Consider the following 57,671-nt stretch of genomic DNA (forward strand, 5'->3'; position numbering starts at 1 on the left):
TGGCCGCCGAGGCGGCCCTCCGTGCCCACCTCGCGGGCGACGCGCGTGACCTCGTCGGCGAAGGAGGACAGCTGGTCGACCATCGTGTTGAGGGTGTCCTTGAGCTGGAGGATCTCGCCCTGCGCGTCGACCGTGATCTTCTTGGACAGGTCGCCGTTGGCCACCGACGTCGCCACCTGGGCGATGTTGCGCACCTGGGCGGTGAGGTTCCCCGCCATGGAGTTGACGTTGTCGGTGAGGTCCTTCCAGACGCCGCTGACGCCGCTGACGCGGGCCTGGCCGCCGAGACGGCCCTCCGTGCCCACCTCACGGGCCACGCGCGTCACCTCGTCCGCGAACGACGAGAGCTGGTCGACCATCGTGTTGACGGTGTCCTTCAGCTCCAGCAGCTCGCCGGTCGCCTCGACCGTGACCTTCCGGGTCAGATCCCCCCGTGCCACCGCCGTCGTCACGAGGGCGATGTCGCGCACCTGCCCGGTCAGCCGGCTCGCCATCGCGTTGACCGCTCCGGTGACGTCACGCCACCGGCCCGACATCTCCCGCGGCGTCGCCTGCCCGCCGAGCCGCCCCTCCGCGCCGACCTCCCGGGCCAGCTGCGTCACCTCGGCGGCGAACTCGTCGAGGTGCTCGACCATGCGGTTCACGCCCGAGCCCATCCGCAGCAGCTCGCCGCGCCAGGGCCGCGTGCCGGTGTCGAGCTCGATGCGCTGGCTCAGGTCGCCGTCGGCCACCGCGTCGACGACGCGGGCCATCGCGGTCGTGGACTGCACGAGCGTGTCGATCAGCGCGTTCGCCGCGGCGTTGCCCGTCGCCCAGGTGCCCTCGCCGCCCGCTCTCAGCCGCTCGTCGATCCGTCCTTCGTGACGCACCTCACGCTGAACCCGTACGAGTTCGCCGGTGAGGTGGGACGCGCGCTCCTGAGCCTCGTTGAAGGCTCCGGCGATCTCGCCCAGGATGCCGTCGCGCGAGGGATCGAGCCGCACGTCGAAATCGCCGTCGCGCAAGGCGCACACGGCGTCGAGCACCGACCGCAGATCGGTCTCCGAGTACTTGGCGCGGGTCGGCGCATGGGACGTGCCTCGAGGCATTGATTTCCTCCTAGCCTTCCACGCGGCGTGGCCGGGGGTCTGTACAGTCCACCCAGTGGATCTGCCACGATGGCAGCGTCCTGCATCCCCGAGACGAATCCAAGTGGCCGTGGAGAGCAACCAAAAGACGTACACGACCTTTCCGCCGGAGGTCGCTTCTGTCGCGGCCGCCCGGCGCTTCGTGGGGGAGACACTTCGGGGCTGGGGCGTCGATGACGTGGACGACGCCATGCTACTAACGAGTGAGCTGGTTACGAACGCCATCGTCCACGCCGGCACCGAGGTCGAGGTGGTCTGCGAGCTCATCGGCGGCCAGGTCAGGGTCGAGGTGCACGACCGGCACCAGACCCGCCGGGTGCCCGTGCCGGGCGATCAGGTCAGTGGCCGCGGCCTGCTCTTCCCCGAGACCCTCGCGACGTCCTGGGGCGTGACGTACGGCCAAGGGGACAAACACGTCTGGTTCACCGTACCCGGCATCGGCGTCCCCGACGAGGCGCCGCCGCGCATGCCTCCCGAGGTGCTCGTCACCGCGCCGCAGTCCGCCCGCCCCACCGTCGACCAGCTCGCCCAGCGCACGGCGCAGGGCGCGCAGGACGCCATGGGCGCCGACTGCGTGTACGTCCTGCTCGCCGACGACGACGCCGAGCTCAGCCTGCGCGCGACGGCCGGCGTACGCCCCGAGGGCGCGGCGCTGGAGATGGGCCTGGAGGGCGCGCCGGTCGGCGGCCGGGGAGTGTACGCCGACCTGGGCGGCAGCCCGTACAACCTCCCGGCCCTGCGGGCCGCCGGGATCCGCTCGCTCGTCACCGCGCCGTTCACGGTCGACGGCCGGGCGATCGGGCTGCTCATCGCGGCCTCCCGCGACGCCGGGCACTTCACCGAGGACGACGTCGAACGCCTCCAGCACCTCGCCGACCGCCAGGCGCCCTCGCTGGAGCGGGCCCGCCTCATGGAGCTCGAACGCGCCCGCCGCGGCTGGCTCGGCTTCCTCGCCGAGGCGAGCAGCATGCTCGCCGGCACGCTCGACCAGCAGATGACCATGGCGCTGGTCGCCCAGCTCATCGTCCCCCGCCTGGCCACCTGGTGCGCGGTGTTCACCGTCCGTGACACCGGCCTGGCGCTGCCCGCGTACGCCTGGCACGCCGACGAGACGATGGTCGCCGACCTGCGCACGCTCCTCGACCTGCTGCCGCCCGCGTCCCCGCCGGCCGAGCCCGGCCCGTGGGAGGGCTTCACCCCGGCACCGTCGGGCGATCTCCCCCCGACCGCGCACCGGGTGACCGGCGACGTCTCTCACGTCTTCCCGCTGGTCGCGCGGGGCCGCACCATCGGCACGCTCGTCGTCGGCGGCCCGAAGGGCGCGCGCTTCACCCGCGACGCGCTCGAGCTCACCGAGGACCTCGCGGGCCGGGCCGCCCTCGCCATCGACAACGCCCGCCTGTACGAGGAGCAGGCCGCCATGAGCCGCACGCTCCAGCGCAGCCTCCTGCCGCCCGACATCCCCACGATCCCCGGCCTGGACGTCGCGGTCGTGTACGAACCGGCCGGCGAGCACAGCGAGGTCGGCGGCGACTTCTACGACGTCTTCAACGTCGGCACACGCTGGCGGTTCGCCATCGGCGACGTCTGCGGCACCGGGCCCGAGGCCGCCGCGGTCACCGGGCTCGCCCGGCAGGGCCTGCGGATCCTCGGCCGGGAGGGCCACTCGATCCCCGAGGTCCTCGAACGCCTCAACGCGCTCATCCTGGAGGAGGGGACCCGCGCCCCGTTCCTCACCCTCCTCCACGGTGAGCTCGAGCCGCTCGGCGACGGCCGGTTCCGTGTGACGTACGCCACGGCGGGTCATCCGCCGCCGCTCTTCCTGAGCCCGGGCGGCATCGTGAAGGGCGAGGACCACTCCGACCTGATGCTCGGCGCGTTCCCCGAGGCGACGTTCGAGGTCAAGACCACGATCCTCAAACCCGGGCACCTGCTGCTCGGCTTCACCGACGGGGTGACCGAGCGGCGCCACGGCGACCGGCTCCTGGGCGACGACGGCGGCCTCGAACGCATCCTCGCGGGCTGCGTGGACCTCAACGCCGGCGCGGTCGCCGCCAAGGTCATGCGCGCCGTCCGCGGCTTCTCCACCGAGCCCTCCCACGACGACACCGCCCTGATCGTCCTCCGCGTCGAGGAGTGACCGGCCCGCCCGATGGGCGCTCGTACGGCTGGGTGGCGTGGACGAGGAACGGGGGCCGTTCTTCCGCCTACACCTCGAACAGGCGCTCCGTGTCGGCGTTCAGCAGGTCGAGGAGGCGGGCGATGAAGTAGACCGTTCCCAGCCCCACGACGCGCTCGCCCAAGGAGGCGAGACGCTCTCGGGTCAGCTCCCCGTCGTCCATGACCGTCCAGTGTGGCGGCAGGGGATGGGTGAAGCGCAGGTGGCGGTACTCCGGCAGCCGGACGTAGGTGACGGGGAGGCCCGCCAGCTCGTCGATGACACCCGCGATGTCCTTGTGGTCGGGCAGGCAGACGAGGACGTGGTCGATGTCGTCCCAGTGCCGACGCGCCTCGGCCAGCGCCGTGGCGGCGCCCGTCCGGTCGATCGCCGAGTCGAGGAGGATCGTCGTGCCGGGCAGCCGGTGCCAGGACAGGCGGCCGGGCAGGCGTACGGAGGACAGCACGCGGTGCAGCCGGCCGGGCGACGGCCGCCGGCGTCCGGCCGCGTCGAGGAGGCGTTCGGCGGCGGCGCGGCCCAGTTCGGCGTTCCGCCGCCCGTGGGCGGCCGGTAGGACGGCCTCCGGGAGATCGCTCGCGCCGATCACCTCGGGCTTCAGCCGGCCGGCGGTGCGGTCGGCGACGGTCGCGGCGATCGCCTCGGTGACGGGCGGGGTCTGGGGGAGGGAGACGACGGCGGAGGTGGTGGCGGCCGTGACGCCGGCCTTGTCCACCGCGATCTCGGCGGGGGAGTCACCGAGAACGCCGAGGTGCTCGGCGAAGACCTCGGTCATCGCGACGACGTCCGGGGGGAACAGGCGGACCTCGTCCGAGACGCCGCCCATGCCCGCCTCGAGGACGATGGCGTCGGCGCCGACGGCTCGCGCGTGCAGGACGCCCGCGATCGTGAACAGGCCGCTCGGCGACAGGTAGCCCTCGCCGCTCCTGCGTTCGGGAAGATACCGGACCGCTTCGCGGATCCGCGCGCCGAGCCGGGTGAGGTCGGCGTCGGAGATCGCGGTTCCGTTCACGCGGATGCGCTCGCGCTCCCGGCGCAGGGCCGGGCTGGTGACCGTCACCACGCGGCATCCGGCGGCGGCGAGAGTCGCCGAGGCGTAGGTGGCGGCCGTCCCCTTGCCCTTCGAGCCGACCACGGTCAGCACCGGAATCCCGGTCGTGCCGGTCTCCAGCGCGTGTGCGAGAAGGCCTGCGCGCTCGACGCTCCGCTCGGCGCCCGGACCGCGCCGGTCCCACTCCGCGAAGAACGCGCCGGTCCCATCGGTCACCATCCGACGATATCGACGACCCGAGTGAGGGGATCATGCCGGTCTGACTCCCGGGCGGCGCGTTAGTAGGCTGCTGGGGTGAGTGCGAGCAGGTATGACGAGGCCGTCAAGGGCATCAGGACCCGGGGGGTCGAATGGGACATCGATCCCACGCTGGACCGGATGCGTGATCTTGCGGACGTTCTCGGATCGCCGCAGCGGGCGTACCCCGTCATCCACATCACCGGGACGAACGGCAAGTCCAGCACGGCCCGGATGATCGAGGCGCTGTTGCGGGAGCGCGGGCTGCGCGTCGGCCTGTACACCAGCCCCGAGTTGCACTCGATGCGCGAGCGGATCGCGATCGACGGGGCGCCGGTGAGCGAGGAGCGGTTCGCCGAGCTGTACGAGGACGTCCTGCCGTTCATCGAGCTGACCGACGCGAAGCACGACGTGAAGGTGTCGTTCTTCGAGACGCTGACCGCGATGGCATTCGCCGCGTTCGCCGACGCGCCCGTCGACGTCGCCGTCGTCGAGGTGGGCATGGGCGGCACCTGGGACGCGACCAACATCGCCGACGGGGCGGTGGCGGTGGTCACACCGATCGGCCTGGACCACACCCGCTGGCTCGGGTCCACGGTGGAGCAGATCGCGGCGGAGAAGGCCGGGATCATCAAGCCCGGCGCGATCGCCGTGCTCGCCCAGCAGCCGGTCGAGGCGGCGGAGGTGCTGATGCGGCGCGCCACCGAGGTCGGGGCGACCGTCGCCCGTGAGGGCCTGGAGTTCGGCGTCCTCGGGCGGGAGCTGGCGGTGGGCGGCCAGCTGGTGCGGCTGCAGGGGCTGCACGGCGTGTACGACGAGGTGTTCCTGCCGTTCTTCGGGGCGCACCAGGCGGGCAACGCGGCGTGCGCGCTGGCGGCGGTCGAGGCGTTCGCGCGCGGCCGCGCCACCGGTGAGTCGGAGACCGACAGCGACCAGCTCGACCCCGAGCTGGTGCGCCAGGCGTTCGTGAACGCGACGTCGCCGGGGCGGCTGGAGGTCGTGCGGACGGGGCCGACCGTGCTGGTCGACGCGGCGCACAACCCGGCCGGCATGGCGGCCAGCGTGGCGGCGCTGACGGAGGAGTTCGGGTTCACCCGGCTGGTCGGCGTGCTCGCGGCGATGGCCGACAAGGACGTGACCGGTCTGCTGGAGGAGCTCGAGCCGGTGCTGGACGAGGTCCTCGTCACGCGTAACTCCTCCGCCCGGTCGATGCCCGCGCGCGAGCTGGCGGACCTGGCGCGGGACGTCTTCGGTGAGGACCGCGTGCACCTGGTGCCCCGGCTGGACGACGCCATCGACCAGGCGATCACGCTGGCCGACGAGTCCGGGGAGTTCGCGGGCGCCGGAGTGCTGATCACGGGGTCGGTCACGACGGCGGGTGACGCGCGGGTGCTGCTGAGGGCGGGCCGGTGATGGCCGGGCGTACGGGCGGCGCGCGGGCCGGGGAGCGGGGGGACCGGCGGTGAGGAGGCTGTGCGCGGTCATGCTCACGCTGCAGGCGGTGGTGACGCTGCTGGCGATCCCCGTGGCGATCTCGGTGGCGCACGCGGACGCCGCCACGGCCGGGATCGCCGGGGGCGTGCTCGCCTTCGCCGGGTTGGTGATCGCCGGGCTGCTGCGGTACCGCTGGGCCTACGTCGCGGGCAGTGTGCTGCAGATTCTGGTCATTGGGACGGGTTTCGTGGTTCCGGTGATGTTCTTCCTCGGTGTCATTTTCGGTGCTCTCTGGGGGGCGTCGATTTGGGTTGGTCGGCGGGTGGAGAGCGCGCAGCCGCGCTAATGTCACGGGTGGCCGTTCCGATCGTCTCGTTTCGCCAATTGTGCCAAATGTCTAAAAGTTGACTTATGGCGTGAATTGAGGGTGCGGGACCGATGATCTCCTGAGGAGATTTCCGGATGTCCACGCCCCCCGGGAAAGACGACGCCGCCGGATTCGCCGTGCTGCTCGTCGTCCTCGCCACGGCGGTCCCCGCCGCGGTCGTCGTGCTGCCCGACACGGCGTCGTACGTCATGCCGCAGGCGGTCCGCGATCTCGGCCTGCCCGACGCCCAGGCGGCGGGGCTGGTCCGCGCCTGCGGCCTGGCGCTGCCCGCCCTGATCCTCACGGCCCCGCTCACGGCCGCGCTGGTCCGCCGCGCGCCCGCCTGGCTGGTGCTGTTCGCGGGGCTCGCGGTCCTGCTCGCGGCCCAGGGGCTCTCGGTGCGCGCCACGTCCGTTCCCGCGGTCGGCGCCGTACGCGTCGCCGAGGGCGCGGCCGGTGGCATCGTCCTGCCCGCGACGCTGGCGCTGGCCCGGGAGCGGGGGCGGCACCGCGCGGCCCCCTCCGTCTGGGCCGGCGTCCTCGTCGCGGCGCTCCTGCTCGCCACGCCCCTCGCGCTGGCCGCGACGGCCGGCTGGGACCCCGACGGGGTCGAGTGGCGGGCGATCCTGTGCCCGTACTGGTGGCTCAGCGCGATCGCGCTGGTGGGCGTGGCGACACTGGGCCTGCTGCGGGCGCGGCCGGCCCGTCGCGCCGGCCCGCCGACCGGGGCCCTGCCGGCCGGGCTTCCGGCGGCCGGGGTCGCTCCGGCCGCGGCGCGGACGGAGCGGTTGCAACTGCTGCTGCCGGTCGTTCCGGTGGGCGGATTCGCCTTCCTGGCGGTGGTCACGACGTACGACTGGTCGCCCGGGGCGCAACTCCTGCTGGCGGCCTGCGGGATCGCCGGGCTGCTGGGGCTGGCCGTGGTCGGATCCCGCGACGCGACCACCGGCAGCCCGCTCGGGTACGCCGTCGTCATGCCGGCCACCGGCCTGCTGACCATGCCGGTGACCGGGCCGCTGGCCGGGCTGGTCGGCGACCGGGCCGTGCCCCTGACGGCGTTCGTGGCGGGCGGGGCGGGCGCGGTGGCCGCCGCGCTCCTGGCCGGTTCGCTAGGCCGTGGAACGGGCCGCCGCGTGATGCTGTGCGGGTACGGCCTGGACGTCGTCGCGATCCTCCTGCTGCTGACCACGGGGGCGGCGGCGAGCCTGTGGACGCTGCTGACCGCCCTGTGCGCCCTCGGCGCGGGAACGGGGCTGGCGGTCGGGGCCGCGCTCCGCCACGCGGACGCGGGTCCGGCCCTGTTCGGCCTGTCGCTGTGCTTCCCGGCGGTCCTCGGCGGGCACCTCGTCGTCGGCCCGCTGCAGATCGCGAAGGTCGGCGCGGTCACCGGCGCGGGCGGCGACCCGGCGGCGGCGCTGTACGCCCTGACCGCGGCGTACCGGCTGTGGCTCGTCGCCGCCGGGGGCATCGCCGTGCTCCTCGCCGCCGTGACCGCCTGGGCGAGCCGGAACCGGACGCGGGCCTCTCCGGCCGGTCCCGCGGACTCGGGCGGAACCGCGCTGCCCGGCGGGTAAGATCGCACCGTTACGCGGCAGCCCGGCCGTGGCGACCTGCGCGGATACGGTTAGAGCCCCGGTCGGCCGGTGACCTCCCGCCGAGGCGGGCGGGCCGTGGCCCGCACCGGTGATCGCAAACCTGTGAACCAAGGAGAATCTTCCGTGTCCGAACGCAGTCTTGTCCTCGTCAAGCCCGATGGCGTGCGCCGCGGCCTCGTCGGGGACGTCATCGCGCGCATCGAGCGCAAGGGCCTGAAGCTCGCCGCACTGGAGCTCCGCACGCTGGAGCGCGAGGTCGCCGAGACGCACTACGAGGAGCACCGCGAGAAGCCGTTCTTCGGCTCGCTGGTCGAGTTCATCACCGGCGGCCCGCTCGTCGCGATGGTGGTCGAGGGGCCGCGCGCGATCGAGGCGTTCCGCGCCCTGGCCGGCGCCACCGACCCGGTCGCCGCCGCGCCCGGAACCATCCGCGGGGACCACGCGTTGGAGATCCAGGAGAACGTCGTGCACGGCTCCGACTCTCCCGCGTCGGCCGAGCGCGAGATCAAGTTGTTCTTCCCCGACCTTTTCTGAAGATTGGTCGCATAACCGCGCGGGCCGGGTACGTACGGCCCGCGCGTTTGTTTTCCCAGGCCCAGCCCATCGGACGGACCTGACCCGGCCCACGACGCGCGGCGCCGGGTCTGCGTCAACCGGGATCTCGCGCGTTACCATGAGAATGCGTTCCGCACGCCCGCCAATCCGGAAGGGCTCCCTTTCTTCATGGGTAACAAGCTGTCGTTCCTGGGCCGTGACATGGCAGTCGATCTGGGTACGGCGAACACCTTGGTCTATGTGCGCGGTCGGGGCATCGTTCTGAACGAGCCGTCGGTCGTGGCCATCAACACGAACACGGGCAAGATCGTGGCGGTGGGCATCGAGGCCAAGCGGATGATCGGCCGTACCCCTGGCAACATCGTCGCGGTCCGCCCGCTCAAGGACGGTGTGATCGCCGACTTCGACGTCACCGAACGCATGCTCCGGTACTTCATCCAGAAGGTCCATAAACGCCGGCACTTCGCCAAGCCGCGGATCGTCGTGGCCGTGCCGAGCGGGATCACGGGTGTCGAGCAGCGCGCCGTGAAGGAGGCCGGTTACCAGGCGGGCGCCCGGCGGGTGTACATCATCGAGGAGCCCATGGCCGCCGCGATCGGCGCCGGCCTGCCGGTCCACGAGCCCACCGGCAACATGGTCGTCGACATCGGCGGCGGCACCACCGAGGTCGCGATCATCTCGCTCGGCGGCATCGTGACGAGCCAGTCGATCCGGGTCGGCGGCGACGAGCTCGACCAGGCGATCATCTCCTACGCGAAGAAGGAGTACTCCCTGATGCTCGGGGAGCGCACCGCGGAGGAGATCAAGATGGCGATCGGCTCGGCCTACCCCTTCGACGACGAGCCGCATGCCGAGATCCGCGGCCGCGACCTCGTCAGCGGCCTGCCGAAGACGATCGTGATCTCCGCCGAGGAGATCCGCCGCGCCATCGAGGAGCCGGTCAACACGGTCGTCGACGCCGTCAAGACGACGCTCGACAAGTGCCCGCCCGAGCTGTCCGGCGACATCATGGACCGCGGCATCGCCCTCACCGGCGGCGGCGCCCTGCTCAAGAACATCGACGAACGGCTCCGGGAAGAGACCGGCATGCCGATCCACATGGTCGACAATCCGCTCGACTCGGTCGTCCTCGGCTCCGGAAAGTGTGTCGAGGACTTCGAGGCGCTGCGCCAGGTCCTCGTGCCCGAACCACGACGTTAGGGAACCTGCCGGTGAACGACACCCGGCGAACCCGAGCCGTCCTCGGGGTCCTGCTGCTGATCTCCCTGGCCATGATCACCGTTGACTACCGTGGAGGCGAGCACTCACCGTTGCGCGGGCTGCGTTCCTTCGGCGAGGCGATCTTCGGGCCGATCGAGGACGCCGCGGCGGCCGTGATCACCCCGGTCGGGCACGCGCTGGACACGATCATCGGCAGTCCGGACGCGCACCGGCGGGTCGACCGGCTCGAACGCGAGAACCAGCGGCTGCGCCAGCAGCTCCGCGCCCAGCAGATCGACAAGAGCCGCGCCGAGCAGCTGCACCGGCTGCTCGGCACCGCCGGGCTCGGCGGCTACCGGATCGTCGCGGCCCAGGTCATCTCGGCCGGGGAGGGCGTCGAGGAGACCGTCACCATCGACGCCGGCAGCGGCGACGGCGTCCGCACCGACATGACGGTGATCACCGGCGACGGCCTCGTCGGGCGCGTCACACAGGTCGGGCCGGCCACGTCGACGGTGCTGCTGGCCACCGACGCGGCCTCCTCGGTCGGCGGGCGGCTGGAGGGCTCGGGGGAGATCGGCGTCGTACGCGGCACCGGCCGGCGCAGCGGCTCACCGCTGACCTTCGAGCTCCTGGACTCCACGGTGGAGATCAAACCCGGCCAGCGCATCGTCTCCTTCGGCTCGCAGGGCAACCGGCCGTACGTCCCGGGCGTCCCGATCGGCACGGTCATCCGCATCGAGCGGACGCCCGGATCGCTGACCCGGACCGCCATCGTCCGCCCGTTCACGCACTTCACCGCCCTGGACGTCGTCGGCGTGGTCGTGGCGCCGCCCAAGAAGAACCCGCGCGACGCCGTGCTGCCGCCGGCCCCGCCCAAGCCGGTGACGCCCACCCCGTCGCCGTCCAACCCGGGCCCGTCGAATCCGGGCCCCTCCACGCCGGGCGCCGCCGCTTCGGCACCGACGCGGCGGGCGCCGGACGAGCCGTCGGCGGCCCCGCGGGCGATGCCGAGCGGGGAGGAGTCCGCGTCCGCCGGGCCGTCCCGGAGACGCAGGTCCGCGACGTCCACCGAGTCGCCGCGGACACGCCGAACGCTGACGTCCACCGAAGCACCACGGCGGCGCGGACCGCGCACGCCTCACTCGCCGGGAGACTGAGCCATGTCACGCAACGTCCTGGCCACGATCGTCGTCGTCGCAGCGCTCCTGCTGCAGCTGACGGTCGCCAACCGGCTGCCGCTGCCCGCCTCGGTCACCCCGAACCTCGTGCTCCTCGCCGTGGTGGCGCTGGCGCTGGTCAACGGATCGATGACCGGCCTGGTCACCGGTTTCTTCGCCGGGCTGGCCGCCGACATCGTGCCGCCAGCCGACCACACCATCGGCCGCTACGCCTTCGTGTACTGCCTGATCGGCTACGTCTGCGGGCTCGCCGCCGACGACCTCGAGCGCTCGCCCGTGCTGCCGTTCGTCGCGGTGGCCGCGGGCGCGCTCGCCGGATCGGTGCTGTACGCCATGGTGGGCATGATGCTCGGCGACCCACGCACCCGCTGGCCGGTGCTGTCCCACCAGCTGCCGGTCCAGGTGCTCTACGACGTGATCGCCAGCCCGTTCGTGGTCTGGGCCGTGCTGCGGCTGACCCGGAGGGCCGAACGCCAGCACGACCCGGGCGGACTCGACGCGGTCCCCGGGTTCTATCGGGCGCGCTAGACGAAGGAGAAGGCTTTGGGACCGCGCTCGCACGTGCGGCTCGTCGTCCTGCACGTGCTCGTCATGTCGCTGTTGCTGTCGCTCGGCGGGCGGCTGTGGTACCTGCAGGTCATGAACGGCGCGCACTACAAGAAGGTCGCCGCCGACAACCGGATCCGCGAGATCGTGGTGCCCGCCGTGCGAGGACAGATCCTCGACGACGTCGGCCGGCCGCTCGTACGGAACCGCACCGCCCTGGTCGTCTCCGTCGACCGGACGGCGCTGATCCGCCAGCGGGACGGCGGCCGGGCGGTGCTGCAGCGCCTGGCGAACCTGCTCGGCACCCGCTACGACGAGCTCGCCCTGAAGGTCCGGCTGTGCGGTCCGGGGATCAAGCGGCCCTGCTGGCCCGGCTCCCCGTACCAGCCGATCCCCATCGACGACCGCGTCGACGCCCGCAAGGCGCTGCAGATCATGGAGCGCCAGGAGGACTTCCCCGGGGTGACCGCCCAGCTCGAACCGGTCCGGGACTACCCGCGCACCGAGGGCGCCACCGCCGCGCAGGCGCTCGGCTACCTGCAGCCGATCACCCAGGACGAACTGAACAGCCGCAAGGGCCTGAAGGTCACCGGGTTCAGCGGCGTCGACCTGATCGGCCGGGACGGGCTGGAGGCGGTCTACGACGGCGACCTGCGCGGCGTCCCGGGCGACCGGCGGGTCCTCGTCGACAACCGGGGACGCGTGACCGGGATCGCCTCCGAGCAGCCTCCGGTCGGCGGCGGCACCCTCGTCACCAGCATCGACGCGAAGGTGCAGGGGATCGTCGAGAAGGCCCTCTCCCAGGCCATGCAGGACGCCCGCCACCGCGGCGACCCCGCCGACTCGGCGGCGAGCGTGGTCCTGGACGTGCGCACCGGGCGGATCATCGCGCTCGCGAGCTTCCCGACCTACGACCCGTCCGTGTGGACCGGCGGCATCTCCCAGGACGAGTACGACGCGCTGCTCAGCAAGCAGCACGGCCAGCCACTGATCTCCCGGGCGACGGACGGCCAGTTCGCCCCCGGATCGACGTTCAAGATCTCGTCGCTGCCGGCGGCCGTCAAGGACGGGTACTCCCTGCACGGCATCTATCCCTGCCCGTCGTCGTACATGGTCGGGGCCCGGGCGTTCAGCAACTTCGAGGGCGAGTCCGGCGGGGACATCGACCTGCACCGTGCGCTGGTCATGTCCTGCGACACGATCTTCTACAAGTTCGCGTACGAGGAGTGGCTCCGCGACGGCGGCATGCACCCGGTGAAGAACCCCAAGGACCCGATGGAGAAGATGGCCCGGGCGTACGGCTTCGGCAGGCGCACCGGCATCGACCTGCCCGGGGAGGCGCCCGGCCGGATCCCGGACCGCGCCTGGAAGCTCTCCTACTGGAACGACACCAAGAAGACCGACTGCAAGCGGGCCAAGACCGGTTACCCGGAGATCGCCAAGACCGACCCGGCCCGCGCGGCGTACCTCAAGGCGATCTCCTCGGAGAACTGCGTCGACGGGTACGTCTTCCGCGCCGGTGACGCCGCCAACTTCTCCGTCGGCCAGGGCGACGTCCTCGTCACGCCACTGCAGCTGGCCCGCGCGTACGCCGCGCTCGCCAACGGCGGCACGCTGTGGAGTCCCCGGGTCGGCAAGGCGGTCATCGCCCCCGACGGGTCCGTGCGGCGCCGCATCGACCCGGTCAAGTCGGGACGCCTTCCGGTGCCGTCGAACGTGCTCACCTACATCCGGAAGGCCCTCACCGACGTGCCCAAGGAGGGCACGGCCGCCGGCGCCTTCGGCGGCTTCCCCTTCGACCGGCTGGCCGTCGCCGGCAAGACCGGCACCGCGGAGGTGTACGGCAAGAAGGACACCTCATGGTTCGCGTCCTTCGCCCCGGCGAACAAGCCGCGCTACGTCGTCGTCGCCATGGTCACCCAGGCGGGTACCGGCGCCACGACGGCGGCGCCCGCCGTCCGGCAGATCTGGGAGGGCATGTACGGCCTCACCGGGAAGCCGCCCGCACTGCCCGACGGGAACGTCCCGGACCGGCTGCCTACCCTCGCGCCCGACGGCACGGTCAACGCCCCTCCGGGATTCGCCGTGACCTCGGATGACCGGCAGCCCGCGCCCGCGAAGGACAAGCAGCCCGTACCCGCGAAGGACGAACAGCCCACTCCCGCGGAGGACAGGCGGCGGGCGCCCGCGAAGGAGGAGCGGTCCGTTCCCGCGAACGACGAGCGGTCCGCGCCCGCCCACCGCCGGAGGCCGCGATGACGGGGTGGCGACATGATCAGTGAGTACGGCGGGGCGCTCGGCCGGCGGCGGTCCCTCCCGGCCCGGCTGCTGGCCTCACCCGCGCGGCGCCTGGACTGGGCGCTCCTCCTCGCCGTGCTCGCGCTGTCGGTCATCGGCGCGGTTCTCGTGTACTCCGCGACCCGCGCCGACGGCTCCGAGGGCTTCTTGAAGAAGCACGTCCTCAACCTGGCGATCGGGCTGATCCTCGGGGGCGTGACGACGGCGCTGGACTACCGGCTCCTGCGCGCGTACGCCCCGATCGTCTACGGCGCCGCCTGCCTCGGCCTCGCCGTCGTACTGACGCCGGTCGGGGCCACCGTCAACGGCTCCCACTCGTGGATCGTGGTCGGCGGCGGGTTCCAGATCCAGCCGTCGGAGTTCGCCAAGGTCGGCATGGTCGTGCTGCTGGCGATGATCCTGGGTGAGCCGCGCGACGGGGAGGTCGGCCCGGGCCGGCGCGACATCCTGCTCGCCCTGGCGCTGGCCGCGCTGCCCGCCGGGCTGGTGATGCTGCAACCGGATCTCGGCACCACCCTGGTGTTCGCCACGGTGATCATCGGTGTGCTGTCGATGTCCGGGGCGCCGAAACTGTGGGTCGGCGGGCTGATCGGAGCCGCGGCGGCGCTCGCGGTGACGGTCTGGTGGACGCACCTGCTCAAGCCGTACCAGGTGCACCGCTTCACCGCCTTCGCCGACCCGTCCGCCGACCCGCAGGGCGCCGGGTACAACGCCCAGCAGGCCCGGATCGCCGTCGGCTCCGGCGGCGTCTTCGGCAACGGGCTGTTCCACGGTGAGCAGACGAACGGCCACTTCGTCCCCGAGCAGCACACCGACTTCATCTTCACGGTGGCGGGGGAGGAGCTCGGGTTCATCGGGGCGGCGCTGATCGTCGCGTTGCTGGGCGTGGTGCTGTGGCGCGGGCTGCGCATCGCCCGCGAGGCCGCCGACCTGTTCGGCGGGCTGGTGGCCACCGGCGTCGTGTGCTGGCTGGCCTTCCAGACCTTCGAGAACATCGGCATGACCGTCGGCATCATGCCGATCACCGGCCTCCCCCTGCCCTTCGTGTCGTACGGCGGCTCCGCGGCCTTCGCCAACTTCATCGCCGTCGGCCTGCTCCAGACCGTCCACCTCCGCCACAACCCGTACGAGTGAGCCGGCCCGCGGATCCCGTCCGGGGCGTGCGTGCGGAGTGATCATCGTGCTACGGAACCGTTCTGGCCGCCGGGGCCCGGATGGGGGACGATGATCCAATGGCGACGGCGGCGGAGTTCCGGTTGACGCTCGACGACGGCATCGTCCGCATGGACGAGGGACGCCTGTTGGTACGTACCCGCCCGCTGCGCACTCTCCGCCTGTCCGAAGAGGAGAGCCGGACCCTCGACCGGTGGACGGCCGGTGAGGCGATCACCGACACGGGCCTGGCCCGGCGCCTGATCGACGCGGGCGTCGCCCATCCGACGTGGGCGTCCGGACCTTTCGGGCCCGCCGACGTCACCGTCGTGATCCCGGTGAAGGACCGCGCCGGGCTCGTCGCGGCGCTGGTCCCGACGCTCGGCGAGGTCGCGGACGTCATCGTCGTCGACGACGGTTCGCGCGTCCCGATCGACGGCGCGCGGATCCGGCACGAGCGTCCGCGGGGACCCGCCGCGGCCCGGAACGCGGGCTGGGGCCTGGCGAAGACCGAGCTCGTCGCGTTCGTCGACTCGGACTGCTCGCCGAGCCCGGGATGGCTCGACGCGCTGCTCCCGCACTTCGCCGACCCGAAGGTCGCGGCCGTCGCCCCGCGCATCGCGAGCGCGCCGGGCGGATCGCTGCTCGAACGGTACGAGACGGCGCGTTCACCGCATGACCTGGGACGTTCGCCCGGTCAGGTGCGGCCGCGCAGCCCGGTGGGCTATGTGTCGACGACGGTCCTGGTCGTCCGGCGGTCGGTCCTGTCCGAGGCCGGTGGGCTCAGCGAGGAGATGCGCTTCGGCGAGGATCTCGATCTGGTGTTCCGCCTCCTGAAGCAAGGGTGGAAGGTCCGTTATGAACCCGCGTCCGTGGCCACCCACCTCGCCCGGAGGAAACCCCACCAATGGGTCCACCAGCGCTTCAGCTACGGCACCACGGACGCGCCGCTGCTGACCCGGCACCCCGGATCGATGGCGCCGCTGACCGCCTCGCCCTGGAGCGTCGCGGCGTGGGCGCTGGCCGGGGCCGGCAGGCTCGGCCTCGCGGCCACGGTCGCGGCCGGCTCCGCCCTGCTGACCGCCCACGAGCTCGGCGAGCTGAGGGTTCCGCCGCGCCGGGCGTTGCGCGTCGCGACGGCCGGTCACCTGTCGGCCGGCCGCGGTCTGGTCGCCGCGCTGACCCGCGCCTGGTGGCCGGGCACGCTGGCCGCGATGATCGCGTCGCCGCGGGCCCGCAGGCTCATCGCGGCGACCGTCCTCACGACGTACGCCGACGAGTGGCGGGACCAGAGGACGACCCTCGGCCTCGTCCCGTGGTGTCTGCTCCGGCTGGCGGACGACGTCGCCTACGGCACCGGGATCTGGGCGGGCTGTCTCCGCAACCGGACGTTCGCGCCGCTCATCCCGGACCTCCACGGCGCGCCTGGCCTGCAGCGGCGGCTCTAGGTGTGCCTGCCTCGAAGCCCCGCCGTCCTACGGCGGACGGGGGCTTCGAGGCGGGCCCTCGCGGGTCCTCAGGCCGCGGCGGGTACGAGCGTCAGGAGCGTCGCCTCGGGTGGGCAGCAGAAGCGGACGGGCAGGTACGGTGAGGTGCCCAGGCCGGCGGAGACGTGCAGCCACGCCGCGCCGTTGCGGTGCAGGCCCCGGGCCCGGGTGCGGTCGATGCCGCAGTTGGTGATGAGGGGACCCAGGTAAGGGATCCGTACCTGGCCGCCGTGGGTGTGGCCGGCGAGGAGCAGGTCGAAGCCGTCGGCGGTGAAGGCGTCCAGGTTGCGCGGTTCCGGCGAGTGCATGACGCCCAGGCGGACATCCGCGCCCGGATCGGCGGGACCCGCGACGCGGCCGTAGTCGTCCTGGGCGATGTGCGAGTCGTGGACGCCACGGACCTCCACCGACAGTCCACCGGCCTTGACGTGTTCCGCGGCGTTGTTGAGGTCGGACCAGCCCGCGGCGCGCAGGGTCGCGCCGAGCTCCTCCCAGGGCAGGTCGGGCGGCACGTGCTCGTGGAAGTCCGACGGCGCGGATCGGCGCAGGTAGCTCAGGGGGTTCTCGGGCCGGGGCGCGTACAGGTCGTTCGAGCCGTACACGAACACGCCCGGGCGCTGGAGCAACGGGCCGATCGCCTCGACGAGGGCGGGGACGGCCGCGGGGTGCGCGATCGAGTCGCCGGTGTTGACGACGAGGTCCGGCCGCAGCCGGTCCAGCGCCCTTACCCAGCGGATCAGCCGCCGTCGCCGCGGTGTGAGGTGGAGGTCGGAGATGTGGAGGATCTTGAGCGGTGGGCGTCCGGGCCGCAGCAGGGGGACCTCCTGACGCCGCAACCGGAACCATCCGCGTTCGACGAGCGACACGTAGGTCACCGCGCCGAGGGCGGACAGCGGCAGCACCGTGCGGGCGTTCGGCATTGAGTCCTCCCCAAAGGCGGCCGTGACCAGAATAGGGCAATTCGGTCCGGCTTCTGGATGAGACCGACCGACCATTCCGGAGTACTCTGAACCGGATATCACGAGGAGGTACGCACCATGCCACCGCCGGAAATGCGGGGCGTTCTCCTCCGGCCGGCAGCGAGAGCTGCGTGAAGGACGATGGCCACGTCCGGTCAGCCGACTTCGAACGGAAGGGATCGTGATGGCGGGGAAGGCCTTCATTTCCGGAGTCGCCGGTTTTCTCGGGAGTCATCTGGCGGAGCGTTTCGTGGACCTCGGCTGGGACGTCGTGGGCGTGGACAGTCTCATCGGAGGGTCCGAGCGGAACGTTCCCGACGGCGTGGAGTTCCGCGTCGCCGACTGCTGCGATCGCGCGTCGTACGCCGACCTGCTGCGCGGCAGCGACCTGGTCTTTCACTGCGCGTCGGCGGCGTATGACGGGCTGAGCGTCTTCTCGCCGTCGTTCGTCCATCGCAACACCGCCCAGGCCACCGTGGACCTGGCGAGTGCCGCGCTGGCGGCCGGGGTCGGCAGGTTCGTCCACTGCTCGTCGATGGCCCGGTACGGCGCGTTGCCCGCGCCGTTCACCGAGGACATGACGCCGCAGCCGGTCAGCCCCTACGGCCTGGCCAAGCTGTCGTCCGAGACGATGGTCCGGACGCTGTTCACCACGCACGGCGGGGAGTACGCGATCGCCGTGCCGCACAACATCATCGGGCCGCGGCAGCGCTACTTCGATCCGTACCGCAACGTCGCCGCGATCATGATCAGCCGCATGCTCCGCGGCGAGCAGCCGGTCATCTACGGCGACGGCGGCCAGATGCGGTGCTTCAGCTTCGTCGACGACGTCCTGAGCTGCCTGGAGCGCATGGGCACGGACGGGTCCGCGGCGGGCGAGGTCATCAACGTGGGGCCGGATGAGGAGACCGTCTCGATCCTGGGCCTCGCCGAGGAGATCGCGGCGATCCTCTCCTTTCCGCTCGATCCCATCTTCGTCCCGGCCCGCCCGCTGGAGGTGCCGTTCGCCACCTGCAGCGCGGACAAGGCGCGCCGGCTGCTGGGGTACCGGACGACGGTGCCGCTGCGCGACGGCCTGAAGAAGATGGTCGAGTGGATCGCGGCTCAGGAACCAGTGCCCTTCCGGTACGACCTGGACATCGAGATCCCTACGGCGGCGACGCCGTCGACCTGGGTCGATCACCTGATCTGACCATCTCGGAAAACCAAAAGACCAATGACTTCATGACCGGAGCCCGATCGGTCGGTATTTATCGCAGTTAAGTGTCATCCGTAAATGCGGGAAAACAGGGTCTTTTCGGTGCAGACACATGCTGAATATCCTGTTATTGTCGCTTTTGACTGGAGCGACGCGAGGGTGCTGAGCATTGAACGAGGCCCGTTATAAGGTCCTACTCGTATCGAGCAGCGGAGGCGTACTACTCGATCTACTCGCTCTCCGGCCGTGGTGGTCCCGGCATGACATCTCCTGGATCGCCGTGCGGGCTCCGGACACCGAGACCCTCCTCGCCGGGCACCGGGTGCACTGGGCGCCGGAGCGCTCGGCGAGCAGGCCGATCGGCGTGCTCGCGTCCATCGGGCGCGCGGTCCGCGTCCTGAGACGCGAACGCCCCGATCTGATCATCTCCGCCGGTACCGGGGTGGCGGTCGGGGTCTTCCTCGCGGCGAGGCTCCGGAGGGTTCCCGCCGTCTGGCTGGAGACCCTGAACATCGTCGACTCCCCGGGCATCGCCAGCAGGCTCTGCTCCCGGCTCGCGACCGCGGTGCTGGTCCAACGGCCGTCGCTGCTGAGCGTGCGGCCGCGCGCGGTGCTGATCGGCGAACTGTACTGATGGCGCGGATCCTCGTCACCGTCGGGATGGGGCCCTGGCCGTTCGATCGATTGATCGGCGCGGTCGCGCCGCTGTGCTCCGACCACGAGGTCTTCGCCCAGACGGGCACTTCGTCGCTGCGGCCCCCGTGCCCGCACGAGTCGTTCATCCCCGCCGACGAGCTCGGGAAGCGGATGGACGAGGCCGACGTGATCATCACGCACGCGGGCAACACGGTACGGCTGGTCCAGCGGTCGGGAAGGGTGCCGATCGCCGTCGCCCGTACGTCCGCCCTCGGCGAGATGGGAAACGACCACCAGGTCGCCTACCTCCGGCAGGAGGAGCGCTCCGGCCCGGTCGTGGCCGTGTGGGACGTGCGGGACCTGCCCCGGGAGGTCGCCCGTCACGGCGAGCGGCAGGCGCGGCTGCTCGAGGAGCGTCCCCTGCCACCCGCGGCGACACCCGAACACATCGTCGAGGTCATGACCTCGCTGTCCGCGAGGCTCTGTGGGGGACGCCCATGATCGTTGATGTTGACCGGAATCCGTTCGCGCGACATCCGCTGCGCCGGTACGCCTTCTCCTGGCAGCGGCTCGCGCAACGCGACGGACGGCACCTGGACGTGGGATGCGGCGACGGGTACTTCCTGTCGACGCTCCAGACGACCACCAGGCTGGAATGCTCCGGCGCCGACCCGCACCCCGGCTACCTGGAGGCGGCGCGGCACCGGAACGGGAACCTGCGGCTGCACCGGCTGACGGTGGCGGGCGAGCTCCCCTTCGACACGGGTGAGTTCGACTCGGTGTCGCTCCTCGACGTCCTGGAGCACGTGCCGGACGAGTCCCGCTTCCTCGACGAGGTGCACCGCGTGCTCTCGCCCGGCGGCCTCCTCGTCCTCACCGTGCCGCGGCGGCACATCTTCTCCTTCCTCGATCCGGACAACGCGAAGTTCCGGTTCCCACGGCTGCACCGGTTCGTCTACACGGCCAGATTCGGCCGCCGGGTCTACCGGGAGCGGTTCGTCGACCTCAGTGACGACCTGCGCGGCGACATGTCGGTCGGCAAGCACGAGCACACCAACTACCGGCCCGCGGACCTCATCGGCCTGCTCCGCGGGAGCGGTTTCGAACCCACGGCCGTCGAGGGCGCCAACCTCTTCTGGCGCTGGCTCCACGCGCCCGCGCTGCTGACCGGCGGCCGGCTGCGGGCGCTGCTCGAGAGGCTCATCTACCTCGATGGCGTGATCTTCAAATCGGCCAACATCCACGTGGCCGCCAGGAGGGTTCCATGAAGATCCACGAGAACGTACGCCTGGCCACGTTCTTCGCCCAGCTCGCCGTCAAGCAACGCGTCGCCCCCCGGCTCGGCGTCCGGCCGCTCGTCTCCGAGCTCTTCCTGACCGAGAACTGCAACCTGCGGTGCGTCAGCTGCAGCTGCTGGCTGGACAACACCAAGGGCGAGCTGACCACCGACGAGTGGAAGGACGTCCTGCGGCAGCTCGTCCGGCTGCGGATCCTGAAGGCCAACTTCACCGGCGGAGAACCGCTCATCCGGCCGGACGCGCTCGAGATCATGGCGTACGCCCATGAGCAGGGCATCCGGCACCTGCATTTGAACACGAACGGCATCAGGCTCACGCCGGCCATGCTCACCAAGGTCCTCGACGCGGGGGTCCGGAGCTTCAACATCTCCGTGGACGGGCCCAACGGCCTCGTCCACGATCGCATCAGGGGCCGTCTTGGCGCGTTCCAAACCACGATGGAGCACCTCCGCGGGGTCATCGACCAGCGGGAACGGTACGGGCTCAAGGTCCGGATGAACTTCACCGTGATGCGGGAGAACATCGAATACCTGCCCGACATCGCCCGGCTCGCGCAGGAGCTCCGTGTCCGGCTCTACCTCAACCTCGCGACGGACCAGACCTTCCTGTTCCGGGCCCCGAAGGTCGCGGAGCTCAAGCAGGTCGACGCCGACGACATCACCGCGGCCCTCGGACGCCTGGAAGAGGTGATGCGCTCGGACGGGCGCTGGCTCCCGCGCTACTCGGACATGTCATACATCCCCCGGCATTTCTCGGACATCGTGCAACGCGACATTCCCTGCGCGGAGTCGCAGCTCAAGCTGATGATCCACTCCAGGGGCGAGATCGGGGGCTGCTGGGGTCACGACCCGACCTTCAACGTCCGGGAACGGCGGATCTCCGAGGTGATCGAGTCCGAGGAGTACCGCGAGGAGCACGCGCGGCTGTTCCGCAAGGAGTGCGTGGGCTGCGGCAGCAACTACAGCCTGAACCTCCGCTGGCGGCCGACCACCTACGTGAACGACCTGATGTGGCGAGCGGGGCGCCGCCACCTCGGAAAGGACGCCTGAATGCGGCCGAGCCAGGCCCTCTACAGCGCGCTCGCACCGACGTACGAGAAGCACTTCGAGGTGCCGCACCGGCGCGCGTACGACACGCTCGCGTGGGAACGCGTGCGGCGCGTGTTGCCCGAGTTGCCCGAGCACGGGCCGGTCGTGGACGCGGGATGCGGTGTGGGCCGCTGGGTGGATCGCCTCGTCGAGGCGGGCCACCCGGTGATCGGGATCGAGCAGTCGCCCGGCATGCTCGCGGAGCTGAGACGAGCCGACCGCCCGGGGTTCACCCTCGTCGAAGGCTCCATGGAGACGGCCGAGCTCGCGGAGGGCTCGGCCGCCATGGTGATGGCCCTCGGTTCGCTGCAGTACACCACGGACCCGGAGGCGACGGTGCGCGGGTTCGCCCGCTGGGTACGCCCGGGCGGCCGGGTGGTCGTGCTCGTCGACTCCCTCATGGGCCTGGTCCTCGAGCTGCTGCGGGACGGCAGGCCGGCCGAGGCGACGGAGCGCCTGCGCACACGGATGGGCGTGTGGCGGGTCGACGGGCAGCACGCCGACATGCACCTCTTCGACGCCGCCCGGCTGCGCCGGGCGTTCGAGGACGCCGGCCTGACCGACGTGGAGGTGCACGGCCTGCTCGTGACGGCCGCGCCGCTGGGCGTCGGCCGGCTGACCGAGGAACTCCAACGTGATTGGGACGCGCATCTGGCCCTCGAACGCGAGCTGCTCGCCGACCCGGCCATGGCCGACGCAGGCAAGCAGCTGCTGGCGACGGGCCGTCGCCCGACCTCCGACGGTGATGAGGGATAGATGGAGACGTTCGTTGTTCTGGGAGGGTCCGGCTTCATCGGGGGCAGGATCAGCGAGTCGCTGCTGACCGCCGGCCATGAGGTGACCGTGGTCGATCGCCGTCCGCCGCCGGAGCGGCTGGTGGCGGCGGGAGCCCGGTGGCTGGCCGTCGACGCCCTCACCGACGAGCCGCCACGGCTCCCGGACGGGACCGTGGTCCTCTCGCTCGGCGTGAGCGATCCGCGTCCCCGATGGCCGTGGCTGCTGCCCGTCGGCAACGCCGTGTCGACCGCGCGGATCCTGCCGGCGCTGGCCGGGCACGACGTCGTGCTGCTGTCCTCGGTGGAGGTCTACGGCAGCGCGGAGGCGCCGCTGCGCGAGGACACCGCCCCCGTGCTCCCGTGGACCGCGGAGGATCTCGGCCGGTGGTGCGACGACGCACTCCTGGCGGCCCGCGAGGCCTGCCCCCTGTGGCGGGTCGCGCCGCTGGGCCGCCGCATGGCCGAGGCGGACCCGACGGGACGGTGGATCTACGGCATGTCGAAGCTGGCGCAGGAACGCCTGGTGCGGGACGCCGTCGACGCCGGGCGGCTGACCGTCCTGCGCCTCGCCAACGTGGTCGGGATCGGCCAGGACCGGTTCGCCGCCAGGATCACCAGGAAGGCGCTGGCCGGTCACCCCCTGCCGGTCACCGACACCGTCCGCAGCTTCGTGCCGGTCCGCGACCTCGGCCGGCTCATCGAGGGGGGCGTCGGCCCCGGGGTCTATAACGTCGGCGGGCCGGCCACCTCCCTGGTCTCCGTCGCCGAGGAGGTCCGGGACCTGTGCGGTTCGGAGTCCCCGATCCGGCCCGGTCCGCCGCCCGCCGACGACACCTGCGGGGTCGTCGACGTCTCGGCCCTCGCGGCCGCGGGTCACCGGGTGGGGGAGCTGCGGCCGTGCCTCGAAGAGATCGTCACGTCCCTCCGCCGGGACGGCACGCCCTCGTTCGATCCGCCGGTCCCGGTGGTGATCCCGCCTCGCGCGGCCCTTCCGGACGAGGTCGCCGCCCGTCAGCAGCAGTGCCTGTGGACCGGCGAGATCAAGCACGGCAACCGCTGGTCGGAGGAACTGCGCGAGCGGCTGGCCAAGGAGCTCGACGTACCGGCCGGCCGGACCCTGCTCGTGACCACCTCCGGGACGTCGGCCCTGCGCCTGGTCATCGCGGCGGTCGCCGGCCCGGCCGCGCCGGGCGAGACCGCGGTGCTGCCCTCGTTCACCTTCCCGGCCACCGCGGAGGTGCTGCTTCAACTCGGGTACCGGCTGCGGTTCGTCGACGTGGACGAGCGGGGCTGGACGCTCGATCCCGGGGCGCTGCGCGCCGCCCTGAACGAGGAGTCGGCCCGCGTGGTCGTCTGCGTCGACACGTTCGGGAACCCCTGCCGCTACGAGGAGCTGTCGAGCGTCTGCGCGGAGCACGGCGCCGTTCTCGTCGCGGACTCCGCGGCGGCGCTCGGCAGCCGCTACCGGGGCCGCCCCGTGGCGTCGCAGGCGGACGGCCATTCGTACTCGATGAGCTTCGCCAAGGTCCTGTCCGCCGGCGGGGCGGGCGGCGCCGCCGTGCTCCCGGCCGACGCCGCCGAGAGGATGCTCGCGGACCGCTCGGCGTGGTGGCGTTCGGAGCTGATGAACGAACTGCACGCGATCTACGCGCTGGACCAGCTCCAGGTGCTCGAGGACCTGGTACGGCGCCGCAACCGGGTCGCCGAGATCTACCGGGACGGTCTGTCCGGCCTCCCCGGGCTCCGGCCCCAGGAGACCGAACCGGACGACCTGAACTGCTACGTCCACTGGGTCGTCCGGGTGCCGGATCCGCCGGGCCGCCCGGCCCTGGAACGCGCGCTGCTGGAGCGCGGCGTGCAGACGAAGCCCTACTTCCGGGCGGCGCACCTGGCCGCCTTCGGGAACGGCGAGCGGCTGCCCGTCACCGAGCGGCTCGACGCCGAGGCGCTGGCGCTGCCGATGTCCTCCGAACTAACGGTGGAGGAGGCCGAGAAGATCGTCATGACCGTGCGGCACTGCTACGCGGACCTGACGAGATGACCGATCCGAACGGCCGGGCCAAACGCGCCGTCGATCTCCTCGTGGGCGCGCTCGCGATGGTGATGTCCGCCCCGCTGCTCGGCGCCCTCGCCATCGCGATCAAGTGGTCGTCTCCCGGGCCGGTCCTGTTCCGGCAGGAGCGGGTGGGCCGTGGGCGCCGCCCGTTCATGATGCTGAAGCTGCGGACCATGGTCGACGGGGCGGACCGGATGGTGGCGGAGCTGCTGGCACGGGGCGGCACCGACGAGCGGTTCTACAAGTTCGAGGACGACCCGCGCGTAACCCGGGTCGGCGCCTTCCTGAGGCGCTGGTCGCTGGACGAGCTACCGCAGCTGTGGAACGTTCTCCGCGGCGAGATGAGCCTGGTGGGCCCGCGCCCGGCCCTCGCGTCGGAGGTACGGGCCTATGCGCCGTGGCACCTGCGGCGGCTGGAGGTCAGGCCCGGGATGACCGGGGCGTGGCAGGTCAGCGGGCGGTCCGAGCTGGGCTTCGACGACTGCGTACGGCTGGACCTCGCCTACATCGACGGGTGGCGGCTCACCCGGGACGTGGGCATCCTCATCCGTACGGCACCGGCCGTGCTGCGGCGCCGGGGCGCCTTGTGAGCTGCGGGATCCGCCTGATCGCGGCGGACCTGGACGGCACGCTGCTGCCGCACGCCCGTGACCCGTCGGCGCCGGGTCCGGCGCCGTCGGCCCGCGTGCGCGCGGCACTGCGAGGCGTCCTCGACGCCGGGATCCACGTCGTCGTGGCCACCGGACGTCCGGGACGGCAGGCCAGGCGCCTCACCGCGGGGCTCGGGGTGCACGACCTGGCGGTGTGCGCCAACGGCGCGGAGATCTACGACCTCCGCGCGGGTGCCGTGGTCCGGCGGTCGTTCCTGTCCGCGGCCGGCGCGCGCGAGGTGATCGCCCAGGTGCGGGCGTCGATGCCGGAGGCCGTGTTCGCCTGGGAGGACAGCGACGGGATCGGCCACGAGACCCGCTGGAACACGCCCTTCGTCGAACCGCCGGTCGAGGTCGGGGATCCGGCCGGCCTCCTGAACCGGCCCATCGGCAAGCTGCTGGCCCGTCATCCCGATCTCGGCCCCGCCGAGCTCGCCGCGCGAGTGCGCGCCGGTGGCGGGGCGGCCGACGGCCTGACCCTGACCTGGTCGACCGGGCCCATCCTCGAGATCCTCGCGCGCGGTACGAGCAAGGGCGCGGCGCTGGAGTCGCTGGCCCGGCGCCTCGGCGTCGCCGCCGACGAGGTGATGGCCATCGGCGACGCCCCGAACGACCTGTCCATGCTGGCCTTCGCCGGGCGCGCGGTCGCGACGGGTGACGCGCCCTCCGCCGTCCGGGCGGCGGCGGACCTGGTCACCGGGCCCGATGATCCCGATGGGGTGGCGCGGGTCCTTGAACGACTCCTACCATGGGAGCGCTCCCAAGGAGGGTCCTCATGATGCGCGACGGAAGGGCGGCCGGCACGGCCGGCGTGCCCTCCCGGCCGGGGAGCGCGCCGGTCCACCCACGCGGAGGCGCCGGCCTGTGACACATCGATGGCCGGCCATCGCCCGGCTCGTACCCCACGCCGGGTTCGGGCCCGCGGCGGCGGCCATCGCGCACAGCCTCGTCACCGGCCTGCTGCCGATCGCGTTCATCTTCTGCACGAGCTCCATGCTGGCCGCGCTCCCGGACACGGCGCACCCGCACGCGTGGGTCGCCCCGGCCGGTCTGGCCATGGCCGCCCTGCTGGCGCAGCAGGCGCTCGCCCCGTTCCAGGCCGCGCTCGCCGAGCTGGTGACACGCCGGGTCGACGAACGCTGCCTGAACCACGTCGTCACCTCGGCCGTCGCGCGCACCCCGATGGCCGACCTGCAACGGCCGGAGGTCATGGACCGGCTCGGCGACGTCAACGCCGCGTTCGAGGGCGCGGCACCCACGCCGGGCGCCGCGGTGGCCGGGGCCATCGCGCTGGTCGCCCGCTACGTGCAACTCCTCGGCGCGGTCGTCCTCGTCGGTGTCGAGCTGAGCCCCTTGGCCGGTCTCGTCGCCGCCGCGACCGCGCTGGTCGTCCGCTTCGCCCAGCGCGGATCCCTCGCCCGGTTCGCGACCGCGTGGACCGGCATGGCCGGGGCGCGCCGGAAGATCAACTACCTGCTCGACGTCGGTCTCGGCGCCGCGGACGCCAAAGAGCTGCGCGTCCTGGGACTGCTGCCGTGGCTGCGCGCCCGCCACCGCGCCGACTCGCGTGCCTACCTCGCCCCGATGTGGGCGCGGCGCCGCCGCATCTACTTCGGGCCCTTCGTGGGGTACTCCCTGATCGCGCTGACCGGCGGCGGACTGACCATGGTGCTGCTGGAGCGCGCCGCCGTGGCGGGCCGGGTGGACCTGCGGGCCCTGTCCATCGGCGTGCAGTGCCTGCTCGTGGCCATGCGCTTCGGCGTCTTCTTCCCCGAGAGTGACATCAAGACCCAGCACGGTTTCGAGACGCGGCGGGCGATCCTCGAGTTCGAACGCTACGCGGTTCCTCCCGCATCCCCTCCCGAGGCCGCCCGCGGAGAGGTCGCCGCGCCGCACGGAGAGGTCGCCGCGCCGCGCCGCTCGATCGCCTTCGAGCGCGTCGTCTTCGCCTACGACGAGGCGCCCGTTCCCGTCCTCGACGGGTGTGACCTCGAGATCACGGCGGGCCGTTCCACCGCGATCGTCGGGCTCAACGGCGCGGGCAAGACCACGCTGATCAAGCTGCTCGCCCGGCTCCACGACCCGCAGCGCGGCCGGGTCACGGTCGACGGGCGCGACCTGCGCGACCTCGACGTCCACGCGTGGCGGCGCCGGCTCGCCGTCGTCTTCCAGGACTTCCTGCGGTACGACCTCACCGCCGCCGACAACATCCGCATGGGCGCGCCCGACCTGCCCCGCGACGACACGGCACTGCTCGACGCGGCCGAACGGGCGGGCGCGCTCGACCTGATCGAGAGGCTGCCCGCGGGCCTGGACACGCCGCTGTCGTCCCGGTACCGCGGCGGGCAGGACCTGTCCGGCGGCCAGTGGCAGCGCATCGCGCTGGCCAGGGCGCTGTACGCCGTCCACGCCGGCGCGTCGGTCCTCGTGATGGACGAGCCGACGGCCCACCTCGACGTCCGCGCCGAGACCCGCTTCTTCGACCGGTTCCTCGAACTGACCGAGGGACTCACCACCGTGCTCGTCGCGCATCGCTTCTCCACCGTCCGCCACGCCGACCGGATCGTCGTGCTCGACGGTGGCCGCGTCGTCGAGGCCGGTGACCACGAAGGCCTCGTCGGTTCCGGCGGGCGGTACGCGAAGCTGTTCGCGTTGCAGGCCGAGAGGTTCGCGCGATGAGCGACATTCGCCGCGCCGTGCGCCTGCTGCTGACGCTGGCGTGGCGGACCGATCGCGGCCGCCTCGTGCGGGCCGCCCTGCTCATGCTCGTCGGCTATGTGGCGACCCCACTGATCGCGGTCTGCCTGAAGGTCCTCACCGACCGGGCCGTCGCCCACGACCCCCGGGCGCTCTGGGCCGCGCTGGCGGCCGCGGTCCTGCTCGTCTTCGAGCTGATGATGGCCCACTTCGCCCACCTGTCGTACTTCGAGCTGGGCGAGATGGAGGAGGAGACGCTCAACTCCACCCTGATCGACCTGGCCGGACGGCCGGACGGGCTGCGCCGGTTCGACGACCCGGAGTTCGCCGACACGCTGCGGCTGGTGCGCGAGGACCTGATGAACATCAGGATGGCCCTGGCGGCCGTGCTGCAACTCGGGGGCGTCCTCCTGCAGACCGCCGTCGCCACGGTGATCCTCGCCCGGGTGAGCCCCCTGCTGGTCCTGCTGCTCGCCGCGGCGCTGCCCCCGGTGATCGCCGGCCGCTGGGCCCAGCGGATCATCGACCGGGCTCAGGAGGCCGAGGCGGAGAGGACCCGCCTCGTCAACCACCTCCTGCGGCTGGCCACCTCGGCCGGCTCGGTCAAGGAGCTGCGGCTGTACCGCGCCGAGCGGGAACTGGCCGGCCTCCAGGCGGCGCTCTGGAGGCGGATCACCGCGGCGTCCTGGCGCGCGCACCGGCGCGCCGCCGCCGTCCGGGCCGCCGGTCAGACGGTGTTCGGATTGGCGTACGGCGGCGCGGTCCTGCTGGTGGCGACGTACGCCGCGCGCGATCACGCGCGGCTGGGCGACGTGGTCCTCATCATCACCCTGGCCGTCCAGGTCAGCGCCCAGGTGTCCGAGGCCCTGAGCCTGCTGTCCACACTGCAGACGGCGGGACGGACGGCCGGGCGGCTCGACCGCCTGCGCGCGGAGGACGTCGCGGAGCCCGCCGGCGCGGCACGCGCGGTCCCGGACCGGCTGCGGCGCGGCATCCGTCTCGAAGGCGTCGGCTTCCGGTACTCCGCCGGGCGGCCGCCCGTGCTGCGGGACGTCACGCTCGACCTGCCGGCGGGCGGCACCGTGGTCGTCGTCGGGGAGAACGGCGCGGGCAAGAGCACGCTGGTGAAGCTGCTGTGCGGCCTGTACGACCCCACCAGCGGCTCGATCCTCGTCGACGGGATCCCCCTGAGCGACGTGGCACCCGCCGCCTGGCGGCGGAACCTCACCGTGATGTACCAGGACTTCTCCCGGTTCCAGCTGACGCTGCGGGAGAGCGTGGGGCTGGGCGACCTCGCACGGTCCGGGGACGACACCGCCGTGCTCGGCGCCCTCGAACGCGCCGGGGCGGGCAGGATCGCGACGAAGCCGCCGGCGGGACTGTCCGGTCTCGTCGGCACCGCGTACGGGGACGGTACCGAACTGTCGGGCGGCCAGTGGCAGTCGGTCGCGCTCGCGCGAAGCCTCATGCGGACGGAGCCGCTGCTGCTGGTGATGGACGAGCCCACCGCCGCCCTGGACGCCGCCGCGGAGAGCGCGATCTTCGAGCGGTACCGGGAGTCGGCGCGGCGGGCGGCCGAGCGCCGGGGCGCGATCACGCTGTTCGTCTCCCATCGGTTCTCGACGGTCCACAAGGCCGACCTGATCGTCGTCCTGGACCAGGGGCGGGTGGCCGAGACCGGCAGGCACGCCGATCTCCTCGCGGCGGGAGGGAAGTACGCCGAGCTGTTCCGCATGCACGCCCGCGTCTATGAGTAGTCGTCGCCGAGGAAGGGGTTGATCTGGATGCGCATGGCCTACGCCTCCGACGTAGGAGACTCCGGCCACAAGTCGGTGAGCCTGGCGATCGTCGAGGAAGGCGTCGCGCGGGGTCACACGTGCGAGGAGTTCGCGCTGTGGCCCGAGGACTCGGTCGTCGCCAGGGACGTGCTGTTCCGGATGTTCCGTGAGTACGCGAACCGGCGTCTGCCCGTCCTGCCGCCGGTGATCGAGCACCCGGAGCTCGAACCGGAGATGGCCCGGGACATGCTGCCGGACCTGTCGCTCCCGGACGTCGACGTTCTGATCGGCGTCCATCCGTGGGCGGCCTACTTCTTCGCCGAACTCGCCCGGCGGGACGGCTTCGACGGCCCGATCATCGCGGTGAACACCGACTTCTACGAGTTCCCGGCCCTCGCCCACCCGCGGATCGACATCTACACCGGCGTGTTCCCCAAGCTGATCCTGCCGCCGGCCGACCGGGCCCGGCAACGGGCGATCGGCATGCCGGTCCGGTCCGGGTTCCGGCGTCCCGGGCCACCGGCGGCGGAGCGGAACCTGATCGTCGCCGCGGTCGGCGCCCGCCCCTTCATCCCCCTCGACGACGTGGTCGCGATGTGCTCGGCCCTGCAGCGGCGGCTTCCCGACGTGCGCGTCGTGGTGTGCGCCGGCCGGGAGGCCGCCGACTCACCCCTGCGGAGCACTCCCTCGAACATCGAGATCCTCCACGGCGCGACGGATCTGTCCGACCTGATGACCAAGGCGCGACTCGTGATCACCAGGCCGAGCGGCGCCACGGTCGCGGAGACGATCGCCGCCGGCGCCGTACCCGCGCTGCTGCCCTCCGACGTGCCCTGGGAGGCCGACGCCGGACGGCACCTGGTCTGGGAGGGACTGGCGGTGCCGCTGCCGGCACGAGCGGAGGCGATCGTCGAGGCGATCGAGGGGCTCTGGGCCGACGACCGGCGCGTCGGCGCGATCACCGGCGCGGGACGGCGGCTGGAACTGGACCGGAGCGCCGAGCGTCTGTGGGAGCTCGCCGAGGCGGGGCGCCCCGCTCCCGTGAAGGACCCTCGCGCGCTCCTGGAGCCCGCGGAGGCCGAACTGCTGGAGGGCTACCTCCGGACGCTCGATGAGGCGCAGCGCAGCGATCCCATGCCGCGGACGGCGGCGCTCCTGCGACGGGCGATGCTCGACTGGTACACCGGCTGACCGCGGCATGGATCACCACGCCCGTCACTTTACGTAAACGAGTGGCTACGTTCGAGAGTAATCACTGGTGTGCGGAGCGTGCTCACAACCCTAGAGGCCGCACCCGCGCGGCCAACGTATTTCGCCTGGGTGGCGCGATCCTACTCGAGTAGGATCGATGACATGGCGATGAGAAAACTGTCCATCACCCTGCCCGAGGAACTCGCGGAGATGGTCAAGCGCCAGGCCGAGGAGGAAGGCACCTCGGTCTCCGCCGTCATCGCCGACTTCCTCGCTGCTCTCGCCCGCCAGCGCGCCGGTGAGGAGGCCGTCCAGTGGTTCGAGGAGGAGGAAGGGCCGTTCACGCCGGAGGAGCTCATCGAGGCGGAGCGGATCTGGCAGGCCGCAGAAGCGCATCAGCGCAAGATGAAGAGGGCGGCGAGCTGAAGTGATCGCTGCCACCCATGCCGTGCTCGACGCCGGAGTTCTCATCAGCGCCGAGGCGCGCAGCAAGGCCGCCTGGTCACTGGAGAAGAGAGGCCGAGGCGGACGTGTTCTCATCGTCAGCACACCGGTGCTGGCGCAGGTCTGGAGAAGCGGCCCTCGCCAAGCCGTGCTGGCGCGCTTCCTGAAGGGCTGCGTGATCCAGTCGCCGTCCGAGAGGGTCGCCAAGCGCGCCGGTGAGCTGCTGGGGCGCACCGGCACGAGTGACGCCGTCGACGCCCTTGTCGTGGCCACGGCGCTCGAACAGGAGGCGGCCATGATCCTGACGAGTGATCCGGTGGACATCGAGGCGCTCGTCGCGGCTTCGGAAGCGGCATTCCCGCCCCTCATCCAGAAGATCTGAGGGGCGGGCGGGCGGTCGGGGGAGGGGCTCGCGCCGGTAGGGTGAGGGGGATCCCATATTCGTCTTCGGAGGCGTTCCGTCATGGCCGTCGAGTCGCTGTTCGCCCGGCTGGAGCCGCTGCTCCCCAAGGTGCAGAAGCCGATTCAATATGTCGGCGGGGAGCTGAACTCCTCCGTCAAGGACTGGGACTCCTGCGACGTGCGCTGGGCGCTGATGTACCCGGACGCGTACGAGGTGGGCCAGCCCAACCAGGGTGTGCAGATCCTGTACGAGGTGCTGAACGAGCGCGAGGGCGTGCTGGCCGAGCGGACCTACAGCGTGTGGCCGGACCTCGAGGCGCTGATGCGCGAGCACGGCGTCCCGCAGTTCACGGTGGACGCGCACCGGCCGGTCGGGGCGTTCGACGTGTTCGGGGTCAGCTTCTCCACCGAGCTGGGCTACACCAACATGCTCACCGCGCTGGACCTGGCGGGGATTCCGCTGCGCGCGACGGCGCGGACCGACGAGCACCCGATCGTGCTGGCCGGCGGGCACGCGGCGTTCAACCCCGAGCCGATCGCCGACTTCCTCGACGCCGCCGTGCTGGGCGACGGCGAGGAGGTCGTGCTGGCGATCACCGAGGTGATCCGCGAGTGGAAGGGCGAGGGGCGGCCCGGTGGCCGGGACGAGCTGCTGATGCGGCTCGCGAGGTCCGGCGGGGTCTACGTCCCGAAGTTCTACGACGTGAGCTACCTGCCGGACGGCCGGATCCAGCGCGTCGCGCCGAACCGTCCGGGCGTGCCGTGGCGGGTGGCCAAGCACACGGTCATGGACCTCGACCAGTGGCCGTACCCGAAGAAGCCCCTCGTGCCGCTGGCCGAGACCGTGCACGAGCGGTACAGCGTGGAGATCTTCCGGGGCTGCACGCGCGGCTGCCGGTTCTGCCAGGCCGGCATGATCACGCGCCCGGTGCGCGAGCGGTCGATCACGACGATCGGCGAGATGGTCGAGACCGGGCTGAAGGAGTCGGGCTTCCAGGAGGTCGGCCTGCTGAGCCTGTCCAGCGCCGACCACTCCGAGATCGCCGACATCGCCAAGGGTCTCGCCGACCGGTACGAGGGCAGCAACACGTCGCTGTCGCTGCCGTCGACCCGCGTCGACGCCTTCAACATCACGCTCGCCAACGAGTTCTCCCGCGGCGGGCGCCGGTCCGGGCTGACGTTCGCCCCGGAGGGCGGGTCGGAGCGGATGCGCAAGGTCATCAACAAGATGGTCAGCGAGGACGACCTGATCCGTACCGTCACCACGGCGTACGAGAACGGCTGGCGGCAGGTCAAGCTCTACTTCATGTGCGGGCTGCCGACCGAGGAGGACGAGGACGTTCTCGCGATCGCGGACATGGCCAAGCGGGTCATCCGGGCGGGCCGGGAGGCCACCGGCCGCCGCGACATCCGCTGCACCGTCTCCATCGGCGGGTTCGTGCCGAAGCCGCACACGCCGTTCCAGTGGGCGGCCCAGTGCGACCACGAGACCGTCGACCGGCGGCTGCGGGCGCTGAAGGACGCGCTGCGGCGCGACAAGGAGTACGGCCGCGCCATCGGCCTGCGCTACCACGACGGCCAGCCGTCGATCATCGAAGGGCTGCTGTCCCGCGGTGACCGCCGCGTCGGGAAGATCATCCAGGCGGTGTGGGAGGACGGCGGCCGGTTCGACGGATGGAGCGAGCACTTCTCGTACGCGCGGTGGACGGCCTGTGCGGACAAGGCGCTCGCCGACGAGCCGGTCGATCTGGACTGGTACACCGTCCGGGAGCGCGACGAGGTCGAGGTGCTGCCCTGGGACCACCTCGACGCCGGCCTCGACCGCGAGTGGTTGTGGCAGGACTGGCAGGACGCCCTCGACGAGACCGAGGTCGAGGACTGCCGCTGGACGCCGTGCTACGACTGCGGCGTCTGCCCGACCATGGACACCGAGATCCAGATCGGCCCGACCGGCAAGAAGCTCCTCCCACTGACGGTGGTCTGAGGCCTAAGAAAAAGATCCGGCGGGCCCGAGGGGGCCCGCCGGATCGCGCGGGGTCGGCGTCCGCCGTGGCCGGCGGGACGCTCTCGATGGTCACCGTCATCCCACCGACGGCTCCAGGCAGGGGTCGACGCGGTCGGCGGTGCGCCGGAGCAGCGCCGCGAGGGCGGTGCGGACGACCGGCGTGCGGGGCTCCTCGGGGACGTACGGCACCCGGGGGGCGTCGGGCAGGGCCGACTGGGCCTGGGAGCGCATGCTCTCCTGAGCCGAGATGAACGTGACGACCTGCAGCGGACTCATCCTGATCTCCTTCCCTGAATCATCTTTATCGATTCAGTTACCTCCTCAAGAGTACGTCCTGCCCCCTTCTTAATCAATTCAGAACTAAGGTGGCGTCCCGTGCAACGCGTCACACTACAGACGATCGCCGATCGGGTCGGCGTCTCACGTACCACCGTGTCCAACGCCTTCTCGCGGCCTGACCAGCTGAACGAGGAGCTGCGCCGACGGATCCTGGAGGTGGCGGGGGAGCTCGGCTACCCCGGCCCGCACCCGGCGGCCCGCACGCTCCGGCGGGGCCGGGCCGGGGTGATCGGAGTGATCTTCACTGAGGAGCTGTCGTACGCCTTCGCCGACTCCTACGCCGTCGGCTTCCTGCGCGGCCTGGCCAGCGTGGCCGAACAGTCCGGCACCGGACTCCACCTCATCGGCTGGCCGTCCCCGGACGTCGCCGAGGAGGTGATCGCGGACGCGGTCGTGGACGGTTTCTGCCTGTTCTCCCCGGAGGGCCATCCGCTCGTCCAGACGGTGCTGCGCCGCCGTCTCCCCGTCGTCACCGTGGATTACCCGTACGTCGAGGGCGTGCCGTTCGTGGGGATCGAGGACCGGGTCGCCGCGCGCACGGCGGCCGAACACGTCCTCGGCCTCGGGCACCGGCGGGTCGCCGCGCTCGGCGTGCAGCCCGAGGCGGGACGGACCGACCGCGACTGGCTGGACCTGGACCGGCCGGGTGACCTGCGGTTCGGGGCGGGCCGCGCCCGGGTGGCCGGCTACCGGGACGCCTGCCTGGCGGCCGGCCTGGAGTGGCAGGACGTCGTCGTCGACCGTACGGCGAACGACCGGGAGCTCGCCTGGCGAGCCGCGGCCCGGATCCTCGACCGGATCCCCCGGCCGACGGCGATCCTGGCGCCGACGGACGAGGTGGCGTTCGCGGTGCTGGACGTCGCGGCGCAGCGGGGGATCGAGGTTCCCCGGGACCTGTCGGTCGTCGGCTTCGACGACGTGCCCGCCGCCGCCCCGGCCGGACTGACCACCATCCGCCAGCCGATCACAGAGAAGGGCACCACGGCGGGGCGGCTGCTCCTCGAGCCCTCGCGGGAACCCGCCCCCTGCGTGCTCATGCCGACCGAACTCATCGTCCGCCGCACCACCGCGCCCCCGCGCGGCGACGGCGCGTGACGAGGGCGGAACGGGAACGGGGGATCGCGCGTCGGACAGGCGTGAACGAAGCACCGGGCTGCATCACCGTCCCCGCGATGATCATCGTCGTGCCGATCCGGCTGCTGTGGGAGTTGCTCGCCCTGATCGGGCGATTGGTCGGCAGGTACGTCCTGCGGCCGCTCGGATGGCTCGTGTACCACGGCCTCATCCGGCCGGTCGCCTGGCTGGTGCGGGTGCTGGTGATCCTCCCGCTGCGCTGGGTGGCCGAGACGATCCTCGCGCCGCTGGGCCGGGCGGTGTACCGCTACCTCCTGCGGCCGGTCGGGCGCGCCCTGGCCTGGTGCCTGGCGATCGTCCTCCTGCCGTTCGCCTACGCGGCGCACTGGATCGGCCGCGGCCTGGCCGCCCTGTGGCGCGCCGCGTGGCCGCTGCTGGCCGCTTTGGGCCGCGGCGTCGCCCACCTCTGGCGGCTCGCCGGAGTCGTGCTGTTCCATCTCCTCGTCCGGCCCGTGCGGTGGTTCTGGCGCGTCTTCCTGCGGCCGGTCCTCCGCGCGCTCGCCGTCGTCTGGCGTGTCACCGTGCTGACACCCGCCAGATGGGTGCGTGTCAACATCCTGAAACCCGCCGGAGCGGCCGTTCGTTCCGTGTTCCGGGCACTGGGGCTGGATACACGGCGCCCGTGACCCCGTACTCTTAGGAGACAGAGACTTTTGGACTGGCACGAGTAGGAAGGACCGAAACCCTGGCACCCATGCCGGAGGGCCCGGCGCCGGCCCCAGTGACCCAGCGCCTGCGCGTGCGGTACGCCAAGCGCGGCAGGATGCGGTTCACCAGCCACCGAGACATCTCCCGGGCCGTGGAACGCGCCGTACGGCGTGCCGGGATCCCGGTGGCCTTCAGCGCCGGATTCTCTCCGCACCCGAAGATCTCCTACACGGGTGCGGCGGCAACCGGGGTCGCCAGTGAGGCGGAGTATCTCGAGATCGGGCTCACCGCCCACCGCGATCCGGAGCAGGTCCGGGCCGCCCTCGACGCAGTACTGCCCGACGGGCTCGACATTCTCGAGGTCGTCGAGGCGGGGGCCGGGGCGCTGGCGGACCGCCTGGAGGCATCGCGGTGGCTCGTGCGCCTCGACGGCGTCGCCCCCGACGTCGCCGACGCGGCCGTCCGTGCGTTCACGGCGGCCGATGAGATCGAGGTCGAGCGCCTCACGAAGAAGGGACGCCGGCGTTTTGACGCTCGCGCCGCGGTCATCGCGTGCGAGGTCGACCGGCGTGCCACCCAGGACGCGGATGCCGACTGTGCCATACTTCGAATGGTTGTTCGGCACACGACACCCGCTGTTCGACCGGACGACGTCCTCACCGGCCTTCGTCAGGTGGCCGACCTCGCGCCGCCGTCACCGCCCATGGTGACGCGGCTGGCGCAGGGGCCGCTCGACGATTCCACCGGTGAGCTCACCGACCCGCTGGCCTCCGACCGGCAGACCGCACCGGCAGGCGATGACGCCGCCGCGAGCGCGGACGCCGTACGAGCAGCGGCGCCGGACGCCGTCGGCGCCCAGTCGTAAACGGATTCGTGCGGCGCATGGATCCTCGGGGACGGCCGGGCGCACCCCTGATGACTTTGTCGGCACGGTCCACCAGGGCCATGCCGGCGACAACGACAAACGAAGAGTTCCTGTGCGGCGCACCCCTCGCGGGTCGCGCCCGGGAGCCTGACGGGAGACAGCCCGCATGCTTGACAAGGAGTTCGGTGACGCCGCCGGCGGCACCGGAGACAACATCCTCGAAACCGGTGAACAGCCCAAGAAGACCACCCGCCCGCGGCGCGCGAGCCGCCCGGCGGGCCCTCCGCCGGAGCCTGAGGAGGTCGCCGGCCCGCGGCCGGTGACCCGGTCCGCGGCTGCGGCCGCGGAGGCCACGCCGCCGGGGGCGAGCGACGCCGCGTCCGGCGGCACCCCGGGCGACGCCGCGACCGGCGCGCAGGGCGGGGACGCCCCGGGCACCAAGGACGAGGGCGCCGCGAGCGCGCCCGCCAAGACCACCCGGGCCCGCCGGACCCGTAAGGCCGCCGCCGCGCCGGAGCCCGCGCCCGAGCCGTCGGCGCAGGGCGCGCCGGAGCCGTTCGCGCCGCCTGCGCCGGAGCCGGTGGCTCCGGCCGGGGCCGTGACCAGGCCCGCCGGGCCGCCGCCCGCCGTGCCCGAGGCCGCGTTCCAGCCGCCGATGCCGGTCTTCCAGCCGCCGCAGCTGCCCGAGGAGGAGGCGGCGCCGCGGTCGCGGTCCCGCGCCGAGGCGCAGCCGAAGGCCGAGGCGAAGGCCAAGACGGACGTGAAGGCCAAGGCCGACGTCAAGGCCAAGGCCGATGTCAAGGTCGAGGCCCCGCCGGCTCCGGAGGAGCCGGAGGACGAGCAGGACGAGGACGAGGACGGCACGGACCGGTCCGGGCGCCGGCGCCGCCGCCGGGGCGGCCGGGGCCGGGGCAAGGCGCGTGACGGCCAGGAGGCCGAGGACCGGACCGAGGACGAGGCCGAGGCCGGGTCGAAGCCGGCCGAGGAGGAGTCCGAACAGGACGCCGACGACGAGCAGGGCGAGGGCGGCACCCGTCGCCGTCGCCGGCGCCGCCGCCGTAGTTCCGGGGCCGACACCGAGGAGATCTCCCCCGACGACCCGCCGAACACCGTCGTCCACGTCCGCGAGCCGCGCGTCGTCGAGGACGAGGTTCAGGCCGTCAAGGGCTCGACCCGGCTGGAGGCCAAGAAGCAGCGCCGCCGGGAGGGCCGTGAGCAGGGCCGCCGCCGCCCGCCGATCGTGACCGAGTCGGAGTTCCTGGCCCGCCGTGAGTCGGTCGAGCGCATCATGGTGATCCGCTCGGAGGGCGAGCGCACGCAGATCGGCGTGCTGGAGGACAAGGTCCTGGTCGAGCACTACGTCGACCGGTCCAGCCACCAGTCCTACATCGGCAACGTCTACCTCGGGAAGGTGCAGAACGTCCTGCCGTCGATGGAGGCGGCGTTCGTCGACATCGGCAAGGGGCGCAACGCCGTCCTGTACGCCGGTGAGGTCAACTGGGACCTCGCGGGCCTGGAGGGCCAGCCGCGCCGTATCGAGTCGGCGCTGAAGTCCGGCCAGTCGGTGCTGGTGCAGGTCACCAAGGACCCCGTCGGGCACAAGGGCGCCCGGCTGACGAGCCAGATCTCGCTGCCCGGCCGCTACCTGGTGTACGTCCCGGACGGTTCGATGACCGGCATCAGCCGCAAGCTGCCCGACAAGGAGCGCTCGCGGCTCAAGCAGATCCTCAAGAAGATCATGCCTGAGAACGCCGGCGTGATCGTGCGCACCGCGGCGGAGGGCGCGACCGAGGATGAGCTGTCCCGCGACGTCTCCCGCCTGGCCGCGCAGTGGGAGAACATCAACCGCCAGTCGAAGACCGCGTCCGCGCCGGCGATGCTGTACGGCGAGCCGGACCTGACCATCCGCGTGGTCCGCGACATCTTCAACGAGGACTTCACCAAGCTCGTCGTGCAGGGCGACGACGCGTGGGACATGGTGCAGGAGTACGTCGGCTACGTCGCCCCGCACCTGGCCGACCGGCTGGAGAAGTGGGCCGACGACGAGGACGTCTTCACGTCGTACCGGATCGACGAGCAGATGGCCAAGGCGCTCGACCGCAAGGTCTGGCTGCCCAGCGGCGGCTCGCTGGTGATCGACCGGACCGAGGCGATGACGGTCGTCGACGTCAACACCGGCAAGTTCACCGGGCAGGGCGGCAACCTCGAGGAGACCGTCACCCGGAACAACCTCGAGGCCGCCGAGGAGATCGTGCACCAGCTGCGGCTGCGTGACATCGGCGGCATCATCGTCATCGACTTCATCGACATGGTCCTCGAGAGCAACCGCGACCTGGTGCTGCGCCGGATGCTCGAGTGCCTGTCGCGGGACCGTACCAAGCACCAGGTCGCCGAGGTGACCTCGCTCGGGCTCGTCCAGATGACCCGTAAGCGGGTCGGCGGCGGGCTGTTGGAGTCGTTCTCCGAGCCGTGCGACTGCTGCAACGGCCGGGGCATCCACGTCACCCTCTCGCCGGTCGAGCCGAAGGCGGAGAAGACCGCGTCCAGCCGCCGTAAGAAGCGCAAGGGCGAGGTCGAGAAGGCGGTCGAGGACAAGCTCGCGCGCGCCGAGCGCCGTGCGGCCCGCGCGGACGCCAAGGCCGCCGAGGCCAAGGAGACGGAGCCCGAGGCCGCGACGGCCGGCGCCGACGAGGCGGCGGAGCCCGCGTCCGGCCCTGCGGAGGCGCGTCCCGCCGAGGTTCCCGAGGCGGTCTCCGCGGGGGCCGAGGAGGCCGGGTCCGAGGCGCTCGACGCCGAGCCGTCGACCAACGGCCGCCGGCGGCGCACCCGGCGGTCCCCGCGGGCGCGGTCCGAGGCCGCGGCGGAGTGAACGTGCGGCGCCCGGTCGTCCCGTCCGGACGGCCGGGTGCCCGCCGGTTCGACCTGCGGTAGGGGAATCCGGTAGTCTAGGTACCCGGCGCTTTCCCGCGCCGTTGTTAGCGCGCCTGAGGCCCCCGGTGATCCGGTGGGTGCGGGCAGCAGCTTCCAAACTGAGCTTGTTCGGTTAGTCGTGCCCGAGGCACGCAAAGGAAAGGTTCCGCGGTGTACGCGATCGTCCGTTGCGGCGGCAGGCAGGAGAAGGTGGCCGTCGACGATGTGCTCACCGTCGACAAGGTGGCCGGTGAGGTCGGCTCGACGGTGACGCTCCCGGCCGTGCTCGTCGTTGACGGCGACAACGTCGTCAGCGCGCCCGGCGAGGTGGCCAAGTACGAGGTCACCGCCGAGATCCTTGGTGCGACCAAGGGCCCGAAGATCAACATCATGCACTACCGGAACAAGACCGGGTACAAGCGGCGCATGGGTCACCGCCAGCCGTACACCCAGGTCAAGGTCACCGGTATCAAGGCCGGAAAGTAGGTCGCAGACATGGCACACAAGAAGGGCGCGTCCTCCAGCCGTAACGGCCGCGACTCGAACGCCCAGCGTCTGGGCGTCAAGCGGTTCGGCGGGCAGGTCGTCAACGCCGGCGAGATCATCGTCCGCCAGCGCGGCACGCACTTCCACCCGGGTCCGGGCGTGGGCCGTGGCGGCGACGACACGCTGTTCGCGCTGATCCCCGGTGCGGTGGAGTTCGGCCGTTACCGCGGCCGTCGCGCCGTGAGCATCGTCCCGCCGGCGGAGTAGGTCCGCCGACGCGACAGGTTTTTCCAGGACGAGGGCGGGCCGTTGATCGGTCCGCCCTCGTCGTTTTTTGACGGAGGGGGAGGGCATGCCGGACGAGACGCCGCAGCCGGCGCCGGCGCGGCGCGGTCACAGCGGGCCGCCGGGAGCGCAGTTCATCGACCGGGTCGTCCTGCACGTCCAGGCCGGCAACGGAGGTCACGGCTGCGCCTCCGTGCACCGGGAGAAGTTCAAGCCGCTCGGCGGGCCGGACGGCGGCAACGGCGGGCGGGGCGGTGACGTCATCCTGGAGGTCGACCCCAACACCGCCAGCCTCCTCGACTACCACCACCGGCCCAGCCGCAAGGCGACCGGCGGCAAGCAGGGCCAGGGGTCGAACAAGAACGGCGCGAACGGCGTGGACCTCGTGCTGCCGGTCCCGAACGGCACGGTCGTCAAGACCCGTGACGGCGAGGTGCTGGCCGACCTGGTCGGAGCCGGCACGCGGTTCGTCATCGCACGCGGCGGCCACGGCGGGCTGGGCAACGCCGCCCTGGCCAACGCCAAGCGCAAGGCCCCTGGGTTCGCGCTGCTCGGCGAGCCGGGCGAGGAGCTCGACGTCGTGCTGGAGCTGAAGACCGTCGCGGACGTCGCGCTGGTCGGGTTCCCGAGCGCGGGCAAGTCGTCGCTGATCGCGGCGCTGTCCGCGGCCAAGCCGAAGATCGCCGACTACCCGTTCACGACGCTGACCCCGAACCTCGGCGTGGTCAGCGCCGGTGAGGTCGTCTACACGGTCGCGGACGTGCCGGGCCTGATCGAGGGCGCCAGCGAGGGCAAGGGCCTCGGCCTGCAGTTCCTGCGCCACATCGAACGGGCCTCCACACTCGTCCACGTCCTCGACTGCGCCACCCTCGAACCGGGCCGCGACCCGCTGTCGGACTTCGAGGTGATCGAGGCGGAGCTCACCGCGTACGACACCCTGGGCGACGAGCCGCTGTCGGGCCGCCCGCGCCTGGTCGTGCTCAACAAGGTCGACGTGCCCGACGCGCGGGACCTGGCCGAGCTGGTCCGCCCGGAGTTCGAGCAGCGCGGGCTGAAGGTCTTCGAGGTGTCCGCCGCGACTCACGAGGGGCTGCGCGAGCTGAGCTTCGCGATGGCCGAGATGGTGGCCGCGCACCGCGCCGCGCTGCCGGTGGAGGAGCCCACCCGGCTGGTGATCCGGCCCGCGCCCGTCGGCGGCGCCGACTTCGAGGTGCGCGCCCTCCCCGACGGGGAGTACCTCGTGACCGGCGAGAAGCCGATCCGCTGGCTGCGGCAGACCGACTTCAGCAATGACGAGGCCGTCGGTTACCTCGCCGACCGGCTCGCCCGGCTCGGCGTCGAGGAGCGCCTGGCGGAGGCGGGCGCCGAGCCGGGCGCCACGGTGTACATCGGCTCCGAGGACGAGTCGATCGTCTTCGACTGGGAGCCCGAGGTGTCGGCCGGGCCCGAGCAGGCCCTCGGCCGGCGCGGCACCGACCTGCGCCTGGAGGGCCGCTGATGACGGTGGAGCGGGGGCCGCGCCGTGCGTGAGGCGGTGACCCGCGCGCGGCGGATCGTCGTGAAGGCGGGGTCGTCCTCGCTCACGACGCCGGACGGGTCGATCGACGCCGCGCGCATCGACGCGCTCGTCGACGTCCTGGCCGGTTGGCGCCGCGACGACGGCCGCCCGGGCGCGTCCAGGGGCCGTGAGGTCGTCTTCGTCTCGTCCGGCGCGATCGCTGCCGGGCTCGGCCCGCTGAGCCTGTCCTCCCGGCCCCACGACCTGGCGCTGCAGCAGGCGGCGGCGAGCGTGGGGCAGGGCCTGCTGGTGGCCCGCTACACGGCGTCCTTCGCGCGGTACGGCCTGGGCGTCGGGCAGGTGCTGCTGACCGCCGACGACATGATGCGCCGCTCGCACCATCGCAACGCCCAGCGCACCCTCGAACAGCTCCTCGCCTTCGGCGTCGTGCCGATCGTCAACGAGAACGACACGGTCGCCACCGACGAGATCCGTTTCGGCGACAACGACCGGCTCGCCGCCCTCGTCGCGCATCTCATCCGCGCGGACGCGCTGGTCCTGCTGTCCGACGTGGACGCCCTCTACACCGGCGACCCGAGAGAGCCGGGCGCGCGGCGGATCACGGACGTCCGCGAGCCCGCCGACCTGGACGGCGTACGCCTCGGCGGCTCGGGACGGGTCGGCACCGGCGGCATGGTGACCAAGGTCGAGGCGGCCCGCATCGCGGGCGTCCCGGTCGTCCTGACCAACGCCGACTCGGCCGGTCCCGCGCTCGCGGGCGAGAACGTCGGCACGTACTTCCATCCGGCCGGTGTCCAGCCGTCGACGCGGCGCCTGTGGCTGGCGCACGCGACGACCGGGCAGGGGCGGCTGCGGCTGGACCCGGGCGCGGTCGAGGCCGTGGTCCGCCGCCGCAAGTCGCTGCTGCCCGCCGGCCTGACCGGCGTGGAGGGCGACTTCAGCGCGGGCGACCCCGTGGACCTGTGCGACGACGACGGCCGGGTCGTCGCTCGCGGGCTGGTCAACTACGACGCGTCGGAGATCCCGGAGCTGATGGGCAGGTCGACGCGCTGGCTGGCGCGCGAGCTCGGCCCGGAGTACGAACGCGAGATCATCCACCGGGACGACCTGGTCGTCCTGGTCGGCGAGCAGGCGGCGACCCGCCGGTCCTAGAGACCGGCGCGGCCAGGAGGAGGACACAGATGAGCAGTCAGGAGCAGGTTCTCGAGGTGGCGCGGCGCGCCAGGCAGGCCGCCGCCGAGCTGGCCCCGCTGCCGCGCGCGGTCAAGGACGCCGCGCTGCACGCCATCGCGGACGCCCTCGTGGCCGGCTCCGCGCGGATCGTCGAGGCCAACGCCGCCGACGTCGCCCGCGCCCGGGAGGCCGGCATCTCCGAGTACATGATCGATCGGCTGAGCCTGACCGACGAGCGGATCGCCGCGATCGCCGCCGCGGTCCGCCACGTCGCGTCCCTGCCGGACCCGGTGGGGGAGTCCGTGCGCGGCTACACCCTGCCGAACGGCCTGGAGCTGCGGCAGGTACGGGTCCCGCTCGGCGTGGTCGGCATCATCTACGAGGGCCGCCCGAACGTCACCGTCGACGCCGCCGCGCTGACCCTCAAGAGCGGCAACGCCGTGCTGCTGCGCGGCTCGTCCTCGGCGTACGACTCCAACACCGCGCTGGTCGAGGTCATGCGCGCGGCGCTCGCCGACGCGGGCGGGGTGCCGGCCGACGCGATCCAGCTCGTACCCGGCCGTGACCGTGACTCCGTCAAGCACCTGATGCGGGCCCGCGGCCTGGTCGACGTGCTGATCCCGCGGGGCGGCGCGTCGCTGATCAACTCGGTGGTCGAGGAGTCGACGGTGCCGGTCATCGAGACGGGCACCGGCAACTGCCACGTGTACGTCGACGCGGCCGCCGACCTCGACATGGCCGTGGACATCCTGGTGAACGCCAAGACGCAGCGCCCGTCGGTGTGCAACGCCGCCGAGACGGTCCTGGTGCACCGCGACATCGCCGGGGAGTTCCTCCCGCGCGCGCTGCGGGCCCTGGGGGAGAAGGGCGTCACCGTGCACGGTGACGCCGCGGTCCGCGCGCACGCGGGTGAGGGCGCGACCGTCGTCGAGGCGACCGAGGAGGACTGGGGGACCGAGTACCTCTCTCTCGACCTCGCCGCCGCCGTCGTCGACTCCCTCGACGACGCCGTCGCGCACATCCGGAGGTACGGCTCGGCGCACACCGAGGCGATCGTCACGACGTCGCAGTCGGCGGCCCGGCGCTTCACGGCGCTCGTCGACTCCGCCGCCGTGATGGTGAACGCCTCGACGCGGTTCACCGATGGCGAGGAGTTCGGCTTCGGCGCCGAGATCGGCATCTCCACCCAGAAGCTCCACGCTCGCGGCCCCATGGGCCTGCCCGAGCTCACCTCGACGAAGTACATCGTCACCGGCGAGGGCCAGCTCAGGGGCGCCTGACCGCCGTGGGCGACGCGGCCCGACCCCCGTGACGGGGCCGGGCCGTGCTCGTTCACATCCCTCCCGCAGGGGAGCGCTCCGCGATCGGCGCCGCGCTGCCCGCCCTCCGCCGCGTCGCCGAGCTCGGCGAGTCCCGGAACGAACAGTGAGGACGAGCATGACCGACTTCCCCCTGACGCCGACGCCCATCCGGGTGCCCGATGACGTGCTCGCCGACCTGCGGCAGCGGCTCGCCCTCACCCGCTGGCCGGTCGACGCGGGCAACGAGGACTCCTACTACGGCGTGCGCCGCGCCTACCTGCAGGAGCTCGTCGAGTACTGGCGCGACGAGTACGACTGGCGTAAGGCCGAGGCGGCGATCAACGCGTACGAGCACTACCGCGTCGCGGTGGACGGCGTGCCGGTGCACTTCATGCGCCGGCCCGGCGCGGGACCGGACCCGACACCGCTGATCCTCACCCACGGCTGGCCCTGGACGTTCTGGCACTGGTCCAAGGTCGTCGACCCGCTCGCCGACCCGGGGGCGTACGGAGGCGACCCCGCCGAGGCGTTCGACGTGATCGTGCCCTCGTTCCCCGGGTTCGGGTTCTCCACCCCGCTGCCGGACCACCCGGACATGAACTACTGGAAGGTCGCCGACCTCTGGCACACCCTGATGACCGAGACCCTCGGCCACGAGCGGTACGCCGCCGCCGGCTGCGACGTCGGGGCGCTGGTCACCGGGCAGCTCGGGCACAAGTACGCCGACGAGCTGTACGCCATCCACATCGGCTCCGGCCTGCGGCTCGACTTCTTCAACGGCGACCGGGCCTGGGACTTCAGCGGCGGCCGGCCCATCCCCGAAGGGCTGCCCGCCGACGTCCACGCTCAGGTCGTGGCCCTGGACAGGAAGTTCGCCGTCCACCTGGCCGCGCACATGCTCGACTCGAGCACTCTCTCGTACGGGCTGTCGGACTCACCCGCCGGAATGCTCGCCTGGATCCTGCGGCGCTGGATGAGCTGGAGCGACAACGGCGGCGACATCGAGACCGTCTTCGCAAAGGACGACCTGCTCACCCACGCCATGATCTTCTGGGTGAACAACGCGATCGGCACCTCGATCCGCACGTACGCCAACAACAACCGCTACCCGTGGACCCCGTCGCACGACCGGTGGCCGGTCGTGGAGGCGCCCACCGGAATCACCTTCGTCGGGTACGAGAACCCGCCGGGCGTGACCACCGAGCAGCGGGTCCGCCACTTCCTCGACAGTGACCGTGCCGCCTGGTACAACCACGTCAACCTCACCGCCCACGACCACGGCGGCCACTTCATCCCGTGGGAGACCCCCGAGGAGTGGATCGAGGACCTGCGTCGCACCTTCCGCGACCGCCGCTGAGCCGCCGGGACGAGCGGAGCGTGGGCTAAGGCGTCAGCACGATCCTGCCGAAGACCTCGCCCGCGTCCATCTTCCGGTGCGCCGTCACGGCCTGCTCCAGGGGCAGCAGTTCATGCACCACCGTGCGCAGTTCGCCGTGGCTCGCGTCGGCGAACTGCGCGGTCCGCACGGCACGCCGGTCGGCTTCGGCCACGGTGGCGGCGCTGAAGGTGGCGAACGACAGCGACTTCTGGAAGTCCGCCATCAGCTTCGCGCCGAAGTCCGCCGGCGGCTGTCCTCCGACCGCGCCGACGGCCACCATCCGGCCGTTGGGGTTCAGCCTGGTGAAGAAGGAGGGCATGTCCGCACCGGCGACGACGTCGATGATCACGTCATAGCCGCCGGGAGCGTCCTCGCCTCCCTCGCCGGAGCGGTCCAGCACGTGGGTCGCGCCGAGTCCGCGCAGGCGCTCGCCGCGCTCGGCCGACGACGTCGTGACCGCCACCGCGCCGGCGCCACCACGGGCCGCGAGCTGGACCGTCATGATCCCGATGCTGCCGGCCCCGCCGCGCACCAGCACCGACTCGCCAGGGGAGAAGTGGGCGTGGGAGAGCCCGAAGTGGGCCACCACTCCGGAGCTGCCGAGGGTCACCGCGTCGACGGGGGACAGGTCCGCCGGGAGGGGGAGGATCTCCTCGACCGGGGCGATCGCCTGTTCGACGTAGCCGCCGCCCGTGCCGGTGAACGCCCATACCCGCCGGCCGATCCAGGACGCGTCGACGCCGTCGCCGACCGCGGTCACGATGCCCGCCACCTCGCCGCCGGGGATATGACCCTCCCTGAAGCCGTACGCGGCGAGGGCACCGCTCCGGATCACAGTGTCGACGCCGCCGACGCCGATCGCCTCAGTAGTGATCAGAACCTGTCCGCCGGCGGGAGCCGGGGCGGGAAGGTCGATGACCGCCAGTCCTTCGGGATCACCGAATGCCTGGATCGCGACTGCCTTCAATGTCGTCTCCGTGTTCTGGGCTCGATCGGGGGGGCGTTCCGGGCGCAGTGCCTCCGGACACGACGGGACGCTAACGAACGCCACCGTCCGGCCGGCCGAAGTGAGACGGGTGACCGGCCGTTCGCCTCACTCCCCGCGATCCGACGCTCCGAGTCGATGGATCTCGCCGCGAGCGGTGAACGCGCGCTGAAGGCTCAGTGACGCGGGCGCAGTCCGTTCAGCGCCGTCTCGACGATGCTGTCGGCGTATTCGGGAGTGAGCGCTCCGCTGCGCTGCAGCCATCGGTTGAGGAGTGGTCCCCACACCATCTCCACGGCCACGTCGAGATCGAGGTCCTCGGCGAGTTGCCCGGCCCGCTGAGCGCTGCGAAGCCGTCGTTTCTTCATCTCTCTCATCGGCCCGTCCAGCCGTTCCGCGTAGAGCGCGGCCAGCGCCGGGTCGTGCGTGATCTCGGTGTTCAGTGCGCGCATCGGCTCGTCGTAGCGCGGATCGTTCAGTTCCTCGACCGTGGCCCGTAGGACCGTCTTCAGGTCTGCCTCCAGGTCTCCGGTGTCGGGCAGAGCGGCCTCGCCGCCGGGCGGCTGTTCGCCTCCGAGCATGAGAAGGAAGGCGTCGAAGAGGACCGCGCCCTTGGAGGGCCACCAGCGGTAGATCGTCTGCTTGCCGACGCCCGCGCGGGCGGCGATGCCCTCGATGCTCAGCTTGGCGTACCCCACCTCCTGGATCAGCTCGAACGCCGCGGTGAGGATGGCTCGCCGTGACGCCTCGTTCCGGCGGGACGTGTTCGAGGAGGACCTCCGCTGCGTCGTCATGCCGTCGAATCTAACAGGAGTGAGACGAGACGGTCCGTCTTGACAGTGGCGAACAGAGATCGCTACGCTCTCGTATCGAGACGAGACGGATCGTCTCGGTGGTTCGAGTCAAGGCAGAAGGAGCAGCACCTTGCGTACCCCCGCGACGGGTTCGTCCCGCACCTGGTTCATCACCGGAGCCAGCCGCGGCCTGGGCCGTGCGTTCGCCGTCGCCGCGCTGGAGCGCGGCGATCAGGTGGTCGCCGCGGCCCGCACGATGAGGGCACAGGATTTCGACGGCCGGTATGGGGATCGGCTCCTCACCCTCACCCTCGATGTGACGGATCGTGCCGCGGTGTTCGCCGCCGTGGACGCCGCCATCCAGCGTTTCGGCCGGCTCGACATCGTGGTCAACAACGCCGGGACCATGTCCTCGGGAATGGTCGAGGAGTTCACCGAGACCGAGGCACGCGCTCAGCTGGACGTCAACCTGTTCGGGGCCATGTGGGTCTGCCAGGCCGTCCTGCCGCACCTGCGCGCGCGGAGATCCGGTCACATCGTGCAGATCTCCAGCATCGCCGCCCTCGGCGGCTTCCCGAGCACCGGGATGTACAGCGCGAGCAAGTTCGCGCTGGAAGGAATGAGCGAGGCCCTGGCCATGGAGATCGCGCCGTTCGGCGTCAAACTGACGATGGTGCAGCCCGGCGGCTACTGGACCGACCTGTACTCCTCCATGACCATGACCTCACCCATGGAGGAGTACGCCTCCCTGCGCGCCGAGCTGGAGAGACAGTGGGCCGAAGGCTCGATCGACAGCGAGCCGCGTCTGGCCGCCGAAGCGCTGCTGACGTTGGTCGACAGCGATGATCCGCCGCTGCGGTTGCTGCTCGGCAGCATGGTCTACGACCTGGCCTTCGACATCTCCCGGCGGCGGATGCGCACCTGGGCGGCCTGGGAGCAGGTCAGCCGCGCCGCCGAACACGCCGTCCCAGCCCCCGGAACGACCGGCTGACCCGCGGACCGGCATCGCCAGGCCCTTTCCGGCCTCTCGAGCGAGCGACGGCGGTGGTACGGGGATCAGCTCGCCGCGGCTGCCGCCCGCATGTCTCCTGCCGGGGCCGCGTCGCGGAGGCCGCCGCCACCGGCGGCGTACAGCAGCTCGCGGACGGTGTCCTCGCGGTCGGCCCGCCAGACGAGGCGCAGCGCGACGTCGGGTGAGGCGACCGGGTGGCCGACGAGGACGCCCGAGCGGAGATCCTCCGCGACGGCGAACTCCGGCAGCAGAGCCGCGCCGAGCCCCCGGCGTGCCCAGCCGTGGATGACCGTCACGGAGCCCAGCTCGGTACGTTCACCGTCGGTGCCCAGCACCCGGTCGGCGATGATCCGGAAGGAGCAGCCCGGCGGCGTCACGAGCAGGCGGTCGCGCGCCGCTCCCGGAGCGGTGACGTACGCCAGCGGCACGTCCTCCACGTCGAGGAAGTCCAGCCGCGACGGCACGTCGAACCCCAGCCCGCCCACCGCCGGACCGCTGTCCAGGAGCAGCCCGGCGTCGAGGGAACCGGCGTCGACCCCCTGAAGGATGTCCCGGCGGTTCAGCGGCGCGACCTCGATGCCCAGGTCGGGGCGGCGCGCCGCGAGCCGCTCGACGATGCCGGGGACCAGGGTGGCGGCGAGGGTCTCCAGCGCCCCGAGCCGTCCGACGGCCGGCCGCCCGGTCACCTCCCGGCGCGCCTGGTCCGCCTGGTCGAGCAGCCGCCGGGCCCACACCTCCATCCGCCGGCCCGCGTCGGTGAGCCGCATGCCCTCCGGCGTCCGATCGAACAGGACGACGCCGAGCGACCGCTCCAGCGCCCGTACCTGCTCCGAGACGGAGGACGGCGCGAGGTCCACGGTGATCGCCGCGTCCGTGACGGTGCCCTCGGTGGCGACGGCGAGGAACGTGCGCAACTGCCGGAACTCCACGCTGACCTGGCCTTTCGGTGATGCCGAACGCGACGTTCGCCGTCGCCGGTGGAGGCGGACGGGTGAGTGCCGCGACGGTGGACGCACCCCATTCTCCTGGAGTTTCACGTGTCTCCCGAAACCGTCACGATCTCCCGGGCGAGCCGGTTGTTCGGCCTCTCGCTCGGCTACTTCCTGGTCCTGCTGGACACCACCGTCCTGACCGTCGCCCTGCCCGACCTGCGCGCCTCCCTCGGCGGCGGGATCGCCGGGCTGCAGTGGGCGGTCACCGGCTACACGGTGACGTTCGCCGCGCTGCTGCCGACCGCGGGCGCGGTGTCGGACCGGTTCGGCGCGCACCGGGTGTTCGCCGCCGGTGTCGCCGCGTTCGGCCTGGTGTCCCTGCTCAGCGCGGCGGCGCCGACCCTGCCCGTCCTCGTCGTCCTGCGGGCCGTGCTCGGCGCGGCGGGCGCGCTCTGCCTGCCGAGCTCCCTGGCGATCATCACCCGGCTCTACGCCGTCCCCGCCGCGCGCGGCCGTGCCCTCGGCGCCTGGGCCGCGATCACCGGATGCGCGCTGGCCGCCGGCCCGGTCGTGGGCGGGCTGCTGGTCTCGGCCGGCGGCTGGCGGGCGGTGTTCCTCGTCAACGTCCCGGTGGCGCTGGTCAGCCTCGTACTCGTCCGCGACATCCGGGTGCCCGCGACGGGGCGCGCGATCGACTGGCGGGCCCAGTTCGTGGCCTGCGCCTTCCTCGCGGTGCTCACCGACGCCATCGTCGACCGGCGCGCCGTCTCGGCGATCGCGGCCGCCGCCCTCGCCGCGATCATGGTCGTCGTCGAACGGCGCAGCGCGTCCCCGGCCGTCCCCGGCGCGGTGATCGCCGAGCCGGGCGTACGCCGTGGCCTGATCGCGGGCGCGGCGGTGAACTTCGCGCTGTCGGGCGGGCTGTTCGTGCTGACGCTGTCGCTGCAGCGTCACCTGGGCCCGGTCGCCACCGGCCTGGCGTTCCTGCCGCTGACGCTGCCGACCGCGTTCAACCCGCTCGTCACCGGCCGGCTGGTCGCGAGGTTCGGATCGCGCCCGCCGGTCCTGGCCGGACTGACCCTGCTGACCCTCGGCTGCCTCGCGGCGACCCCGGTGCCGTGGCTCGGCATGCTCCTGATCGGCTTCGGCGTGTCCTTCTCCCTGCCCGCCCTGGTCACCGGCGTCGTGCAGGCGGCACCCGAGGGCATGGCCGGCGTGGCGAGCGGCCTGCTCAACGCGGTCCGCCAGGTCGGCGCCACCCTCGGCGTGGCGGTGATGGGCGGCCTGGCGGGCGGCACGGCCTTCGCCATCGCCGCGGCCCTCTGCCTGGCCGCGGGCCTCACCCTGGCCTCCTCCGGCCGCCGCTCCTGAGACGCGAGGAACCCACAACTTCCGGGTCGTGGGTTCCTCGATCGGTCAATCAGACGTCTTGCAGCTGCACTTCGACGCAGTTGCTCGTACCCTCGTTGCCACTCCGGGAGGACTTCCGCCAGTCATCGTCCGTGATGAGTTCCTGCATCACAGCTCCTTCATCAACTTCTCGATCAGCTCGAGTGATGCGCATTCCGGCAGTGCTGATTGGCCGATTCGATCGTATCTGTCCCAGTACTGCCGAACTTCGGACGGAGACTCGACGAGACGCCCTCTGCCTGATGCCTCAGTGTGAGCGACGTCTCCAGACTCTCCGAAAAGGAGTGTGAAGCTGCCGCTGAACCCTGCGTGCGCCCCGGCGCTTCGAGGCACCACCCGGATGCCCACATTGGGTAGCTTCGCCAGGCTGAGGAGGTGCGCGAGCTGGTCGCGCATGACCTGCGACCCGCCAACGGGCCAGTCGAGGGCATTCTGGGAGAGCAACGCCCAGATGGTCGGCGGCGACCGTTTGCTGAGGATGACCTGCCTGGCCATTCTTCTGGCCACCTGCTCTTCGACGTCTTGGGTGCCCAGGGCGCCGATCAGGGCGGCGGCGTATTCGGGGAGCTGGAACAGCCCCGGCACCGCCAAGGCTTCGTAGGTCTTGATCGTGTCCGCTGCCGCCTCATGACCCAGGTACGCCTTGAACCACTCGCGGTCCTGATTGGCCTGTCTCCTGGCCTGCTTGAGCAGCCAGGTGAAGTGCTGGCCGAGCTCCCAGTGCGCATCCAGCCTCGCCGCGTCCTCCTCCTTGATCCTCCTACGCCCGGTCATGATGTTGGAGACATTGGAGTAGCTACGACCCAGCAGCCTCGCGACATGCTTGTAGGACATATTGGACTTCTTGGCATGGAATTGCAGGTCGAGCGTTATCTTGTCCCACGGATCAGAATCCGGATCGAGCGTGATCCCCTCGCTCATCAGGCCCCCGAATCTCTCCAGTGTCTCCGGGAGAGATTACGCCTCTCCCATGGGTCGGTCCAGAATTCCTGTCACCGCTTTCGATTGCATCCGGGAAAGGCACTGGATGACATAAAGCGATCCGGAATGGACCGAGAAGCCTGAAATAGGGCAGATGGGGGTGGGTGGCCATGGATGCGATGGTGCGCCCGATCGAGACGGTGATGGACGACGGCGATCGGAAGACCGTCGTGACGCTTCGGCCGGTGCCTCAGGCCGCCGACATCGCCCGTACCTTCATCGAGCACCGCATGCTCGTGGAGGGGCGCCCCGACCTGGTGGACGACGCGACTCTCATCGCCTCGGAGTTCATCACGAACGCGTACGTCCACGTTCCGGCCGCGGAGTTCTTCAAGCTCATGCTCTGCTGGAACGCCGGCAGCCCCCTCATCGAGGTCTGGGATCCGTCATGGGCGCTGCCCAGACCGAGAACCCTGGCCGACGGGGACGGATTCCTCCTCTCCACGAGCGGCAAAGGGCTCTTCATCGTCTCCCGGCTCGCCCAGAGCTGGGGTTCTCGGCGGATCCCGAAGATGAAAGGCGGCGGGAAGATCGTATGGGCCCGTCTCCCCAAAAATGAGGAGGAGTAAGAGAAAAAGCGGCCTACAGGGCATCGCCGCTGAGGGGTAGAAGAAGAATGTGAGCCCGTACAGGAAAGGAGGGGAAAGCCGTGATCGGCGTCTCATGGGCATGAGCCTCGCGCGCGGTGGACCCGAGAGAAACAGGCGTCTCGTTCGGCGGCCTCTACTCAGGCGAGAAAGTCATCGCGTGAGTAGACGGCGTCGAACGAGACGCCCCACCCCCCGGGTCGCGAGTGAGCAACCGGGTCGGAGCCGGCCATGAGGACTTCTCATTCTGGATCGTCGGTGCCGATCCTCGCGCGCAGGCGGACGACTCCGGCGTGGATGACGGGCGGCACGGTGATCAGGGTGACCACGGCGTCGACGACGCTCGTCCGCGCGGTCTCAAGGATCATCCAGCCGATCAGGAGCGTCAGCGGCGTCCAGGTGCGCAGGTCCGTCCGCAGGAGCCAGCGGAGGCCGGTCAGGAGGCGCCGGGAGAGAACCTCCCGCGTTGGGCGGCGGCGCAGGGTCAGGGCCAAAGCGGGCATGCCGAGCGTGAGGCTCAGCGTGAACCGGGTCCGGGCGCGGCGGCTCGGCAGGACATCGAGCTCTCCGAGCCATTCGTCCAGGTAACGCGATCTGACCGCCGGCGGGAGTAACAGTGCACCGAGAGCGAGTGCCCGGACCGCCGCGCCGGTGTCCCCGGAGAGAACGCTGAGCCGTTCGCGCGCGAGCGACTCGAGCTCGTCCGAGACGTCCCGCAGGCCGAGGCGCATGGCGAGGGGCGCCATGACGTCCAGTGTCTGTTGGGCTCTCAGCCGCTGCTTCTCCTTCTCGAGGTACCGCAGGGTACGCATGTTGTGCAGCCGGTCCAGCACCTTCAGGGCGAGCACCCGGTCGTCGGCGGCGCCGATGGCCCCTGGGGCGTGCCGGTAGCCGAGGCCGGTGATGCTCGCGACCAGGGTGGCGATCTCGTCGCCGAACTCCTCGCGGAGCCGGGTGACGTCGCAGTCGGTGTCCTCGAGGATGTCATGCAGCAGGGCGGCGCAGACCGTCGCGACGTCCAACCCGGCGTCGATGGCGATCTCCGCGACCGCGACCGGATGGGTGATGTACGGGTCGCCGCTCTTGCGGAACTGGCCCTCGTGACAGCGGGCGGCGAACTCGTATGCGTGCCGGATCCTGTCGCGATCGGTGATCGGAACGTCGGCGGGCAAGCGAGCCAAGAGCGGCTCCAGCAGGGCGGTCATGAGGTCACCGACCGTGGCTTCGCGGCATGTCCGCGTGATCGCTCGGCACGCTCCAGGGCGGCGCTCGCACGTACGGCGCCCTCGTCGGTGAGCGTGTAGTAGTAGCGGGCGCGCCGGCCTTCGGCCAGGTGTTCGGCCGCCGGCTCCTTGTGACGTTCGATCCAGCCGAAGTGCTCCAGGCGGGCAAGGATCGGGTAGATCGTGCCGCTGGGCTGACCGGTCTGCGCGCACAGCTCCAGCCCGAAGCGCCGCTTCGCCGGATCGGACAGCATCAGTTTCAGGACGAGGATCGTCTGCAGAGTCATCCGGGGACCATCCACCATGTCTCGAACTCTAGATATCAAGTGCGAAGCGTCACATCGCTACTCGGGTGATGTTCCTCTGACCCGGGCCGCGGAGCGTCGACGACGGAAAGGCCGCGGGGCGATTCACGATCGCCCCGCGGCCTCCGCGGTGTCGGGTCCGGCCGGCGGCCGGTTCGGCTAGTGGATGGTCAGGTCGGCGGACTTGTCGCCGGCGACGATCTTGTATTGGCCCGGGAGCACCGCGCGGGTGCCGGAGCCGTTGATGTCGCCCTGCGTCACGGCGAGCCGGGAGCGCGGGAAGGACAGCGACACGGTGGTCGACTGGCCCGCCTTGAGCGGCACCCGGGTGAAGGCGACGAGGCGGTTCGGCGGGGTCAGGATCCGGCTGACCGGCAGCTGGGCGAAGACCGGAACGACGAAGTCGCCGTCGCGGGAGCCGGTGTTGGCGACCTTCACCGACACCTTCACCGTGCCGCTCCCGGAGACCGAGACGCCCTGGACCGCGTACGTCGTGTACGACAGGCCCGCGCCGAAGGCGAACAGCGGGTCGTAGCCGGAGCTGGTGCCGCTGTTGGTGCCATTGAGCTGCTGGTAGAACATCGGCTCGTCGCCGGTGCTCTTCGGCCAGGAGACCGGCAGGCGGCCGCTCGGGTTGGCCTTGCCGAACAGGACGTTCGCCACGGCCGTGCCGCCCTCGCTGCCGGGCAGCCAGGACATCAGCAGCTGCTTGGCGTCGGCCGCCTTGCCGAGTACGAGCGGCCGGTCGGCGACGACCACGACGATCACCGGCTTGCCGGTGGCCTGCAGCCGGTCGACGAGGTCCTGCTGGTCGGCGGACAGCTCCGGCAGCTCCTGGTCGCTGACGCCCTCGGCGCCGGGCTTGTCGCCCACCACCACGATCGCGGCGTCGGCACCCTTGGCCTGGTCGACCGCGTCGTCGGCGTCCGGGACGAGCTTGGCGTGGTCGCCGACGACGTTCTTGATGCCCTGGTAGACGGTGACGCCCGGGTCGTTGACGCCGTCGGGGATGCCCTGCCAGGCGATCGTCCAGCCGCCGTTCTGGTTCGGGATCGAGTCGGCGTTCGGGCCGGTCACGACGACCTTGCCGAGGTCCGTGGAGAGCGGCAGCACGTTGCCGTCGTTCTTCAGCAGGGTCTGCGACTCGGTCGCGGCCTTGACCGCGAGGTCCTTGTCCGTGCCGAGCACGGCCGCGTTGGCCTTGGACGCGTCCACGTACGGGTGCTCGAACAGGCCGAGCTTGAACTTCAGCGTCAGGATCCGGGAGACCGCCTCGTCGAGCCGGCGCTTGCTGACCGCTCCGCTCTTCACGTCGTCCGACAGGCCCTGGACGAACCCGTCGACCTCACCGGGCGGCAGCATGCCCATGTCGACGCCGGCGTTGACCGCGATGGCCACGGCGCCCGCGTAGGTGTCGGTCAGGTGGTACGACGTGCGCAGGGCGTCGACGTCGTTCCAGTCGCTGACCACCACGCCCTTGAAACCCCACTGGTGGCGCAGCAGGTCGGTCAGCAGGTAGTGCGAGGCGTGCGCCGGGATGCCGTTGATCGACCCGGAGTTCACCATGACGGTGTCCGCGCCCGCGTCCACGGCCGCCTTGTACGACGGCAGGAACGTGTCCTGGAGGTAGCGCGGGTCGATGTGGGACTCGGTGCGGTCGTGCCCGTTGAACGGCGCGGAGTAGCCGGCGAAGTGCTTCACCGTCGCGCTGACCTGCCCGGTCTTCTCGAGGCCGCAGACGTTGGCGGCGCCGAGCTCACCGGCGAGGTAGGGGTCCTCGGAGTAGGTCTCGTAGAAGCGGCCCCAGCGGGTGTCGCGCGAGATGTCCTGGACCGGGGCGAAGTCCCACTGCGGGCCGGTCGCCTTCACGGCGCGGGCCGTCGACTCGCCCATCGCCTCGGAGAGCTGCGGGTCCCAGGTCGCGCCGACCCCGATCTGCTGGGGGAACTTGGTCGCGCCGAGCACGTTGTTGTGCCCGTGGACGGCGTCCACGCCGTACACGATCGGGATGTGCAGCCGGGAGTGATCGATCGCGTACTTCTGGACCGCGTTCACCATGTCGGCCCAGTCCTTGGGGGTGTTGTTCGGCGGGCTCTCGCCACCGCCGGACAGCACCGAGCCGACCTTCAGGTCGCCCAGGACGTGCTGCATGCAGGACTCGGTGAGGGCGCCGCCCGACCACTGGCAGTCGCCCTGCATGTTGACGACGGCGGGCTGGGCGAGCTGGCCGACCTTCTCCTCGGTGGTCATGCGCTTGAGGAGGTCGGCGACGCGGGAGGAGATGGAGGCGTGCGGGTCGAGGTAGCGGACCTGGGCGCTGGCGCCCGTCGCGGTCAGGGCCAGCCCCGAGGCGGTGATCGCTACGGCCGTCCCGATGCGGGCGGCCTTGATCCGGAGTCTCATCAAGCGTTGCTCCAGGCGGGGGGTCAGGAGGGAGTGAGCCCTGCGATCAAAGACCCAACGCAGGACTTAAATCAAGACCTGAACGCAAAATTGGCCGAAGCCTGCCACTTGCGTTCAGGTCTTAAACCGCCTCCCAGACGTTCATGACCAGCGCCAACGCGCCGAGGACCTCGGCGCGGTCGCCGAGCACGCCGGGCACGATCGACACGAGCGCCGCCGCGCTGGCGACGGCCGAGCGCCGGACGGCCTCGGCCATCGGCTCGATCAGGAGGTCGCCCGCCCGTGCCAGGTCGCCGCCGACCACCACCAGGCGGGGATTGAGCAGGTTGCACAGGCTGGCCACGCCGGCCCCGGCGTACCGGCCCGCGTCACCGACCGCGCGCCGGCACGGGGCGTCGCCGGCCAGGGCCAGCTCCACGATCCGCGCCGTCGTCAGGCCGTCGCCGTGGGTCGGCCGCAGCAGGTCGGCGAGGTACCGGCCGCCGGCGTACGTCTCCAGGCAGCCACGGTTGCCGCACCGGCACATCGCGCCGTCCGCGTTCAGCGTGATGTGGCCGATCTCGCCGGCGGTGCCGCCCGGCCCGTGGTAGACGCGGCCGCCGATGACGATGCCGGCCCCCACCCCCGAGGCGATCTTGATGTAGGCGGCGTCGGTGTGGCCGCGCGCCGCCCCCCAGGTGACCTCGGCCAGCGCGCCGAGGTTCGCGTCGTTGTCCACGTGCACGGGACGGCCGAACCGCCGCCGGGCCTCCTCGGCCGCCTCGATGCCGGCCCACCCCGGCAGGATCGTGCTCGATCCGAGTGTGCCGCTCGCGGCGTCGATCGGCCCGGGCACCCCGAGCCCGACGCCCAGCACGTCCGCCCTCGTCGCGCCCACGCCGGCCAGCAGCCCGTCCATCAGGTGCTCGGCCGCCCCCAGCCCGTCTGCGGCCGACGCCCCCACGTCGAGGGGCATCGCCTCCTCGGCGACCACCTCGCGGGCCAGGTTGCCGATCGCCACCCGCAGGTGCGAGTGGCCGAAGTCGACGCCGACGGCGAGCCCGGCGGAGGGTGCCAGCGACACGGCGCGGGCCCGGCGGCCGCCCGCCGACGTCGGCGTCGTGACCAGCACGCCGCGCGCCGCCAGCTCCCGCACGATGTTGGAGACGGTCGCCCGCGACAGGCCCGTGCTCCGGGCGATGTCGGCCTGGGTCGGCGCTCCGGCCTCGCGTACGGCCTGGATCACCCGGCGCTGGTTCGCCTCCCGGAGCGACGACTGCGATCCGGGCGTCGCGGATGAGCCTGGCGTCGGCATGGAGTCCCCTCGCGTTCAAGAAGTGAACTCAAGGCTACGCGTGTCTCTCCCCGCCCTGCGCCGATGGCCGGGTACGGCCCGCCCGGATCCCCCCTTCCGGCTCTGCCGGAGTGTCAGTTCCCC

Annotated in this window: 53 protein-coding genes (1 of these 53 running past the window's edge); 39 read left to right on the forward strand and 14 right to left on the reverse strand. The window is 71.8% G+C overall.

What is annotated here, in order from left to right; genetic code table 11:
* Window positions 1-1,088: HAMP domain-containing protein (locus NE235_RS31860; RefSeq protein WP_252809562.1), on the reverse strand; the 1,088-nt coding region annotated here is incomplete at its 3' end.
* A gap of 109 nt (window positions 1,089-1,197) precedes the next feature.
* Here NE235_RS31860 and NE235_RS31865 point away from each other — a divergent pair.
* On the forward strand, window positions 1,198-3,267 hold the full coding sequence (locus NE235_RS31865) for a SpoIIE family protein phosphatase (RefSeq protein WP_252809563.1): 2,070 nt from the start codon (window positions 1,198-1,200) through the stop codon (window positions 3,265-3,267).
* Window positions 3,268-3,334: 67 nt separating this feature from the next.
* Here NE235_RS31865 and NE235_RS31870 read toward each other — a convergent pair whose 3' ends face one another.
* On the reverse strand, window positions 3,335-4,570 hold the full coding sequence (locus NE235_RS31870) for a hypothetical protein (protein WP_252809566.1): 1,236 nt from the start codon (window positions 4,568-4,570) through the stop codon (window positions 3,335-3,337).
* Window positions 4,571-4,648: 78 nt separating this feature from the next.
* Here NE235_RS31870 and NE235_RS31875 point away from each other — a divergent pair, with 78 nt between their 5' ends.
* The 10 genes from NE235_RS31875 (at window position 4,649) to mftF (ending at window position 16,367) form a co-directional block, all read left to right on the forward strand.
* A complete protein-coding gene (locus NE235_RS31875; protein ID WP_406567656.1) occupies window positions 4,649-6,004 on the forward strand; it encodes a bifunctional folylpolyglutamate synthase/dihydrofolate synthase in 1,356 nt (451 codons plus the stop codon).
* A gap of 49 nt (window positions 6,005-6,053) precedes the next feature.
* Window positions 6,054-6,371, forward strand: a complete 318-nt coding sequence (locus NE235_RS31880) for a DUF4233 domain-containing protein (protein ID WP_308206183.1) — start codon at window positions 6,054-6,056, stop codon at window positions 6,369-6,371.
* 116 nt (window positions 6,372-6,487) lie between these two features.
* Window positions 6,488-7,966, forward strand: a complete 1,479-nt coding sequence (locus NE235_RS31885; protein ID WP_252809570.1) for a hypothetical protein — start codon at window positions 6,488-6,490, stop codon at window positions 7,964-7,966.
* Window positions 7,967-8,110: 144 nt separating this feature from the next.
* Window positions 8,111-8,521: a nucleoside-diphosphate kinase gene (ndk, locus tag NE235_RS31890; RefSeq protein WP_252809572.1), complete on the forward strand. Its 411-nt coding sequence runs from the start codon at window positions 8,111-8,113 to the stop codon at window positions 8,519-8,521.
* A 189-nt stretch (window positions 8,522-8,710) separates the two neighbouring features.
* Window positions 8,711-9,742, forward strand: coding sequence for a rod shape-determining protein (locus NE235_RS31895; RefSeq protein WP_252809573.1), 1,032 nt, complete (start codon window positions 8,711-8,713; stop codon window positions 9,740-9,742).
* Window positions 9,743-9,753: 11 nt separating this feature from the next.
* Entirely contained in the window at window positions 9,754-10,902 is a 1,149-nt protein-coding gene (locus tag NE235_RS31900; RefSeq protein ID WP_252809575.1) for a rod shape-determining protein MreC, read from the forward strand.
* 3 nt (window positions 10,903-10,905) lie between these two features.
* Window positions 10,906-11,451 carry a rod shape-determining protein MreD gene (gene mreD, locus NE235_RS31905; protein WP_252809578.1) on the forward strand — a complete coding sequence of 182 codons (546 nt, stop codon included), beginning with the start codon at window positions 10,906-10,908 and terminating at the stop codon, window positions 11,449-11,451.
* A 15-nt stretch (window positions 11,452-11,466) separates the two neighbouring features.
* The gene (gene mrdA, locus NE235_RS31910) at window positions 11,467-13,728 is read left to right on the forward strand and encodes a penicillin-binding protein 2 (RefSeq protein WP_252809580.1); all 2,262 of its coding nucleotides are present in this window, start codon (window positions 11,467-11,469) and stop codon (window positions 13,726-13,728) included.
* Window positions 13,729-13,740: 12 nt separating this feature from the next.
* Window positions 13,741-14,901, forward strand: coding sequence for a rod shape-determining protein RodA (rodA, locus tag NE235_RS31915; RefSeq protein ID WP_252809582.1), 1,161 nt, complete (start codon window positions 13,741-13,743; stop codon window positions 14,899-14,901).
* Window positions 14,902-14,999: 98 nt separating this feature from the next.
* Window positions 15,000-16,367 carry a mycofactocin biosynthesis glycosyltransferase MftF gene (gene mftF / locus NE235_RS31920; RefSeq protein WP_252809584.1) on the forward strand — a complete coding sequence of 456 codons (1,368 nt, stop codon included), beginning with the start codon at window positions 15,000-15,002 and terminating at the stop codon, window positions 16,365-16,367.
* 68 nt (window positions 16,368-16,435) lie between these two features.
* On the opposite strand, the gene NE235_RS31925 is transcribed toward mftF, so the two are convergent.
* The gene (locus tag NE235_RS31925; protein ID WP_252809586.1) at window positions 16,436-17,326 is read right to left on the reverse strand and encodes a metallophosphoesterase; all 891 of its coding nucleotides are present in this window, start codon (window positions 17,324-17,326) and stop codon (window positions 16,436-16,438) included.
* 223 nt (window positions 17,327-17,549) lie between these two features.
* Between NE235_RS31925 and NE235_RS31930 the strand changes: the two genes are divergently transcribed.
* From NE235_RS31930 to NE235_RS32000, 15 genes are all read left to right on the forward strand, one after another.
* Window positions 17,550-18,557 (forward strand): NAD-dependent epimerase/dehydratase family protein, encoded by a 1,008-nt coding sequence (locus NE235_RS31930; protein WP_289849508.1) that lies wholly within the window; start codon window positions 17,550-17,552, stop codon window positions 18,555-18,557.
* 286 nt (window positions 18,558-18,843) lie between these two features.
* Window positions 18,844-19,197, forward strand: a complete 354-nt coding sequence (locus NE235_RS31935) for a hypothetical protein (RefSeq protein WP_252809590.1) — start codon at window positions 18,844-18,846, stop codon at window positions 19,195-19,197.
* Window positions 19,197-19,700, forward strand: coding sequence for a hypothetical protein (locus NE235_RS31940; protein ID WP_252809592.1), 504 nt, complete (start codon window positions 19,197-19,199; stop codon window positions 19,698-19,700). The genes NE235_RS31935 and NE235_RS31940 overlap by 1 nt, the downstream gene beginning before the upstream one ends.
* Window positions 19,697-20,467, forward strand: coding sequence for a class I SAM-dependent methyltransferase (locus NE235_RS31945; RefSeq protein ID WP_252809593.1), 771 nt, complete (start codon window positions 19,697-19,699; stop codon window positions 20,465-20,467). The genes NE235_RS31940 and NE235_RS31945 overlap by 4 nt, the downstream gene beginning before the upstream one ends.
* On the forward strand, window positions 20,464-21,546 hold the full coding sequence (locus NE235_RS31950) for a radical SAM protein (protein ID WP_252809596.1): 1,083 nt from the start codon (window positions 20,464-20,466) through the stop codon (window positions 21,544-21,546). The genes NE235_RS31945 and NE235_RS31950 overlap by 4 nt, the downstream gene beginning before the upstream one ends.
* On the forward strand, window positions 21,547-22,341 hold the full coding sequence (locus NE235_RS31955) for a class I SAM-dependent methyltransferase (protein ID WP_252809598.1): 795 nt from the start codon (window positions 21,547-21,549) through the stop codon (window positions 22,339-22,341).
* The gene (locus NE235_RS31960) at window positions 22,342-24,402 is read left to right on the forward strand and encodes an aminotransferase class I/II-fold pyridoxal phosphate-dependent enzyme (protein WP_252809600.1); all 2,061 of its coding nucleotides are present in this window, start codon (window positions 22,342-22,344) and stop codon (window positions 24,400-24,402) included. It begins immediately after the preceding gene.
* Window positions 24,399-25,007 (forward strand): sugar transferase, encoded by a 609-nt coding sequence (locus NE235_RS31965; RefSeq protein ID WP_252809602.1) that lies wholly within the window; start codon window positions 24,399-24,401, stop codon window positions 25,005-25,007. Before NE235_RS31960 ends, NE235_RS31965 begins: the two co-directional genes overlap by 4 nt.
* The gene (locus NE235_RS31970) at window positions 25,004-25,846 is read left to right on the forward strand and encodes a Cof-type HAD-IIB family hydrolase (protein WP_252809604.1); all 843 of its coding nucleotides are present in this window, start codon (window positions 25,004-25,006) and stop codon (window positions 25,844-25,846) included. The genes NE235_RS31965 and NE235_RS31970 overlap by 4 nt, the downstream gene beginning before the upstream one ends.
* 85 nt (window positions 25,847-25,931) lie before the next feature.
* Entirely contained in the window at window positions 25,932-27,746 is a 1,815-nt protein-coding gene (locus tag NE235_RS38450) for an ABC transporter ATP-binding protein (protein ID WP_252809606.1), read from the forward strand.
* Window positions 27,743-29,521: an ATP-binding cassette domain-containing protein gene (locus tag NE235_RS31980; RefSeq protein ID WP_252809608.1), complete on the forward strand. Its 1,779-nt coding sequence runs from the start codon at window positions 27,743-27,745 to the stop codon at window positions 29,519-29,521. Before NE235_RS38450 ends, NE235_RS31980 begins: the two co-directional genes overlap by 4 nt.
* A gap of 27 nt (window positions 29,522-29,548) precedes the next feature.
* Window positions 29,549-30,733, forward strand: coding sequence for a hypothetical protein (locus NE235_RS31985; protein ID WP_252809609.1), 1,185 nt, complete (start codon window positions 29,549-29,551; stop codon window positions 30,731-30,733).
* Between the two features lie 162 nt (window positions 30,734-30,895).
* Window positions 30,896-31,159, forward strand: coding sequence for a DUF6364 family protein (locus tag NE235_RS31990; protein WP_252778788.1), 264 nt, complete (start codon window positions 30,896-30,898; stop codon window positions 31,157-31,159).
* A gap of 1 nt (window position 31,160) precedes the next feature.
* Window positions 31,161-31,559 (forward strand): type II toxin-antitoxin system VapC family toxin, encoded by a 399-nt coding sequence (locus tag NE235_RS31995; protein ID WP_252809610.1) that lies wholly within the window; start codon window positions 31,161-31,163, stop codon window positions 31,557-31,559.
* A gap of 81 nt (window positions 31,560-31,640) precedes the next feature.
* The gene (locus tag NE235_RS32000) at window positions 31,641-33,563 is read left to right on the forward strand and encodes a TIGR03960 family B12-binding radical SAM protein (RefSeq protein ID WP_252809611.1); all 1,923 of its coding nucleotides are present in this window, start codon (window positions 31,641-31,643) and stop codon (window positions 33,561-33,563) included.
* Between the two features lie 96 nt (window positions 33,564-33,659).
* Here NE235_RS32000 and NE235_RS32005 read toward each other — a convergent pair whose 3' ends face one another.
* On the reverse strand, window positions 33,660-33,860 hold the full coding sequence (locus NE235_RS32005) for a hypothetical protein (protein ID WP_252809613.1): 201 nt from the start codon (window positions 33,858-33,860) through the stop codon (window positions 33,660-33,662).
* Window positions 33,861-33,959: 99 nt separating this feature from the next.
* Between NE235_RS32005 and NE235_RS32010 the strand changes: the two genes are divergently transcribed.
* The 10 genes from NE235_RS32010 (at window position 33,960) to NE235_RS32055 (ending at window position 45,601) form a co-directional block, all read left to right on the forward strand.
* Window positions 33,960-35,018, forward strand: coding sequence for a LacI family DNA-binding transcriptional regulator (locus NE235_RS32010; protein WP_252809614.1), 1,059 nt, complete (start codon window positions 33,960-33,962; stop codon window positions 35,016-35,018).
* Between the two features lie 41 nt (window positions 35,019-35,059).
* Window positions 35,060-35,683 (forward strand): hypothetical protein, encoded by a 624-nt coding sequence (locus NE235_RS32015; protein ID WP_252809615.1) that lies wholly within the window; start codon window positions 35,060-35,062, stop codon window positions 35,681-35,683.
* Between the two features lie 68 nt (window positions 35,684-35,751).
* The gene (locus NE235_RS32020) at window positions 35,752-36,570 is read left to right on the forward strand and encodes a TIGR03936 family radical SAM-associated protein (protein ID WP_252809617.1); all 819 of its coding nucleotides are present in this window, start codon (window positions 35,752-35,754) and stop codon (window positions 36,568-36,570) included.
* Window positions 36,571-36,736: 166 nt separating this feature from the next.
* On the forward strand, window positions 36,737-39,439 hold the full coding sequence (locus NE235_RS32025; protein WP_252809619.1) for an Rne/Rng family ribonuclease: 2,703 nt from the start codon (window positions 36,737-36,739) through the stop codon (window positions 39,437-39,439).
* A 212-nt stretch (window positions 39,440-39,651) separates the two neighbouring features.
* Complete coding sequence (gene rplU, locus NE235_RS32030; protein ID WP_252778779.1) at window positions 39,652-39,966, forward strand: 50S ribosomal protein L21; 315 nt, start codon at window positions 39,652-39,654, stop codon at window positions 39,964-39,966.
* A gap of 9 nt (window positions 39,967-39,975) precedes the next feature.
* The gene (gene rpmA, locus NE235_RS32035; protein ID WP_252778778.1) at window positions 39,976-40,233 is read left to right on the forward strand and encodes a 50S ribosomal protein L27; all 258 of its coding nucleotides are present in this window, start codon (window positions 39,976-39,978) and stop codon (window positions 40,231-40,233) included.
* An 85-nt stretch (window positions 40,234-40,318) separates the two neighbouring features.
* Entirely contained in the window at window positions 40,319-41,749 is a 1,431-nt protein-coding gene (gene obgE / locus NE235_RS32040) for a GTPase ObgE (protein ID WP_252809621.1), read from the forward strand.
* 24 nt (window positions 41,750-41,773) lie between these two features.
* A complete protein-coding gene (gene proB / locus NE235_RS32045; protein WP_252809623.1) occupies window positions 41,774-42,922 on the forward strand; it encodes a glutamate 5-kinase in 1,149 nt (382 codons plus the stop codon).
* A gap of 29 nt (window positions 42,923-42,951) precedes the next feature.
* Window positions 42,952-44,223, forward strand: a complete 1,272-nt coding sequence (locus NE235_RS32050; protein ID WP_252809625.1) for a glutamate-5-semialdehyde dehydrogenase — start codon at window positions 42,952-42,954, stop codon at window positions 44,221-44,223.
* A 157-nt stretch (window positions 44,224-44,380) separates the two neighbouring features.
* Complete coding sequence (locus tag NE235_RS32055; protein WP_252809627.1) at window positions 44,381-45,601, forward strand: epoxide hydrolase family protein; 1,221 nt, start codon at window positions 44,381-44,383, stop codon at window positions 45,599-45,601.
* Window positions 45,602-45,626: 25 nt separating this feature from the next.
* Here NE235_RS32055 and NE235_RS32060 read toward each other — a convergent pair whose 3' ends face one another.
* Together NE235_RS32060 and NE235_RS32065 are read right to left on the reverse strand one after the other, a co-directional pair.
* Window positions 45,627-46,589, reverse strand: coding sequence for a zinc-dependent alcohol dehydrogenase family protein (locus NE235_RS32060; RefSeq protein ID WP_252809628.1), 963 nt, complete (start codon window positions 46,587-46,589; stop codon window positions 45,627-45,629).
* A 194-nt stretch (window positions 46,590-46,783) separates the two neighbouring features.
* Window positions 46,784-47,401, reverse strand: coding sequence for a TetR/AcrR family transcriptional regulator (locus NE235_RS32065; protein WP_252809630.1), 618 nt, complete (start codon window positions 47,399-47,401; stop codon window positions 46,784-46,786).
* Between the two features lie 130 nt (window positions 47,402-47,531).
* Here NE235_RS32065 and NE235_RS32070 point away from each other — a divergent pair, with 130 nt between their 5' ends.
* On the forward strand, window positions 47,532-48,392 hold the full coding sequence (locus tag NE235_RS32070; protein WP_252809632.1) for an SDR family oxidoreductase: 861 nt from the start codon (window positions 47,532-47,534) through the stop codon (window positions 48,390-48,392).
* A 65-nt stretch (window positions 48,393-48,457) separates the two neighbouring features.
* Here the strand turns inward: NE235_RS32070 and NE235_RS32075 are convergent, their stop codons facing one another.
* On the reverse strand, window positions 48,458-49,342 hold the full coding sequence (locus tag NE235_RS32075; protein ID WP_252809634.1) for a LysR family transcriptional regulator: 885 nt from the start codon (window positions 49,340-49,342) through the stop codon (window positions 48,458-48,460).
* Between the two features lie 108 nt (window positions 49,343-49,450).
* Between NE235_RS32075 and NE235_RS32080 the strand changes: the two genes are divergently transcribed.
* Window positions 49,451-50,716, forward strand: a complete 1,266-nt coding sequence (locus NE235_RS32080; RefSeq protein ID WP_252809636.1) for an MFS transporter — start codon at window positions 49,451-49,453, stop codon at window positions 50,714-50,716.
* Window positions 50,717-50,765: 49 nt separating this feature from the next.
* Here NE235_RS32080 and NE235_RS38800 read toward each other — a convergent pair whose 3' ends face one another.
* Together NE235_RS38800 and NE235_RS32085 are read right to left on the reverse strand one after the other, a co-directional pair.
* Entirely contained in the window at window positions 50,766-50,909 is a 144-nt protein-coding gene (locus tag NE235_RS38800; protein ID WP_406567657.1) for a DUF397 domain-containing protein, read from the reverse strand.
* On the reverse strand, window positions 50,864-51,676 hold the full coding sequence (locus NE235_RS32085; RefSeq protein WP_252809638.1) for a helix-turn-helix domain-containing protein: 813 nt from the start codon (window positions 51,674-51,676) through the stop codon (window positions 50,864-50,866). The genes NE235_RS38800 and NE235_RS32085 overlap by 46 nt, the downstream gene beginning before the upstream one ends.
* Window positions 51,677-51,846: 170 nt before the next feature.
* On the opposite strand from NE235_RS32085, the gene NE235_RS32090 reads away from it, so the two are divergent.
* Window positions 51,847-52,305, forward strand: coding sequence for an ATP-binding protein (locus NE235_RS32090; protein WP_252809640.1), 459 nt, complete (start codon window positions 51,847-51,849; stop codon window positions 52,303-52,305).
* Window positions 52,306-52,565: 260 nt separating this feature from the next.
* On the opposite strand, the gene NE235_RS32095 is transcribed toward NE235_RS32090, so the two are convergent.
* From NE235_RS32095 to NE235_RS32115, 5 genes are all read right to left on the reverse strand, one after another.
* Window positions 52,566-53,528 (reverse strand): HD domain-containing protein, encoded by a 963-nt coding sequence (locus NE235_RS32095; RefSeq protein WP_252809642.1) that lies wholly within the window; start codon window positions 53,526-53,528, stop codon window positions 52,566-52,568.
* The gene (locus tag NE235_RS32100; protein ID WP_252809644.1) at window positions 53,525-53,833 is read right to left on the reverse strand and encodes a PadR family transcriptional regulator; all 309 of its coding nucleotides are present in this window, start codon (window positions 53,831-53,833) and stop codon (window positions 53,525-53,527) included. Before NE235_RS32100 ends, NE235_RS32095 begins: the two co-directional genes overlap by 4 nt.
* 177 nt (window positions 53,834-54,010) lie before the next feature.
* The gene (locus tag NE235_RS32105) at window positions 54,011-56,254 is read right to left on the reverse strand and encodes a glycoside hydrolase family 3 N-terminal domain-containing protein (RefSeq protein ID WP_252809645.1); all 2,244 of its coding nucleotides are present in this window, start codon (window positions 56,252-56,254) and stop codon (window positions 54,011-54,013) included.
* Window positions 56,255-56,375: 121 nt separating this feature from the next.
* On the reverse strand, window positions 56,376-57,548 hold the full coding sequence (locus tag NE235_RS32110) for an ROK family transcriptional regulator (protein ID WP_252809648.1): 1,173 nt from the start codon (window positions 57,546-57,548) through the stop codon (window positions 56,376-56,378).
* Window positions 57,549-57,661: 113 nt separating this feature from the next.
* Window positions 57,662-57,671: the final stretch of a M48 family metallopeptidase gene (locus NE235_RS32115; RefSeq protein ID WP_252809650.1), read on the reverse strand. It continues 1,019 nt past the right edge of the window; the window shows 10 of its 1,029 coding nt (coding positions 1,020-1,029); the start codon falls outside the window, past its right edge; its stop codon occupies window positions 57,662-57,664.

It is taken from the genome of Actinoallomurus spadix, from assembly GCF_024055725.1.
Lineage (GTDB): Bacteria > Actinomycetota > Actinomycetes > Streptosporangiales > Streptosporangiaceae > Actinoallomurus > Actinoallomurus spadix.

Bases quoted from the DNA above. Each gene is read 5' to 3' on its own strand.
- NE235_RS31960 (WP_252809600.1), top strand. From the start codon at position 22,342: ATGGAGACGTTCGTTGTTCTGGGAGGGTCCGGCTTCATCGGGGGCAGG.
- NE235_RS32050 (WP_252809625.1), top strand. From the start codon at position 42,952: ATGAGCAGTCAGGAGCAGGTTCTCGAGGTGGCGCGGCGCGCCAGGCAG.
- NE235_RS31885 (WP_252809570.1), top strand. From the start codon at position 6,488: ATGTCCACGCCCCCCGGGAAAGACGACGCCGCCGGATTCGCCGTGCTG.
- NE235_RS31950 (WP_252809596.1), top strand. From the start codon at position 20,464: ATGAAGATCCACGAGAACGTACGCCTGGCCACGTTCTTCGCCCAGCTC.
- NE235_RS31990 (WP_252778788.1), top strand. From the start codon at position 30,896: ATGGCGATGAGAAAACTGTCCATCACCCTGCCCGAGGAACTCGCGGAG.
- mreD (WP_252809578.1), top strand. From the start codon at position 10,906: ATGTCACGCAACGTCCTGGCCACGATCGTCGTCGTCGCAGCGCTCCTG.
- NE235_RS38800 (WP_406567657.1), bottom strand. From the start codon at position 50,909: ATGCGCATCACTCGAGCTGATCGAGAAGTTGATGAAGGAGCTGTGATG.
- NE235_RS32055 (WP_252809627.1), top strand. From the start codon at position 44,381: ATGACCGACTTCCCCCTGACGCCGACGCCCATCCGGGTGCCCGATGAC.
- rpmA (WP_252778778.1), top strand. From the start codon at position 39,976: ATGGCACACAAGAAGGGCGCGTCCTCCAGCCGTAACGGCCGCGACTCG.
- NE235_RS31940 (WP_252809592.1), top strand. From the start codon at position 19,197: ATGGCGCGGATCCTCGTCACCGTCGGGATGGGGCCCTGGCCGTTCGAT.
- NE235_RS32025 (WP_252809619.1), top strand. From the start codon at position 36,737: ATGCTTGACAAGGAGTTCGGTGACGCCGCCGGCGGCACCGGAGACAAC.
- NE235_RS31945 (WP_252809593.1), top strand. From the start codon at position 19,697: ATGATCGTTGATGTTGACCGGAATCCGTTCGCGCGACATCCGCTGCGC.
- NE235_RS32085 (WP_252809638.1), bottom strand. From the start codon at position 51,676: ATGAGCGAGGGGATCACGCTCGATCCGGATTCTGATCCGTGGGACAAG.
- NE235_RS32100 (WP_252809644.1), bottom strand. From the start codon at position 53,833: ATGACTCTGCAGACGATCCTCGTCCTGAAACTGATGCTGTCCGATCCG.
- NE235_RS31955 (WP_252809598.1), top strand. From the start codon at position 21,547: ATGCGGCCGAGCCAGGCCCTCTACAGCGCGCTCGCACCGACGTACGAG.
- NE235_RS31925 (WP_252809586.1), bottom strand. From the start codon at position 17,326: ATGCCGAACGCCCGCACGGTGCTGCCGCTGTCCGCCCTCGGCGCGGTG.
- NE235_RS32005 (WP_252809613.1), bottom strand. From the start codon at position 33,860: ATGAGTCCGCTGCAGGTCGTCACGTTCATCTCGGCTCAGGAGAGCATG.
- NE235_RS31985 (WP_252809609.1), top strand. From the start codon at position 29,549: ATGCGCATGGCCTACGCCTCCGACGTAGGAGACTCCGGCCACAAGTCG.
- NE235_RS32090 (WP_252809640.1), top strand. From the start codon at position 51,847: ATGGATGCGATGGTGCGCCCGATCGAGACGGTGATGGACGACGGCGAT.
- NE235_RS32095 (WP_252809642.1), bottom strand. From the start codon at position 53,528: ATGACCGCCCTGCTGGAGCCGCTCTTGGCTCGCTTGCCCGCCGACGTT.
- NE235_RS31980 (WP_252809608.1), top strand. From the start codon at position 27,743: ATGAGCGACATTCGCCGCGCCGTGCGCCTGCTGCTGACGCTGGCGTGG.
- obgE (WP_252809621.1), top strand. From the start codon at position 40,319: ATGCCGGACGAGACGCCGCAGCCGGCGCCGGCGCGGCGCGGTCACAGC.
- NE235_RS31930 (WP_289849508.1), top strand. From the start codon at position 17,550: ATGGCGGGGAAGGCCTTCATTTCCGGAGTCGCCGGTTTTCTCGGGAGT.
- NE235_RS32110 (WP_252809648.1), bottom strand. From the start codon at position 57,548: ATGCCGACGCCAGGCTCATCCGCGACGCCCGGATCGCAGTCGTCGCTC.
- NE235_RS32065 (WP_252809630.1), bottom strand. From the start codon at position 47,401: ATGACGACGCAGCGGAGGTCCTCCTCGAACACGTCCCGCCGGAACGAG.
- NE235_RS32020 (WP_252809617.1), top strand. From the start codon at position 35,752: ATGCCGGAGGGCCCGGCGCCGGCCCCAGTGACCCAGCGCCTGCGCGTG.
- NE235_RS31895 (WP_252809573.1), top strand. From the start codon at position 8,711: ATGGGTAACAAGCTGTCGTTCCTGGGCCGTGACATGGCAGTCGATCTG.
- NE235_RS32000 (WP_252809611.1), top strand. From the start codon at position 31,641: ATGGCCGTCGAGTCGCTGTTCGCCCGGCTGGAGCCGCTGCTCCCCAAG.
- mftF (WP_252809584.1), top strand. From the start codon at position 15,000: ATGGCGACGGCGGCGGAGTTCCGGTTGACGCTCGACGACGGCATCGTC.
- NE235_RS31965 (WP_252809602.1), top strand. From the start codon at position 24,399: ATGACCGATCCGAACGGCCGGGCCAAACGCGCCGTCGATCTCCTCGTG.
- NE235_RS32105 (WP_252809645.1), bottom strand. From the start codon at position 56,254: ATGAGACTCCGGATCAAGGCCGCCCGCATCGGGACGGCCGTAGCGATC.
- rodA (WP_252809582.1), top strand. From the start codon at position 13,741: ATGATCAGTGAGTACGGCGGGGCGCTCGGCCGGCGGCGGTCCCTCCCG.